Source organism: Kitasatospora sp. NPDC001660 (genome assembly GCF_053596725.1).
Genome location: NZ_JBSFGU010000042.1, coordinates 1 through 54,514 on the forward strand (window position 1 = coordinate 1; position 54,514 = coordinate 54,514).

The 54,514-nt window shown below is 73.6% G+C and carries 54 protein-coding genes (1 of these 54 cut by a window edge); 24 read left to right on the forward strand and 30 right to left on the reverse strand.

All coding sequences use genetic code 11. From position 1 onward, the window contains the following. Window positions 1–92 precede the first annotated feature (92 nt). The gene (locus ACWCXH_RS31210) at window positions 93–794 is read right to left on the reverse strand and encodes a uracil-DNA glycosylase (protein WP_449804899.1); all 702 of its coding nucleotides are present in this window, start codon (window positions 792–794) and stop codon (window positions 93–95) included. Window positions 795–1,014: 220 nt separating this feature from the next. On the opposite strand from ACWCXH_RS31210, the gene ACWCXH_RS31215 reads away from it, so the two are divergent. Beyond that, the gene (locus tag ACWCXH_RS31215) at window positions 1,015–1,944 is read left to right on the forward strand and encodes an SPFH domain-containing protein (protein ID WP_449804846.1); all 930 of its coding nucleotides are present in this window, start codon (window positions 1,015–1,017) and stop codon (window positions 1,942–1,944) included. Between the two features lie 81 nt (window positions 1,945–2,025). Continuing rightward, window positions 2,026–2,469, forward strand: coding sequence for a CBS domain-containing protein (locus ACWCXH_RS31220; protein WP_449804847.1), 444 nt, complete (start codon window positions 2,026–2,028; stop codon window positions 2,467–2,469). 22 nt (window positions 2,470–2,491) lie between these two features. Here ACWCXH_RS31220 and ACWCXH_RS31225 read toward each other — a convergent pair whose 3' ends face one another. The 4 genes from ACWCXH_RS31225 to ACWCXH_RS31240 all read right to left on the reverse strand — a co-directional run bounded on the left by ACWCXH_RS31225 (window position 2,492) and on the right by ACWCXH_RS31240 (window position 7,920). Beyond that, a complete protein-coding gene (locus tag ACWCXH_RS31225; protein ID WP_449804848.1) occupies window positions 2,492–2,902 on the reverse strand; it encodes a PaaI family thioesterase in 411 nt (136 codons plus the stop codon). 116 nt (window positions 2,903–3,018) lie between these two features. Beyond that, on the reverse strand, window positions 3,019–5,910 hold the full coding sequence (locus tag ACWCXH_RS31230) for an FAD-binding and (Fe-S)-binding domain-containing protein (RefSeq protein WP_449804849.1): 2,892 nt from the start codon (window positions 5,908–5,910) through the stop codon (window positions 3,019–3,021). 132 nt (window positions 5,911–6,042) lie between these two features. Next, entirely contained in the window at window positions 6,043–7,059 is a 1,017-nt protein-coding gene (locus ACWCXH_RS31235) for a glycosyltransferase family 2 protein (protein ID WP_449804850.1), read from the reverse strand. Between the two features lie 210 nt (window positions 7,060–7,269). Further along, entirely contained in the window at window positions 7,270–7,920 is a 651-nt protein-coding gene (locus ACWCXH_RS31240; RefSeq protein WP_449804851.1) for an aggregation-promoting factor C-terminal-like domain-containing protein, read from the reverse strand. A gap of 591 nt (window positions 7,921–8,511) precedes the next feature. Between ACWCXH_RS31240 and ACWCXH_RS31245 the strand changes: the two genes are divergently transcribed. Then, on the forward strand, window positions 8,512–9,300 hold the full coding sequence (locus ACWCXH_RS31245) for a serine protease (RefSeq protein WP_449804852.1): 789 nt from the start codon (window positions 8,512–8,514) through the stop codon (window positions 9,298–9,300). Between the two features lie 57 nt (window positions 9,301–9,357). Here ACWCXH_RS31245 and ACWCXH_RS31250 read toward each other — a convergent pair whose 3' ends face one another. Together ACWCXH_RS31250 and ACWCXH_RS31255 are read right to left on the reverse strand one after the other, a co-directional pair. After that, window positions 9,358–10,509, reverse strand: a complete 1,152-nt coding sequence (locus ACWCXH_RS31250; RefSeq protein ID WP_449804853.1) for a helix-turn-helix domain-containing protein — start codon at window positions 10,507–10,509, stop codon at window positions 9,358–9,360. Between the two features lie 185 nt (window positions 10,510–10,694). After that, window positions 10,695–12,143, reverse strand: a complete 1,449-nt coding sequence (locus tag ACWCXH_RS31255; protein ID WP_449804854.1) for an amino acid permease — start codon at window positions 12,141–12,143, stop codon at window positions 10,695–10,697. Window positions 12,144–12,510: 367 nt separating this feature from the next. Between ACWCXH_RS31255 and ku the strand changes: the two genes are divergently transcribed. Together ku and ACWCXH_RS31265 are read left to right on the forward strand one after the other, a co-directional pair. Then, window positions 12,511–13,452: a non-homologous end joining protein Ku gene (ku, locus tag ACWCXH_RS31260; protein WP_449804900.1), complete on the forward strand. Its 942-nt coding sequence runs from the start codon at window positions 12,511–12,513 to the stop codon at window positions 13,450–13,452. A gap of 73 nt (window positions 13,453–13,525) precedes the next feature. Then, the gene (locus ACWCXH_RS31265) at window positions 13,526–13,807 is read left to right on the forward strand and encodes a hypothetical protein (protein ID WP_449804855.1); all 282 of its coding nucleotides are present in this window, start codon (window positions 13,526–13,528) and stop codon (window positions 13,805–13,807) included. 51 nt (window positions 13,808–13,858) lie between these two features. On the opposite strand, the gene ACWCXH_RS31270 is transcribed toward ACWCXH_RS31265, so the two are convergent. Together ACWCXH_RS31270 and ACWCXH_RS31275 are read right to left on the reverse strand one after the other, a co-directional pair. Further along, entirely contained in the window at window positions 13,859–15,247 is a 1,389-nt protein-coding gene (locus ACWCXH_RS31270) for an NADP-dependent succinic semialdehyde dehydrogenase (protein WP_449804856.1), read from the reverse strand. Between the two features lie 143 nt (window positions 15,248–15,390). Then, complete coding sequence (locus ACWCXH_RS31275) at window positions 15,391–15,672, reverse strand: DUF6158 family protein (RefSeq protein WP_449804857.1); 282 nt, start codon at window positions 15,670–15,672, stop codon at window positions 15,391–15,393. 151 nt (window positions 15,673–15,823) lie between these two features. Here ACWCXH_RS31275 and ACWCXH_RS31280 point away from each other — a divergent pair, with 151 nt between their 5' ends. The 3 genes from ACWCXH_RS31280 to ACWCXH_RS31290 all read left to right on the forward strand — a co-directional run bounded on the left by ACWCXH_RS31280 (window position 15,824) and on the right by ACWCXH_RS31290 (window position 17,842). Further along, window positions 15,824–16,426: an ArsR/SmtB family transcription factor gene (locus tag ACWCXH_RS31280; protein WP_449804858.1), complete on the forward strand. Its 603-nt coding sequence runs from the start codon at window positions 15,824–15,826 to the stop codon at window positions 16,424–16,426. Between the two features lie 147 nt (window positions 16,427–16,573). Continuing rightward, window positions 16,574–16,804 (forward strand): hypothetical protein, encoded by a 231-nt coding sequence (locus ACWCXH_RS31285; RefSeq protein ID WP_449804859.1) that lies wholly within the window; start codon window positions 16,574–16,576, stop codon window positions 16,802–16,804. 39 nt (window positions 16,805–16,843) lie between these two features. Further along, window positions 16,844–17,842: an adenosine deaminase gene (locus ACWCXH_RS31290; protein ID WP_449804860.1), complete on the forward strand. Its 999-nt coding sequence runs from the start codon at window positions 16,844–16,846 to the stop codon at window positions 17,840–17,842. 41 nt (window positions 17,843–17,883) lie between these two features. Here ACWCXH_RS31290 and ACWCXH_RS31295 read toward each other — a convergent pair whose 3' ends face one another. The 4 genes from ACWCXH_RS31295 to ACWCXH_RS31310 form a co-directional block, all read right to left on the reverse strand. Then, window positions 17,884–18,498 carry a vitamin K epoxide reductase family protein gene (locus tag ACWCXH_RS31295; protein ID WP_449804861.1) on the reverse strand — a complete coding sequence of 205 codons (615 nt, stop codon included), beginning with the start codon at window positions 18,496–18,498 and terminating at the stop codon, window positions 17,884–17,886. Next, window positions 18,495–19,286 carry a DsbA family protein gene (locus tag ACWCXH_RS31300; RefSeq protein ID WP_449804862.1) on the reverse strand — a complete coding sequence of 264 codons (792 nt, stop codon included), beginning with the start codon at window positions 19,284–19,286 and terminating at the stop codon, window positions 18,495–18,497. The genes ACWCXH_RS31295 and ACWCXH_RS31300 overlap by 4 nt, the downstream gene beginning before the upstream one ends. Window positions 19,287–19,386: 100 nt before the next feature. Then, complete coding sequence (locus ACWCXH_RS31305; RefSeq protein ID WP_449804863.1) at window positions 19,387–20,049, reverse strand: hypothetical protein; 663 nt, start codon at window positions 20,047–20,049, stop codon at window positions 19,387–19,389. A gap of 148 nt (window positions 20,050–20,197) precedes the next feature. After that, entirely contained in the window at window positions 20,198–20,641 is a 444-nt protein-coding gene (locus ACWCXH_RS31310; protein WP_449804864.1) for an SRPBCC family protein, read from the reverse strand. Between the two features lie 131 nt (window positions 20,642–20,772). Between ACWCXH_RS31310 and ACWCXH_RS31315 the strand changes: the two genes are divergently transcribed. Beyond that, window positions 20,773–21,642, forward strand: a complete 870-nt coding sequence (locus ACWCXH_RS31315; RefSeq protein WP_449804865.1) for an Fpg/Nei family DNA glycosylase — start codon at window positions 20,773–20,775, stop codon at window positions 21,640–21,642. Between the two features lie 37 nt (window positions 21,643–21,679). On the opposite strand, the gene ACWCXH_RS31320 is transcribed toward ACWCXH_RS31315, so the two are convergent. Then, window positions 21,680–22,540: an SAM-dependent methyltransferase gene (locus ACWCXH_RS31320; RefSeq protein ID WP_449804866.1), complete on the reverse strand. Its 861-nt coding sequence runs from the start codon at window positions 22,538–22,540 to the stop codon at window positions 21,680–21,682. 174 nt (window positions 22,541–22,714) lie between these two features. Between ACWCXH_RS31320 and ACWCXH_RS31325 the strand changes: the two genes are divergently transcribed. From ACWCXH_RS31325 to ACWCXH_RS31340, 4 genes are all read left to right on the forward strand, one after another. Continuing rightward, window positions 22,715–23,668: a polysaccharide deacetylase family protein gene (locus ACWCXH_RS31325; RefSeq protein ID WP_449804867.1), complete on the forward strand. Its 954-nt coding sequence runs from the start codon at window positions 22,715–22,717 to the stop codon at window positions 23,666–23,668. 163 nt (window positions 23,669–23,831) lie between these two features. Then, window positions 23,832–24,158, forward strand: coding sequence for a hypothetical protein (locus ACWCXH_RS31330; protein ID WP_449804868.1), 327 nt, complete (start codon window positions 23,832–23,834; stop codon window positions 24,156–24,158). A gap of 130 nt (window positions 24,159–24,288) precedes the next feature. Next, on the forward strand, window positions 24,289–25,161 hold the full coding sequence (locus ACWCXH_RS31335; protein WP_449804869.1) for a sulfurtransferase: 873 nt from the start codon (window positions 24,289–24,291) through the stop codon (window positions 25,159–25,161). Between the two features lie 191 nt (window positions 25,162–25,352). Then, window positions 25,353–26,855, forward strand: a complete 1,503-nt coding sequence (locus ACWCXH_RS31340; RefSeq protein ID WP_449804901.1) for a M1 family metallopeptidase — start codon at window positions 25,353–25,355, stop codon at window positions 26,853–26,855. Window positions 26,856–27,228: 373 nt separating this feature from the next. On the opposite strand, the gene ACWCXH_RS31345 is transcribed toward ACWCXH_RS31340, so the two are convergent. The 8 genes from ACWCXH_RS31345 to ACWCXH_RS31380 all read right to left on the reverse strand — a co-directional run bounded on the left by ACWCXH_RS31345 (window position 27,229) and on the right by ACWCXH_RS31380 (window position 36,672). After that, window positions 27,229–28,200 carry an NAD-dependent epimerase/dehydratase family protein gene (locus tag ACWCXH_RS31345; protein ID WP_449804870.1) on the reverse strand — a complete coding sequence of 324 codons (972 nt, stop codon included), beginning with the start codon at window positions 28,198–28,200 and terminating at the stop codon, window positions 27,229–27,231. 34 nt (window positions 28,201–28,234) lie between these two features. Beyond that, window positions 28,235–29,338: an alkene reductase gene (locus ACWCXH_RS31350; protein WP_449804871.1), complete on the reverse strand. Its 1,104-nt coding sequence runs from the start codon at window positions 29,336–29,338 to the stop codon at window positions 28,235–28,237. 129 nt (window positions 29,339–29,467) lie between these two features. Then, window positions 29,468–30,415, reverse strand: coding sequence for a PfkB family carbohydrate kinase (locus ACWCXH_RS31355; protein WP_449804872.1), 948 nt, complete (start codon window positions 30,413–30,415; stop codon window positions 29,468–29,470). Between the two features lie 81 nt (window positions 30,416–30,496). After that, on the reverse strand, window positions 30,497–31,246 hold the full coding sequence (locus ACWCXH_RS31360; protein WP_449804873.1) for a CPBP family intramembrane glutamic endopeptidase: 750 nt from the start codon (window positions 31,244–31,246) through the stop codon (window positions 30,497–30,499). Window positions 31,247–31,253: 7 nt separating this feature from the next. Further along, on the reverse strand, window positions 31,254–33,806 hold the full coding sequence (locus ACWCXH_RS31365) for an MMPL family transporter (RefSeq protein ID WP_449804874.1): 2,553 nt from the start codon (window positions 33,804–33,806) through the stop codon (window positions 31,254–31,256). Next, a complete protein-coding gene (locus ACWCXH_RS31370; RefSeq protein WP_449804875.1) occupies window positions 33,803–34,738 on the reverse strand; it encodes a class I SAM-dependent methyltransferase in 936 nt (311 codons plus the stop codon). The genes ACWCXH_RS31365 and ACWCXH_RS31370 overlap by 4 nt, the downstream gene beginning before the upstream one ends. A gap of 108 nt (window positions 34,739–34,846) precedes the next feature. Beyond that, on the reverse strand, window positions 34,847–35,425 hold the full coding sequence (locus tag ACWCXH_RS31375) for a hypothetical protein (RefSeq protein WP_449804876.1): 579 nt from the start codon (window positions 35,423–35,425) through the stop codon (window positions 34,847–34,849). Further along, window positions 35,422–36,672 (reverse strand): aminotransferase class I/II-fold pyridoxal phosphate-dependent enzyme, encoded by a 1,251-nt coding sequence (locus tag ACWCXH_RS31380; RefSeq protein ID WP_449804877.1) that lies wholly within the window; start codon window positions 36,670–36,672, stop codon window positions 35,422–35,424. The genes ACWCXH_RS31375 and ACWCXH_RS31380 overlap by 4 nt, the downstream gene beginning before the upstream one ends. 638 nt (window positions 36,673–37,310) lie before the next feature. On the opposite strand from ACWCXH_RS31380, the gene ACWCXH_RS31385 reads away from it, so the two are divergent. The 3 genes from ACWCXH_RS31385 (at window position 37,311) to ACWCXH_RS31395 (ending at window position 38,836) form a co-directional block, all read left to right on the forward strand. Beyond that, entirely contained in the window at window positions 37,311–37,862 is a 552-nt protein-coding gene (locus ACWCXH_RS31385; RefSeq protein WP_449804878.1) for a TetR/AcrR family transcriptional regulator, read from the forward strand. A 154-nt stretch (window positions 37,863–38,016) separates the two neighbouring features. Beyond that, on the forward strand, window positions 38,017–38,349 hold the full coding sequence (locus ACWCXH_RS31390) for a DMT family transporter (protein ID WP_449804879.1): 333 nt from the start codon (window positions 38,017–38,019) through the stop codon (window positions 38,347–38,349). A gap of 28 nt (window positions 38,350–38,377) precedes the next feature. Next, window positions 38,378–38,836 carry a DUF5360 family protein gene (locus ACWCXH_RS31395; RefSeq protein ID WP_449804880.1) on the forward strand — a complete coding sequence of 153 codons (459 nt, stop codon included), beginning with the start codon at window positions 38,378–38,380 and terminating at the stop codon, window positions 38,834–38,836. A gap of 108 nt (window positions 38,837–38,944) precedes the next feature. On the opposite strand, the gene ACWCXH_RS31400 is transcribed toward ACWCXH_RS31395, so the two are convergent. Next, window positions 38,945–39,757: a class I SAM-dependent methyltransferase gene (locus tag ACWCXH_RS31400; RefSeq protein WP_449804881.1), complete on the reverse strand. Its 813-nt coding sequence runs from the start codon at window positions 39,755–39,757 to the stop codon at window positions 38,945–38,947. 209 nt (window positions 39,758–39,966) lie between these two features. On the opposite strand from ACWCXH_RS31400, the gene ACWCXH_RS31405 reads away from it, so the two are divergent. Then, complete coding sequence (locus tag ACWCXH_RS31405; protein WP_449804882.1) at window positions 39,967–40,476, forward strand: DinB family protein; 510 nt, start codon at window positions 39,967–39,969, stop codon at window positions 40,474–40,476. A 137-nt stretch (window positions 40,477–40,613) separates the two neighbouring features. Further along, on the forward strand, window positions 40,614–41,759 hold the full coding sequence (locus ACWCXH_RS31410) for an NADH:flavin oxidoreductase (RefSeq protein ID WP_449804883.1): 1,146 nt from the start codon (window positions 40,614–40,616) through the stop codon (window positions 41,757–41,759). Window positions 41,760–41,823: 64 nt separating this feature from the next. Here ACWCXH_RS31410 and ACWCXH_RS31415 read toward each other — a convergent pair whose 3' ends face one another. Further along, window positions 41,824–42,276 (reverse strand): ATP-binding protein, encoded by a 453-nt coding sequence (locus ACWCXH_RS31415; protein WP_449804884.1) that lies wholly within the window; start codon window positions 42,274–42,276, stop codon window positions 41,824–41,826. A 134-nt stretch (window positions 42,277–42,410) separates the two neighbouring features. Then, the gene (locus ACWCXH_RS31420; protein WP_449804885.1) at window positions 42,411–44,063 is read right to left on the reverse strand and encodes a CehA/McbA family metallohydrolase; all 1,653 of its coding nucleotides are present in this window, start codon (window positions 44,061–44,063) and stop codon (window positions 42,411–42,413) included. 357 nt (window positions 44,064–44,420) lie between these two features. Here ACWCXH_RS31420 and ACWCXH_RS31425 point away from each other — a divergent pair, with 357 nt between their 5' ends. Beyond that, a complete protein-coding gene (locus ACWCXH_RS31425; protein WP_449804886.1) occupies window positions 44,421–45,329 on the forward strand; it encodes a polysaccharide deacetylase family protein in 909 nt (302 codons plus the stop codon). Between the two features lie 12 nt (window positions 45,330–45,341). On the opposite strand, the gene ACWCXH_RS31430 is transcribed toward ACWCXH_RS31425, so the two are convergent. After that, complete coding sequence (locus ACWCXH_RS31430; protein WP_449804887.1) at window positions 45,342–45,725, reverse strand: barstar family protein; 384 nt, start codon at window positions 45,723–45,725, stop codon at window positions 45,342–45,344. 117 nt (window positions 45,726–45,842) lie between these two features. Then, window positions 45,843–46,496, reverse strand: coding sequence for a 4'-phosphopantetheinyl transferase family protein (locus ACWCXH_RS31435; RefSeq protein ID WP_449804888.1), 654 nt, complete (start codon window positions 46,494–46,496; stop codon window positions 45,843–45,845). A gap of 266 nt (window positions 46,497–46,762) precedes the next feature. Here ACWCXH_RS31435 and ACWCXH_RS31440 point away from each other — a divergent pair, with 266 nt between their 5' ends. Continuing rightward, window positions 46,763–47,704 (forward strand): phosphatidylinositol-specific phospholipase C, encoded by a 942-nt coding sequence (locus ACWCXH_RS31440; RefSeq protein WP_449804889.1) that lies wholly within the window; start codon window positions 46,763–46,765, stop codon window positions 47,702–47,704. 76 nt (window positions 47,705–47,780) lie between these two features. On the opposite strand, the gene ACWCXH_RS31445 is transcribed toward ACWCXH_RS31440, so the two are convergent. Further along, a complete protein-coding gene (locus ACWCXH_RS31445) occupies window positions 47,781–49,406 on the reverse strand; it encodes an alpha/beta hydrolase (RefSeq protein ID WP_449804890.1) in 1,626 nt (541 codons plus the stop codon). A 138-nt stretch (window positions 49,407–49,544) separates the two neighbouring features. On the opposite strand from ACWCXH_RS31445, the gene ACWCXH_RS31450 reads away from it, so the two are divergent. The 4 genes from ACWCXH_RS31450 (at window position 49,545) to ACWCXH_RS31465 (ending at window position 52,107) form a co-directional block, all read left to right on the forward strand. Then, on the forward strand, window positions 49,545–50,021 hold the full coding sequence (locus ACWCXH_RS31450) for a flavoprotein (protein WP_449804902.1): 477 nt from the start codon (window positions 49,545–49,547) through the stop codon (window positions 50,019–50,021). 621 nt (window positions 50,022–50,642) lie between these two features. Continuing rightward, window positions 50,643–50,954 (forward strand): hypothetical protein, encoded by a 312-nt coding sequence (locus tag ACWCXH_RS31455; RefSeq protein WP_449804891.1) that lies wholly within the window; start codon window positions 50,643–50,645, stop codon window positions 50,952–50,954. Next, window positions 50,951–51,499, forward strand: coding sequence for an acyl-CoA thioesterase (locus tag ACWCXH_RS31460; RefSeq protein ID WP_449804892.1), 549 nt, complete (start codon window positions 50,951–50,953; stop codon window positions 51,497–51,499). Before ACWCXH_RS31455 ends, ACWCXH_RS31460 begins: the two co-directional genes overlap by 4 nt. Before the next feature lie 212 nt (window positions 51,500–51,711). Beyond that, window positions 51,712–52,107 carry a DUF2267 domain-containing protein gene (locus tag ACWCXH_RS31465; protein WP_449804893.1) on the forward strand — a complete coding sequence of 132 codons (396 nt, stop codon included), beginning with the start codon at window positions 51,712–51,714 and terminating at the stop codon, window positions 52,105–52,107. A 216-nt stretch (window positions 52,108–52,323) separates the two neighbouring features. Here ACWCXH_RS31465 and ACWCXH_RS31470 read toward each other — a convergent pair whose 3' ends face one another. Both ACWCXH_RS31470 and ACWCXH_RS31475 read right to left on the reverse strand, forming a co-directional pair. After that, the gene (locus ACWCXH_RS31470) at window positions 52,324–53,274 is read right to left on the reverse strand and encodes an ROK family protein (RefSeq protein WP_449804894.1); all 951 of its coding nucleotides are present in this window, start codon (window positions 53,272–53,274) and stop codon (window positions 52,324–52,326) included. A gap of 158 nt (window positions 53,275–53,432) precedes the next feature. Continuing rightward, on the reverse strand, window positions 53,433–54,514 hold the end of the coding sequence (locus ACWCXH_RS31475) for an alpha-mannosidase (RefSeq protein WP_449804895.1). The gene runs 1,960 nt beyond the window's last position; the window shows 1,082 of its 3,042 coding nt (coding positions 1,961–3,042); its start codon lies off the right edge, out of view; the stop codon is at window positions 53,433–53,435.

Consider the following 54,514-nt stretch of genomic DNA (forward strand, 5'->3'; position numbering starts at 1 on the left):
TCAGTTGCGCTCGCGTCACACACCACGGTCTACCGGATCAGGACCCGCCGCGAAGGTGAATCACACAGATTGATCACGACCGAATACGTGCCCTAGTCCGGGCTGAGGCCGGCCGAGCGGGCGGCGGTGCGGAGGAGGTCGCGGAGCATCTCCGTCGTGAGGCGGCCGGTGTTCGTGTTGCGGGGGCTCACGTGGTAGCAGCCGTAGAGGTGGAGCGGCGGGCCGCCGTCGGCGGCGGCCAGGGCCGCGTGGGCGGCGTGGCCGAACGCGGGGCGCGGGCGCGGCACCTCCCACCCGGCGGCCGCCACGGCCGGGAGCAGTGCCTGCCAGGCGAAGCCGCCGAGGGCGACGACCGCCCGTACGGTGGGGCGCAGGAGCTCCAGTTCGCGGGTGATCCAGGGGCGGCAGGTGTCGCGTTCGGCGGTGGTCGGCTTGTTGTCGGGCGGGGCGCAGCGCACCGGGTCGGTGATGCGGACGCCGTGCAGTTCCAGGCCGTCCCCGTACCGGACGGATTCGGGGCGGTTGGCGAGCCCGAGTTCGTACAGGGCCGCGTACAGGAGGTCGCCGGAGGGGTCGCCGGTGAAGATGCGGCCGGTGCGGTTGGCGCCGTGGGCGGCGGGGGCGAGGCCGACGAGGACGAGCGGGGCGTCGGGCGGGCCGAAGCCGGGGATCGGGCGGGCCCAGTAGTCCCAGTCCTGGTAGGCGCGGCGCTTGGTGCGGGCGGTCTCCTCGCGCCACTCGACCAGGCGGGGGCAGGCGCGGCAGGAGGTGACGACGCGGTCCAGGGCGGCCATTTCGGTGGCGCGGGCGGCGGCCTCGGCCGGGTGGCGGGGGTGGCCGGGGTCGTCGGCGGGGGACAGCGGCATGGCGACGATCCTAGGGCTGACGCGGTGCGCCGGGTGACGCGTTCCGGCCGCGTCCGGGCAGGCGTAGCGTGGAATCAGCTGCTCCGGCGGCCCCCGGTCGGCCCGGGTCGGCCACGGCCGGGACGGGCGGGTGCGCGAGGAGGCCGCGATGATCGTCGATGCGGTGCTGGGGGCGATCGGGGGGCTGGCGGGACTGGGGGCGATCTGGGCGAGCATGAGCGTCAGGGTGGTCCAGCAGTTCCAGAAGGGCGTGGTGTTCCGCTTCGGCCGGGTGCGGGACGAGGTGCGCAAGCCGGGGCTGGTCGCGCTGATGCCGATCGCGGACAGGCTCCGCAAGGTGAACGTGCAGATCGTGACGATGCCGATCCCGGCGCAGGAGGGCATCACCCGGGACAACGTGACCGTGCGGGTGGACGCGGTGGTGTACTTCCGCGTCGAGGACCCGGTCAAGGCGGTCGTCAACGTGCAGGACTACAACTTCGCGATCTCCCAGGTCGCGCAGACCTCGCTGCGGTCGATCATCGGCAAGAGCGAGCTGGACGACCTGCTGGCCAACCGCGAACCGATCAACCAGGGCCTGGAGTTGATGATCGACAGCCCGGCGCTGGGCTGGGGCATCCAGATCGACCGGGTGGAGATCAAGGACGTCGCCCTGCCGGAGTCGATGAAGCGCTCGATCGCCCGGCAGGCGGAGGCTGAGCGGGAGCGCCGGGCGCGGATCATCACGGCGGACGGCGAGTACCAGGCGTCGGCCCGCCTGTCGGAGGCGGCCGCGGTGATGAGCTCGACCCCGGCGGCGCTCCAACTGCGGCTGCTGCAGACCGTGGTGGAGGTGGCTGCGGAGAAGAACTCGACGCTCGTGCTGCCGTTCCCGGTGGAGCTGCTGCGCTTCCTGGACACGGCGACGGACGCCCAGCTGCGGTCGGCCGGGAAGGTGGTCGCCGAGACCGCGCAGGCCGCCGCCGAGGAGGGCGCGCGCCAGCTCGAACTCCCGGAGCTGGAGGAGCTGTTGGACAAGTCGCCACAGGAGGGAGCGGACCCGCGGGACAGGCGCGCCGAGCACGGCAGGGCGGCCTGAGGGCCGTCCCGGTGGCGACCGCCCGCCGCCCGGACCACGATGGACATCGGGGGGCAGGCAGGCACGTCAGGGAGGCGGACCATGACCAGAGCCAGCGACATCATGCACCCGGGCGCGGAGTGCATCCGCGAGCACGAGACGCTCGCCACCGCCGCCCGGATCATGCGGGACCGGGACGTCGGCGCGCTGCCCATCTGCGGCGAGAACGAGAGGCTGCTGGGCATCGTGACCGACCGCGACATCGTGCTCAAGTGCATCGCGCAGGGCCGGGACCCGTCCGCGGTGACGGCGGGCGAGCTGGCCGAGGGCCGGCCGATGACGGTGGAGGCGGACGAGGACACCGAGCAGGTGCTGCGCGTGATGGAGCAGTACCAGGTGCGTCGCCTACCGGTGATCAACCACCCCGAGCACAAGCTGGTCGGGATGATCAGCGAGGCGGACATCGCGCGCGGGCTGCCGCAGGCCCGGGTGGCGGAGTTCGTGTCGGCGGTGTGCGCGGAGGAGGCGCCCGGGGCGGACGTGTGACGGCTCCGCGCACCCGGTGGGGTCAGGCGAGTGCGTAGACCGTGGTGGCGTGCGCGGCCGGCTCCTCGTCGCCCTCGGCGGTGAGCGCGATGTCGAGGAAGGCGATCCGCCGGCCGAGCCTGGTCACCCGGGCGTGCACCAGGACGTCCCGCTCGGTGACGGCGCGCTGGAAGGTGGTCGACTGCTGGACGGTGGTCATCGGGCCGAAGCCGCCGCGGGCCGCCGACACGGCGATCACGCTCGCGGTGTCGGCGGCGGCCATCAGCGCCTGCCCGGACAGCCCGCCGCCCTCCCGGGCCAGCTGGCCGGACCAGGGCAGCCGCAGCACGGCGTGCCGCTCCCCGGTCTCGGTCACCGACAGGCCGAGCGCCTGCACCCAGGGCGCGAAGTTGTCGGTCAGGATCTTGTCCGCCTCGGCGGTGGTGAGGGTCATCCGGCCATTGTGGCCCGCATGGTGGCGCCGTGTCAGCGGGGCGCGGTGGGGCTGTCGAGGTGGCGACGGAGCACCGCGCGCAGCTCGTTCGGGCCGACCAGGTCGAGGCGGCGGCCCTAACCTCCGTCCCGGAGCGCGTCGGCGATCAGCTCCGCGAGGTGCAACGCCCGGCGTCCTTCGGCGAGTTGGGTGATCTGGGTGCGGCAGCTGAAGCCGTCGGCCAGGACCACGGTGTCCGGGGCCGCCGAGCGGAGCTCCGGGAGGAGGACGCGTTCGGCGATCGCCTCGGACACCTCGAAGTGCCCTTGCTCGAAGCCGAAGTTGCCGGCCAGGCCGCAGCAGCCGGAGTCCAGCACCCGGTTGTGCAGGCCCAGTCGGGCCTCGACGCGCCGGTCGGCGGCGGAGCCCAGGACGGCGTGCTGGTGGCAGTGGGTCTGGGTCACGGCGTCCCGGGGGATGCGGGGGAGCGGGGCGTCGGGGGCGTACTCGTCGAGGAACTCGGCGAACGTGCGGGTGTGTTGGGCGAGCGGGCGGCCGTCCGCGCCGAGGAGACGGGGCAGGTCCTCGCGCAGGCTGGCAGTGCAGCTGGGATCCAGCCCGATCACGGGTGTGTCGGCCGGGAGCCCGGCGGCGTCGAGCGCCCGCAGGCTGCGCCGCACCACCCGGCGGGCGGTGCCGAGCTGGCCGGTGGAGTACCACGTGAGGCCGCAGCAGACCGGGCCGGCGGGCAGCCGGACGTCGAAGCCCAGGTGTTCCAGCACCTCGACGGCCGCGCGCGGCACGCTCGGCTGGAGGTGGTCGGAGAAGGTGTCCGGCCAGAGCAGGACGGGCCGCGCGCCCGTCGGGGTCGGATGCTCGGCGCGGTGCCGGCGGTACCAGTGGGTGAAGGTCTCCGGCGGGAGGACGGGTAGCACGCGCCGCCGGTCGATGCCGCCGAGCCGTTTCAGCAGCGCGGCGGCCGGGGACCGGGCGAGGGTGTTGGCGGCCCCGGGCGCGAGGGCGGCGGCCCGCAGCCAGAGCGGCAGCCAGCCCATCGAGTAGTGGGAGCGCGGGCGGAGGCGGTGCCGGTAGTGCTGGTACAGGAACTCCGTCCGGTACGTCGCCATGTCGACGTGCACCGGGCAGTCGCTCGCGCAGCCCTTGCAGCCCAGGCAGAGGTCCAGCGCCTCCCGGACCTCCTCCGAGCGCCAGCCGTCGCGGATCGCTTCGCCGCGCAGCATCTCGGCGAGCAGCCGGGCCCGGCCCCGGGTGGAGTGCCGCTCCTCGCTCGTGGCCATGTAGCTCGGGCACATCACCCCGGTGGTCGGGTCGACGCACTTGGCGACGCCCACGCAGCGGTGCACGGCCTTCGTGAGGCTGCCGCCGTCCTGCTCGTACGGGAGGGCGAGCGGCAGGGCGCGGCGCGGGGCGGTGACGAAGCGCAGGTCCGCGTCGAGCGGGCGCGGGTCGACCAGGGCGCCCGGGTTGAGCAGGTTCTCCGGATCCCAGATGTGCTTGAACTCGCCGAACAGGTCGATGACTTCGGGCCCGTACATGCGCGGCAGCAGCTCGGCGCGGGCCTGCCCGTCACCGTGCTCGCCGGAGAGCGAACCGCCGTACGAGACCGCCAGATCGGCCGCCTGCTCCAGGAAGTCCCGGAGGACCAGGACCCCTCGGGGCTCGCCGAGCGGGAAGTCGATCCGCAGGTGCACGCAGCCGTCGCCGAAGTGTCCGTACGGCACGCCGCGCAGGCTGTGCCGGCGCAGCAGGGCACGCAGATCGCGCAGGTAGTCGCCGAGCCGCTCGGGCGGGACGGCGGAGTCCTCCCACCCCGGCCAGGCCTCCCCGCCCCCCGGCAGCCGGGTGACGATCCCGGCACCCGCCTCCCGGACGGCCCACAGCTGCCGCTGCTCGACCGGGTCGGTGACGAGGGCGACGGCGGCCGAGGGCTCGCGCCGTACGGCGTCGGCGAGCCGGCGGGCGGCCTGGTAGGCCTCGGCGGGGGTGGCGCCGCCGACCTCCAGGAACAGCCAGCAGGCGCCGGCGGGCAGCCGGTCCAGCGCGGGCGGGCGGGGGCCGGCGGCGAGCAGCGCCTCGATGAGGTCGGCCGCCATGCCCTCGGCGGTCAGCGGGCCCAGGGGCAGCAGGGCGGGGACGGCGTCGGCGGCGGCGCCCTCGTCCGGGTAGCCGGCCACCACGAGGGCGCGGGCGGGCGGCTCCTCGACGAGCCGGACGGTGGCGCCGAGCAGCAGCGCGCAGGTGCCCTCGGTGCCGGTGAGGGCGCGGGCCAGGTCGTGGCCGTGCTCGGGCAGCAGCGCGTCCAGCGGGTAGCCGGAGGTGCGGCGCGGCAGCCGGGGCATGCCCTGTCGGATGGTCGCGAGGCTGCGGTCGGTGAACTCCTGGAGCTGCTGGTGGAGTTGGCCTTCACGCCCGGGCCGGTCGCGCAGCGCCGCCCGCTGCTGCGGGGTGAGCGGGCCGCCGACGGTCAGCTCGGTGCCGTTCGCGAGCAGCAGCTCCAGCCGCTCGACGTTGTCGGAGGTGCGCCCCCAGGCGAGCGAGTGCGAGCCGCAGGCGTCGTTGCCGATCATGCCGCCGATCGTGCAGCGGCTGTGCGTGGACGGGTCGGGCCCGAAGCGCAGCCCGTACGGGCGGGCGGCGCGCTGGAGGTCGTCCAGGACGACGCCGGGCTCGACCCGGGCGGTGCGGGCGTCCGGGTCGACGTCGAGCACCGCGCCCAGGTGGCGGCGGAAGTCCAGCACCACCGCGCCCGGCCCGATCGCCTGCCCGCCGATGCTGGTGCCCGCCCCGCGCGGCACCACCGGCACCCGGTACTGGCGGCACAGCGCGAGCGCCGTGCGGACGTCGTCCAGGTCGGCGGGTTTGACCACGCCGAGCGGCAGGTGCCGGTAGTTGGAGGCGTCGTGGCCGTAGACGGCCCGCTCGGCGGCGCCGAAGCGGACCTCGCCGCGCAGGTCGGCGGCCAGCTCACGGGCCAGCTCGGCTCCGGGGACGGCGGACGGACGGCTCACCGGGGACCTCCGGGGCGGTGCGGCGACGGCTCCGGCCGATCATGGCAGCTCGACGCAGCGCTGGGGAACGGGCCACCCCGGCGCTCCGCCGTCAGAGTGGCGACGTCGGGGTGGCGCCGGCCGGCACCGGGCTCAGGACTTGCGCCGGTTGGCCCCCGTGATCGTGCCGCGCGCGATGTGGGACAGCTTCGCCACCTCGAACGCCGGGTACGCCCCACCGGCCAGCAGTGAGAACTTCACGCCCTCGCGCCCGCCCGGCCTCTTGTGCCCGGGCGGCTGGAAGCGGCGGTGGTGCTCGGCGGCCCGGTGGAAGAACTGCGGCCGCTCGGCACGCGTCACGCACCCGGCGAGGTCGAAGACGAACAGGTAGTGCCGGATCATCCGGACGAACACCGCGTCGCGGACGGCGTACAGGTGCGGCTGGTCCTCCAGCAGCGTGAAGCTGCGCTCGTACTGCTCGAAGAGGTCGAACACGCTGCTGCCCGGCGAGCCGGTCGGGTGGACGGTCTCCCGACGCCGCAGCTGCACGCACTCGCGCGGCAGGACGGCCACCCGCTGGGCGGCCAGCATCGCCTCGTACACGACCGGGATCTCCTCGTACCGGCCGTCGGGGAAGGCCAGCCCGAGCTCCTCCCAGTGGCCGCGGCGCACCAGGCGGTCCCAGATCAGCGGCGGCGCGCCGAGCAGCTCCGGGCGGTCGAACGGCCCGGCCACCTCGGCCCCGGCCGCCGCCAGCAGCTGCTCCGCCCCGCCGGCCCACTCGCGGTCGTTGTGCAGCCGGGTGTGCCCGAACTGCAGGACGTCCACCGGTCCGGTCTCGCCCAGCCGGTCGGCGAGCGCCTGGAGCCCGTCCGGCGGCAGCAGGTGGTCGGCGTCCAGGAACAGCAGGTACTCGCCGACCGCCCGCGCGGCCCCCGCGTTCCGCGCGATCCCCACCCCGACCGCCGCGTCCAGGTGCAGCACCGACACCTGCGGATGCCGCCCGGCGAACTCGTCCACGAGGTCCCGCGGGGTCTCGGTGGAGCGGTCGGCGACCACGATCACCTCGACGTCCCGGAAGGACTGGCCGAGCAGCGAGTCCAGACAGTCCGCCAGCTGTTTCTGCTGGTCGTAAGCAGGGAGCACGACACTGATCAGGGGTGAGGGCATGACGCCGGAGCGTAAGAGGGCGCGCGAACCGTGGCAAAGCCCTGACGCCCCGTAATTCCCTGCAATTCCCGGCAAACCGTACGACCGTGCGCCATATCTTCACGCCACCTGCCGGACGCGTCCACGACAGAAACCTGGCCGTATCCGAACGGCGCGGGCCCGCGACGCGTGCTGCGCGTCGCGGGCCCGGGGGGTGCCGAGGGAGTCGGCTCAGTACCAGTGGTGGTTCTGCCAGAAGGTCCAGGCGGCGCAGGGGCTGCCGTAGCGGGAGTTCATGTAGTCCAGGCCCCACTTGATCTGGGTGACGGGGTTGGTGCGCCAGTCGGAGCCGGCGGAGGCCATCTTGGAACCGGGGAGGGCCTGGACGAGGCCGTAGGCGCCGGAGGAGGCGTTGACGGCGAGGGGGTTCCAGCTGCTCTCGCGGAAGACGATGTTGCTGAAGCACTGGAGCTGGCCGGCGGGGACGAGCTGGGCGGCGATCTGCTGCGGGGTGCCGGTCGGGGCCGGGGCGGCGGTGTTGAGGGTCTGGCGCTGCTGCGAGCGGGACGCGGCGGCCTCGGCGTCGGCCTTCGCCTTGGCGTCCGCCTGGGCCTTCGCGTCGGCCTCGGCCTGCGCCTGGGCGGCGGCCTGGGTCTGGGCCTGCGCCTGTGCCTGGGCGGCCGCGGCCGAGGCGGCGTCGGCCTGGGCGGGGTGGGCCTGGGCGACCTGGTCGGCGGCCGAGACGGCGGCGACCGGGGCAGTGGCCTCGGCGGTGCCACCGGCCTGCGGGATCGCCAGGGCGGCGGTGGCGGCGCTCGCCACGACGAGGGTGGCGACACCGGTGATCAGGGAATTGCGGCGGGCATGGCTGAGCGGCGGCATGTCTGCGGAGGGTCCTTTTCCGTCGGGGTGGCATCACGCGGCCGTCGGGGGGCGACGGCCGTGGCGCCCCGGCGGAACGGGGCGGGTCGGGCCGGGCTGCGCGGCGGTCGGGCCGTCGGCGCTGCCTGGCGATGGGCCATTCTTGGCAGGGCCGGCGACGGGTGGCAAAGGTGTCCGCTACTACGCCGGGTCGTGGGTGTGGCAGGGGCGGTGGTCCGTTTTGAGATGTTTGCCCGATTTGGGGGGTTGTGGGTCGCGGGGTGGCGGCGAACCTTGATCCACAGGGGGAACGGCGTGGTGGCCTGCGCTCTTCGGGCGCGGCGAGGCGGTGGGTGGGTCGGGCATGGCGCAGGCCGGGCGCCGGGTGCGGGCCTTCTACTACGGGGGGTCGTGGATGTGGAATCCCGTGTGGGCGGCCTCACACGTTCGGTGGGCGGAGTTCGGCGGAGAGTGGCGGGCCGACCACGGCGGCCGGGGTGGAATCCGTCATTGCCGTGTTCCTGCCAAGCCTGGTTGGCAGGGCTCCACCCCTCCTCCCGTGCCGCTCCGGTGCGCCACGCTCGATCCTCCCGACCTGTCCAGGAGGTATCGATGAAGCGTCAATCCGCGAGGGTGCTGGGCCTGTTGGCCGGTTTCGTGTTCGCGGCCGGCATGACCGTCCTGCCCGCCGCAGCCGCTCCGGCGCCGTCCCAGACGGTGGTCGGCGGCACGCAGGCGGCCCAGGGTGAGTTCCCGTTCATGGTGCGGCTCTCGATGGGGTGCGGCGGCGCGCTCTACAGCCCGCAGATCGTCCTCACCGCCGCGCACTGCGTGAACGGCACCGGCGCCGACGCGAGCATCACGGCGACGCTCGGCGCAGTCGACCTCAACAGCCCGGACGCGATCACCGCGCAGTCGGCGTACGTGTACCAGTCGCCCGCCTTCAGCGGCGCGGAGAACGGCAACGACTGGGCGCTCATCAAGCTGAGCGCGCCGGTCGGCGGCGACCAGGTCGCCACGCTGCCGATCGCCGGCTCCACCGCGTACGACAACGGCACCTTCACCATCGCGGGCTGGGGCGCGGCGAGCGAGGGCGGCGACCAGCAGCAGTACCTGCTGAAGGCCACCGTCCCGTACGTGGACGACACGACCTGCACGAACGCCTACCCGAACCTGGTGACCTCGGCCTCGCTCTGCGCGGGCTACGTCGACCAGGGTGGCGTCGACACCTGCCAGGGCGACTCGGGCGGCCCGATGTTCCGGGCCGACGCGGCCGGGCGGCCGGTCCAGGTCGGCATCGTGAGCTGGGGCAACGGCTGCGCCCGCCCGGGCTTCCCCGGCGTGTACACCAAGGTGAGCACCTACGCCGCCGACATCGCGGCGGCCGCGGCCACCCTCTGACCGGGGATGCGCCGAGGCGCCCGGGGGCCGGTCTCGCCCCCGGGCGTCGGCGTGTGCTCAGGCCGTCCGGGCGGGGGCGAGCAGGGTGCGGGCCCGGCGCTCCTCCTGGGCGATGCGGCCGGTCGGGACGGGCGGCAGGTGGGCGAGGAGGGCGGTGGCGGCCTCCGTCCGGCCCGCGTGGGCGTGGGCGGCGGCCAGGCGGGCGGTGACGAGGGCGTGGTCGTGGGGGTGGGTGGACGGCGGGAGCTGGGTGAGGGCGGTGCCCAGGTGGGCCGCGGCGCTGCGGGCGTGTGCCGGGCGGCCGCCGTGAAGGGCGAGGTCGCGGTGGCATGTGCCGTGCGCGACGGTCAGCACGAGGTGCGCGCGGGCGAGCCACGGGCTCGGTTCGCCCGCGCGGAGGGCCGCCTCCGTCAGCCGCTCGGCGTCGGCGAGGGCGTGCAGGGCGTCGGCGGCCGTACCGGCGCGTGCGTGGGCGTGGGCCTCCGCGAGGGCGGCCCAGGCCTGGACGCCGGGCCGGGCGGGCAGGAGGAGCGCGGCGCGGCGGGCGGCGCCGGCGAGGGCGAGGGCCGTCGTCGGGTCGCCGCGCCACCAGTGCACCGCGCTCTGCCGGGCGAGCAGGTCGGCGACGGCGGCCCGGTCGTCGGCGGCGCGGGCCCAGGCGAGTCCGCGGCCGTACCAGGCGAGGGCGCGGGCGGGGCGGTCGCCGTCGAAGTGGGCCCAGCCGGCGAGCTCGGCGTAGCGGGCGGCGAGGGAGAGGACGCGGGCGTCCGGTCGCCAGCCGGCCAGGGTGCGGGTGTGGTGTTCGAGGACGGCGGTCAGGTCCTCGCCGCCGATGTGGGTGACGGCGGTGCGGTAGACGGCCAGCAGGCCGCTCAGCACGTCGAGGGAGGCGGCGTCGGGCCGTACGGCGCCGCAGGCGCCGAGAGCGCCGAGGTGTTCGCGTTCCTGTCGCACGGGCTGCCAGAGCTCGGCCAGCTCGCCTCCGGTGGCGAGCAGTTCGTCGGCGCGGGCGGGGAGTCCGGGCGGCGGCCAGCGGCGGGCGTTCTCGACCCGGCTGATCAGCGAGTCGTCGTAGCCGAGCAGGCGGCCGAGTTCGGCCTGGCTGAGGCCGCGGACCTCGCGCCAGTGTCGCAGCCGGTGGCCGAAGCGCAGCCGGGCGGAGGGGGGTAGGGGCGACGACGCGGGGACGGGTGCAGGGAGGAACGGCACGGGGCCTCCCGGTGACGGTGGGGGTGCGCTCGGAGGGGAAGCGCCATGCCGGGTATCCCCGTTGACGCAGACTCGTCAAACGGGCGCCGCTCAACCGCAGGTGGAGGCCCCCCGGAAACGCGGACCGGGCCCGGGAGCCTCCGCAACGGCTCCCGGGCCCGGCGTTCCCGCGCGGTGCGGACGGATCAGGAGTCCGCCGTCACCGCGGCCCGCCGCCGGCGGCCCACCACGGCCGAGGCCGCGAGGACGATCGCCGCGGCGACCAGCGACAGGTACATCTGCTTGCGCCCGTCGGCGTCGGTGAACATGTACGCCATCACGAACCCGATCATGCCGATCGCGGCCCAGGTCAGGTACGGGTACAGCCACATCCGGACGGTCAGCCGCTCGGGCATCTCACGCTCGATGATCTTGCGCATCCGCAGCTGGGTGCCGCAGATCACCAGCCAGACGAAGAGGGCGACCGCACCGGAGGAGTTGAGCAGGAACGCGAACACCGTGTCGGGGGAGGTGTAGTTGAAGAAGACGGCGATGAAGCCGAACACCACCGAGGCCAGGATCGCGACCCGCGGCACGCCGCGCTCGGTGACGCTCGCGAAGGCCTTGGGCGCGTCGCCGCGCCGGCCGAGCGAGAAGGCCATCCGGGAGGCCGTGTACATCCCGGAGTTGAGGCAGGACAGGACGGCCGTCAGCACGATCACGTCCATCACCTGGCCGGCGTGCGGGATGCCCACGTGGTTCAGCACCGCGACGTAGGGGCTGGCCTTGACCTCGGCCGAGTCCCACGGCAGCAGGGTCACGACGAGCAGGATCGAGCCCAGGTAGAAGACGCCGATGCGCCAGATCACGCTGTTGGTGGCCTTGGTGACGGCCTTCTCCGGGTCCTCGGACTCGCCGGCGGCGAGCGTGACGATCTCGCTGCCCATGAACGCGAACACGACGGTGAGCATGCCGGTGAACACCGCGCCGACGCCGTGCGGCAGGAAGCCGCCGTGGCCGGTGAGGTTGGTCGTGCCGACCGCGTGCGTGCCGGGCAGCAGACCGAACAGGGCGAGGATGCCGATCACCAGGAACGCGGCGATCGCCACGACCTTGATCCCGGCGAACCAGAACTCGAACTCGCCGTAGGACGACACCGAGGCCAGGTTGGTGGCGGTGAGCACCGCCATCACGATCAGCGCGAACGCCCACTGCGGCACGCCGGGCATCCACTGGTTGAGGATCTTCGCGCCGGCGGTGGCCTCGACCGCGAGCACCACGACCCAGAAGAACCAGTACAGCCAGCCGATGGTGAACCCGGCCCAGCGGCCGAGCGCGCGGTCCGCGTACGCCGAGAACGAGCCGCTCTGCGGGTCGGCCGCGGCCATCTCGCCGAGCATCCGCATCACCAGCACGACCAGCAGGCCGGCCAGCGCGTAGGAGAGCAGGATGCCGGGGCCGGTGGCCGCGATTCCCGCGCCGGAGCCGACGAACAGACCGGCGCCGATCACGCCGCCGATGGCGATCATCGACAGGTGGCGGTTCTTGAGCCCGGCCTTCAGGTGGCCGTCGCCGCCGTGTCCGCCGTGCCCGTGCGGCCCCGCCTGGTGGGGGGCCTGCGCCGGTGCCGCCGGCTTGGTGGTGTCCGCACTCATCAAGGGTGCCCTGTGCCTTTCCCGCGCGGTGTGACCATCGGCTCGTCTCGCCGGAGGGTTGGGGGACAGACCCGCGCATCGCGGTGCAACCTAACTTCTACGCACGAGTATCGGAACACGGCCTCGATAACTGTTCGGTAAGCGGACATGAAAGCGCAGGTCAGAGTGGGTGCAGAGGTGACGTGGAAGCCTCAAATCTGACGCAACGTCAGGCGCTGAGTCTCGTCCGGGGCCGGGAGGTCTATGCCTCTCGCGGCCCCGGGGTGGCGATCCGGCGCGCATCCGCCGGCCCATCGTCGATCCGGTGTGGCCGAACCGGGCAAATCCGGGCAGAGTGGGATTCTCCGGAAGGGGCGGCCCCATGCCCATGCAGACCACCTGGAAGGGGACGATCAGCTTCGGGCTGGTCAGCATCCCCGTTCACCTGTACTCGGCGACGCAGGAGCACGACGTCCCGCTGCACCAGGTGCACGCCAAGGACGGCGGACGGGTGCGGATGAAGCGGTACTGCGAGCGGGAGGAGAAGGAGGTCCCGTACGCGGAGATCGCCAAGGGCTACGAGTCGCCCGACGGCCGGACCGTCACCCTCACCGACGAGGACCTGGCCGACCTTCCGCTGCCCAGCAAGAAGGTCATCGACGTGCTGGCCTTCGTCGACGCCGCCGAGATCGACCCTCTGATGTTCTCCAAGGCCTACTACGTCGGCGTCGCCGACAAGGGGGCCGCCAAGCCGTACGCGCTGCTGCGCGACGCGCTCGTCGAGTCCGGCCAGATCGCCGTCACCAAGATCGCGCTGCGCACCCGGGAGTCGCCCGCGGTGCTGCGCGTGCACGACGGGACGCTGGTGCTGCAGACCTGCATCTGGCCCGACGAGGTGCGTCCGGCGGCCGGGATCGCTCCGGAGGAGGACGTGACCGTGCGGCCGCAGGAGCTGAAGATGGCGCGGTCGCTGATGGAGACGCTCTCCGAGGACTTCGACCTCTCCCAACTCCACGACGACTACCAGCTGGCCCTGCAGCAGGTCGTCCAGGCCCGGCTTGAGGGCGTCGAGATCCCGCACGAGGAGGAGCCGGGCGAGGCGCCCGACAACGTGATCGACCTGATGGAGGCGCTGCGCAGCAGCCTCAAGCAGGCCAAGGTCGCGCACGGCGGCCACGGGGCCGCCGAGGACGGGCCCGCGCCGCCGCGCAAGCGGGCCGCCCCCGCGAAGAAGGCCACCCCCGCGAAGAAGGCCGCGCCGGCGAAGCCCAAGGCGGCTGCGAAGAAGACCACGACCCGCAAGACCTCGGCCCCCCGCAAGGCCTCGTAGGCCGTGCGGGGAGGCCGCGGACCAGGTAGTCCCCTTTCCCCGATTTCCCGACCGACGACGGGAGGCGATCCCGATGGACCTGCTGACCTACAAGGAACTCGACACCGGCCCCGACGCCCCGGAGCGCCCGAGCTGGGGCCACCGGGCCTGGCACTGGCTGCTGAGCCTCAGCCCGACCGTCGTGACGTTCATGGTCACGCTGTCGATCGGCCTCTGCATGGTCGCGGTGCAGGTGTCCCAGGAGATCGTGCTCGCCGCGATGGCCGTCTTCTGGGCGCTGACGTTCATCGCCCTGGCGGGTGTCGTCGCCCGCTGGATGACGCCCGGCCGGGGCAGGCACCGGATGGCCGCCTGACCCGGCCGCCGGCGACGGCCGGGACGACGGCGGGACGGGATCCGGGCGGGCTCAGCCGATCCACACCGTGGTGACGTTGCAGAACTCCCGGATCCCGTGCCCGGACAGCTCCCGCCCGAACCCGGAGCGCTTGACGCCGCCGAACGGCAGCGCCGGGTGGGAGGCCGTCATGCCGTTGAAGAACACCCCGCCCGCCTGGATGTCGCGGACGAAGCGCTCCTGCTCGGCCGCGTCCGTCGTCCAGACGTTGGAACTCAGGCCGAACGGCGTGTCGTTGGCGAGTGCCACCGCCTCGTCGAGGTCGGCGACGCGGTAGACGGTGGCGACCGGGCCGAAGGTCTCCTCCTGGTGGATCCGCATGGCCGGGGTGATGCCGGTGAGCACCGTCGGCTCGTAGAAGTACCCGGTGTCCCAGCCCTCGGGGCGCCCGCCGCCGCACTCGACCCGGGCGCCGCGGGTGCGCGCGTCCTCGACGAGTTCCTCCAGGTCGTCCCGGCCCTGGCGGCTGGCCAGCGGGCCCACGTCGGTGGCCTCGTCCATCGGGTCGCCGACCCGCAGGGAGCGCATCGCCTCGGTGAAGGCGGCGGTGAAGCGGTCGTAGACGGCGGTGTGGACGATGAAGCGCTTGGCGGCGATGCAGGACTGGCCGTTGTTCTGCGCCCGGGCCCGGACGGCGGTGCGGGCGGCCGCGTCGAGGTCGGCGGAGGGCATCACCACGTACGGGTCGCTGCCGCCGAGTTCCAGGACGGCCTTCTTGACCTCGTCGGCCGCGGTGGCGGCGACGGCCCGCCCGGCCGGCTCGCTGCCGGTGAGGGTCACGGCGGCCACCCGGCGGTCCCGGATCACGCCCTCGACCGCGCCGGAGCCGATCAGCAGGGTCTGGAAGCAGCCCTCGGGGAAGCCGGCCCGGCGGAACAGCTCCTCCAGGGCGACCGCGGTGCGGGGCACGTTGGAGGCGTGCTTGAGCAGGCCGACGTTGCCCGCCATCAGCGCGGGCGCGGCGAACCGGATCACCTGCCAGAACGGGAAGTTCCACGGCATGACGGCCAGCACGACGCCGAGCGGGCGGTAGCGGACGTAGGCGCGGGCGGCCCCGGCGTCGGCGACGTCGGCCGGGGCCGGGTGCTCGTCGGCGAGCAGCGCCTCGGCGTTGTCGGCGTACCAGCGCATCGCCTTCGCGCACTTGGCGGCCTCGGCCCGGGAGGCGGTGAGCGGTTTGCCCATCTCCTCCGTCATCGTGCGGGAGACGGCCTCCTGGTCCTGGTCGAGCAGGTCGGCGGCCCGGCGCAGCAGGGCGGCGCGGGAGGCGAAGGTGGTGGTCCGGTAGTTGTGGAAGGCGGCCTCGGCGAGGGCGAGGCGCCGGTCGATGCCGGCCGCGTCGAGGGGCTCGAAGTTCTGCAGGATCTCGCCGGTCGCGGGGTTGACGCTTGCGATGGGCATGCGGGGGCTCCCAGGTGGTCGGGGGTTCGTTGCTTCCCTCTCCGACACCCTCTCCGACCGGCCGTCCCCGGGCACGCCACCGCCGCCCGGCGTGTCCTGCCGCGCGGTGGGGGCGGACGGACGGGCGGCGCGGTGCGGGCGGGCTAGTCGGGCAGCGACTCCACCCGGGCCGCCGCCTCGCGCGCCCGGGCACCGGCCCGGGTGCGGGCGGCCGTCACGTGGCGGTTCGGGAATCGGTGCAGGTACTCGGCCTCCAGTTGGCCGGTGCGCAGGGTGTGGCGCTTGAGTGCCTCCTCGGAGCCGTACAGGAACGTCTCGTGGCGTGTGCGGTGCAGCTGTTCCAGCTCGTGCAGCAGGGTGTCGTTGCCCAGGGCGTGCGGGGAGATGCCCTCGGGCCTGAGCTGGGGGGCGGTGGCGTGCCGCATGTCCGTACCTCCTCGGCAGAACCCCCCGTTTACCCGGTGCCCGGCTATCCGTTCCAGTACACGCGTTCGGGCGGCGGGGGGCATCCCGGGATGCACGGGGAACCTCGGACAAGTCTTGTCGTACAAGAGTTCTTGTTCTTATCCCGCTCGCATGACCGACACGCCCGAGAACGCCCGCACGCCCGAGGACACCCGGCAGATCCTCGACGCCCGCGTCCTGGCCGCCATCACCCATCCACTGCGCCGCCGTCTGCTCGACGTGCTCAAGGTGGACGGCCCGGCCACCGTCGGGCGGCTCGCCGAGCGGACCGGGCAGGCGGTGGGCAACGTCAGCCACCACGTGAAGGTGCTGGCGGGCGGCGGGCTGATCGAGGAGGTGCCGGAGCTCGCCCGGGACCGGCGCGAGCGCTGGTGGCGGCTCACGGCGGCGGAACTGCGGTGGGCGCGGGCCGACTTCGAGGACGACCCGGTCCGCGAGGCCGTCGCGGACGCCGCCGGATCACTCCTCCTGGAACGCCAGGTCGCCATGGTGCGGCAGTGGTTCGCGCGGCGGCACACGTACGGGCCGCAGTGGCGGGACGGCTGCTCGGTAGCCACCGAGACGTGGCTGCGGCTCACTCCGGAGGAGGCCCGGGAGCTGGCCGAGGACCTGACCGCCGTCCTGCGGAAGTGGGCGGAGCGGTCGGTGCCCGAGGACGGGCGGGAGCGCGAGCCGGTCTTCGCGTTCGCCCACAGCGTCCCGGCGCAGCCGTGACGGGCGGGGTCGAGCTCGTCGCGGACCCGGCACCGGTCGAACTCCGTTCGCGCTGGGGCCGGACCGCTCGCGACCGGCCCGCTGACCGCTGCGGCGTGGCTGCCTTGGCTGCTGGTCGGCCTGCCCGCCCGGGTGTGGGTGGGACGGGTGTCCCGGCGGGCGGTGATGATCGGCCGCTACGTCGCGTCGGCGGTGCTGTTCGCGCGCGTGCCGGTGGCGGGGTGGTTCGGCGTGTGCGACGTCCTCGGGCTGCGCACCGCGATGCGGGTGATGACCGGCCTGCTGGCACTGTGCGGCGCGCTGCCGCTGGTGTCGCCGCTGCGCACCGTCAGGGAGCCGCCCACAGGGCATGCTGTGATCACCCAGAACGTCGGATGAATCCTTCGTCTCCACAGAACGCGCGCGGACGGATCGCTCATGCCCATCCCCAAGGCCGAACTCCACCTGCACATCGAAGGAACCCTTGAGCCCGAGCTCGCCTTCGCCCTCGCTGCCCGCAACGGCGTCGCGCTGCCGCACGCCGACACCGAGGAGCTCCGCAGGGCGTACTCCTTCAGCGACCTGCAGTCCTTCCTGGACCTGTACTACGCGCTGATGGCCGTCCTGTGCACCGAGGACGACTTCGCGGACCTCGCCGACGCCTACCTCGCCCGCGCCGCCGGGCAGGGCGTCCGGCACGCCGAGATCTTCTTCGACCCGCAGGCCCACACCGCCCGCGGCGTGCCGATCGGCGTCGTCGTGGACGGCCTCACCCGGGCGCTCGCCCGCAGCGAGGAGCGGTACGGCATCAGCACGCGGCTGATCATGTGCTTCCTGCGCGACGAGTCCGCCGAGTCCGCGCTGGAGACCTTCGAGGCCGCCCGCCCGTACTTCGACCGGATCACGGGCATCGGCCTCGACTCCGCCGAGGTCGGGAACCCGCCCGCCAGGTTCCGCGAGGTGTACCGGCGCGCGGCCGAGGCCGGGCTGCGCCGCGTCGCCCACGCGGGTGAGGAGGGGCCGGCCGGGTACGTCACCGAGGCGCTGGACGTCCTCGGCGTCGAGCGGATCGACCACGGCCTGCGCTGCCTGGAGGACGGCGAGCTGGTGGCCCGCCTGGTCCGCGAGCAGGTGCCGCTGACCGTGTGCCCGCTGTCCAACGTCCGCCTGCACTGCGTCGACACGCTCGCCGACCACCCGCTGCGGGAGATGCTGGACGCCGGGCTGCTGGTCACCGTCAACTCCGACGACCCGGCCTACTTCGGAGGCTACGTCGACGACAACTTCCGGGCCGTGCAGCAGGCTCTGGCGCTGGAACCGGAGACGCCGCGCCTGCTCGCGGCGAACTCCTTCCGCGCGTCCTTCGTCGACGAGGAACGGAAGGCGCAACTCCTCGCCGAGGTGGCCGCGTTCACCTTCCCGCCGGTCGAGGCCTGACCGGCCCGCCGCCCCTGGGGGCCGGGGGCGGCGGGCGGCACTCAGATCAGGGTGCTCCAGTAGTACCAGAAGCGGTTGAGCGCCAGCAGCGCGATCACCGCGTACCAGAGCGCCGGCACCACCCAGTGGTAGCGCGCGGCCTCCCGCACCACCGGCCGCAGCCCGCGCCCGCCGGCGATGACGCCCGAGCGCAGGTTGTGCAGCGTCGTGTACCAGAACAGCGGGACCATCGCCGCCCACACCACCATGCAGTACGGGCAGAGCGCGCCGATCCGGTAGAGCGCCTGGTACATCAGCCAGGTCACGAACCCGATCCCGAAGACCGTCCCGGCCTGGAGGCCGAGCCAGAACCAGCGCCGGTACGCCGCCCCTGCGAGCAGGCCCGCGCCGATCGCCGTCACGACGGCGAAACCCGCCAGGCCGAGCAGCGAGTTGGGGAAGCCGAAGGCCTCGGCCTGCTCGCTGCGCATGATCGAGCCGCAGCTGATGATCGGGTCGATGTTGCAACCGGGGACGTACGACGGGTCCTTCAGCAGCCGGAGCTTGTCCAGCGTGAGGACCGTCGAGGCGAACAGGCCGACCGCGCCGCCGATCAGCAGCAGCCAGGCGAACGGACGGCCCGCGCCGTACGTCCGCGCGGCGGGGGCCGCCGTCACCCGGTCACCTGCTTGACCATCGCGGTGAACTGCTCGGGGCCGACGGCCTTGCCGCCGGTGAGGACGTCCAGCTTCCTGCCGTCCAGCTTGACGGTCGGGGTGCCGGTGACGCCGCTCCTGTCGAACTCCTCGTTCACCTTCGCCGCCCACGGCGCGTAGGTGCCCTCCCGGACGGCCTTGACGAAGGCGTCGGTCTTCAGGCCCGGCACCTGGCCGGCCAGGTCGAGGATCCTGTTGGTGTCGCCGAAGCCGTCGGTGCGCTCGTCGGGCTGGTTGGCGTAGAGGACGTCGTGGAACTGCTTGAACTTGTCCACGCCCTCGTTGAGCGCGGCGCCGGCGGCGGCCAGCGCGGTGCGCGAGCCCCTGCCGCCGAGGTTGTTGTCCAGGAACGTCGCCAGGTGGTACTCGATCTTGTACGTGCCGGCGTCGGCGAGCTGCTGGACGGCCTTCCCGGTGGTGGTCTCCAGCTGCTCGCAGTACGGGCAGCGGAAGTCCTCGTAGACCTCCAGGGTGTGCGGCGCGTCGGCCCTGCCGTAGGTGATCACGGTTCCGTCGGTGCCGCCGGCGTTGGCGGGCACCACGAGCGGGCCGTCGGATGCGCTGTCGGAGGAGCCGGAGGAGCCGCTCACGGCGAAGGCCACGCCGGCCACGACGGCGAGCACGGCGGCGCCGGCGGCGCCGACCACGACGCGGCGGCGGATCCGGTCCGTACGCTCGGCCTGCTCGCGGGCGGCGTGCATGCGCTCGGTGGCGGAGGTCCCGGTGCTGGTCCTGCGGGTGTTGCTCATGGGGTGTCGTCCTGTGCTCTCGGGCGTGCGGAAGGGCGGGCGCGCGGGTCGTCGCGCGGCGGGAGAGGACCGGCCGGGGAATCGCCGTGGGCGGTGGTGCTCAGCCGGCCAGGGCGAACACCGGCGGACCGCGCCGGACGACGGGGCCGAGCACGACGTCCTCGGCCGGGACGCGGACCCGGCCGGCCCGCGGGAACGGCACCCGGACCACCGGACGGGCCGGGACGGGCGCGGTGAGCAGCGGCAGCAGGCGGGCGGCGGCCGGCAGGTGCCGGTGCAGGAACTCGCCCAGCATCCGGGCGGACCGCGCGAGGCCGGCCAGCGCGGCGTCCGCGCGGCGCAGCCAGAACGCCCCGGCCAACGCGATCGCCGTGTGCAGCAGCAGGAGCAGCGCGAGCCCGGTGTGCTGGGACACGCCGTGGCCGAGCAGGAAACCGCCCAGCGATCCGCCACCGCACAGCAGCGGCTCGAAACCGCGGGTGGCACCGGGCGGCACGGACGGACAGCTCGCCTGGGCGTAGCCGAACAGCGCGCTCACGCCCAGCTCCAGCGGCAGGAACACCGCGGCGATCGCCGGAAGGCCGCGCTCGCGGCCGGCGAGCGCGAAGGCCACCGCGAAGACGGCGGCGGAGGCGACGGCGAGCGTGCCGGCGGGCAGCGGGCGGCCGGTGACCAGCACCTGGCCGAGCCCGGCGAGCAGCACGACGAGCGCGGCGAAGACCGCCGCGCGGAGCGTCCTGGTGACCGGGCCGGAGTACCGCATGGCACTTGAGTCTGCCACAGGTCGACATACGAACGGTTCGGCCCGAGGCCCCCTGTGGGAAGCCTCACCATGGCCGCTGAACTGGGCTTATGTGGTCCTCACCGATCACCGGGGCGATCGGTGCGGCGCTCAGCGGGTGATCGGTTGCTCAGTGGGCGGTGGCCGCCCGGCCTTCGACCAGGTCCCGGAAGTGTTCGAGGTCGCCCCGCACGGCCCGCTCGATCGCCCCGGCCAGGGCGAAGCCGCGCGGCCCGCCGAAGACCTCGTGCACGGCCTCCGGGTCGTACTCCACCCGGATCTGCAGCCGGGTGTGCCCCGCGTCGAGCGGCAGCAGGGCGAAGGCCCCGTTCAGCTGCACCCCGTCGAGGGTCCGCCAGGCCATCACCCGGCCGCGGCCGCGGTCGGTGATCTCGGTCTCGACGTCCTGCTCGGCGCCGCCGATCGCCACCCCGAGGTGGGCGAGGTTCCGCCCGTGCGGGTAGGCGCTGCGCACGCCGTCGACGAACCGCGGGTAGTCGCGCACCCGGTGCAGCTGCTCCCAGGCGGAGAGGACGGGAGCGGCTATGTCGATCTGCTCCTCCAAGACGCTCATGCTGGACCGGACCTCCTCCGGTTGACCGCGGACAGTTTCCAGCCTGCGCTCCGGAGCGGCGCTCGGCAAAGAGTGCACGGGGGCGCACCCTCCGGGGCGCGCGGGGCGGGCCGGTGCGCAAGACTGGGCGCATGCCGGAGCTGCCCGAGGTCGAGGCGCTGTGCGCCTTCCTGTCCGAGCGGTTGACCGGGCGGGTCGTCGCCCGGGTGCAGCCGGTGGCGATCAGCGCGCTGAAGACGTACGACCCGCCGGTCTCCGCGTTGGAGGGGCGGACGGTCGGGTCGGTGGCGCGACACGGAAAGTTCCTGGACATCGAGGCCGGCGGGCTCCACCTGGTGATCCACCTGGCCCGGGCCGGCTGGCTGCGCTGGAAGGACCGCCTGTCCGCCGAGCCGCCGCACCCGGGCCCGAAGAACCCGCTCGCGCTGCGGCTGCGCCTGGAGGGCGGGGCGGGGGACGGCTTCGACCTCACCGAGGCGGGGACGAAGAAGGGGCTCGCCGTCCACGTCGTGCGGGACCCGGCCGAGGTGCCCGGGGTGGCCCGGCTCGGCCCGGACCCGCTGGACCCGGCTTTCACGCTGCCCGCCTTCGCGGCTCTGCTGCACGGCGAGCGCCGGCAGGTCAAGGGCGTGCTGCGGGACCAGAGCGTGCTGGCGGGCGTGGGCAACGCCTATTCGGACGAGGTCCTGCACGCGGCGAGGATGTCCCCGTTCAAGCTGGCGTCGAGCCTGACCGAGGACGAGACGGCGCGGCTGTACGAGGCGCTCGGCGGCACGCTGCGTGACGCGGTGGAGCGCTCGCGCGGGCTCGCGGCGGGGGAGCTGAAGGCCGAGAAGAAGGTGGGCATGCGGGTGCACGGCCGCACCGGGCAGCCGTGCCCGGTGTGCGGGGACACCGTGCGCGAGGTGTCGTTCGCGGACTCCTCGCTGCAGTACTGCCCGACCTGTCAGACCGGCGGGAAGCCGCTGGCGGACCGGCGGCTGTCCCGGCTGCTGAAGTGACCGGGGCCGGTTCGGCAGCCAGGACGGGGGGCGGGGTTCAGTGCTTGATCGCGACGCCGCCCCAGTAGTAGGCGGCCCACGGGTTGGCCGGCGGCTCGCCGTCCGGGCGCCAGGCGAGGACGGGGGAGACGCCCGGCGCGATGAGGTCCCAGCCGTCGAAGAACCGCACGACGTCGTCGTGGGTGCGCGGCACGAGGGTCATCCCGCCGGCCCGGGCGGCCTCGGTGACCTGGGCGACGGCCACCGGGTCGAAGTCCTGGGTGGGGGTGGTGAGCGCGAGGCAGCTGCCGGAGGGGAGGGCGTCGCGCAGCTCGGCGACCCGGCCCCACGGGTCGTCCTCGTCGGCGATCAGCATTAGGACGGCGATCATGAGCAGGCCGACCGGCTGGTCGAGGTCGAGGGTCGCGGTGAGCGCCGGGTCGGCGAGCAGCTCCTCGGGCTTGCGCAGGTCGGCGTGGATGTAGGTGGTGCGGCTGACCGGGCTGGAGACCATCAGGGCGCGGGCGTGGGCGAGCACGATCGGGTCGTTGTCGACGTAGACCACCCGGGTGCCGGAGCTGACCGCCTCGGCGATCTCGTGGGTGTTGGGCGAGGTGGGGATGCCCGTGCCGAGGTCGAGGAACTGGCGGATGCCGTGCTCGCGGGCGAGGTGGCGCACGGCCCGGCCCTGGAAGGCCCGGTTGGCCTTGGCCATCTCCTTGATGCTGGGCACGGCCTGCTCGATGGCCCGGGCCATGGCGCGGTCGGGCGGGAAGTTGGTCTTGCCGCCCAGCCAGTGGTCGTAGACGCGGGCCGAGTGGGGAGTGGTGGTGTCGACGCCGAAACGTTCCCACTGGCTCAGCTCGGCGGGTTCGTCCTCGTGCTGGTTCCGGTCCGGGAAGTCCTGACTTGTCGTCATGGCCACGTCCTCTGATGGCAGATCATCACACTGGAGGGGGTCAGCGTAGCGGTCCTGAGCGGAACCTGTGCGTCCGGTGGGAAGGGGCTCGTGGTCTTGGGCCGTCGGAGTGGTGATCCGGCCCGTCGGGGTGCCGACCGGGAGCCGGGGTGACCGGCGGGGGAAGCATCCACAATGCTGTCAGATCGTCTGATTAACACGCAGATCGCGTCGTCCACCTCGCCCAGGTCCGGGCCGCGTGCCCCGTCGCGCAGGCTGCTGCTGGTCGCGGCCGGCATGTCGGTGCTCGGGGCGGCCGGCTGCCGCAGTCCGTTCGACGGCGCGGAGGCCGCCCCGACGCCCACCCCGGACCCCGCCGAAGCGGGCGCCGTCGGGGCCGTGCCGGTCGGCGCCCCCTCGCAGTGGGCCTCGGCGAGCGGCTCGCCGGGCACCGCGCCGAGCGCCACCCGGTCGCCCACCCCGTCGCCCGCGCCGATTCCCGGTGCGACGGGCTCGCCGGGTGCGCAGCCCGCCCACAAGGCGCTCACGCAGGCGGAGAGCAAGCCGGTGTACGAGCTCGACCCCTCGCGGCGGGTGGTGGCGCTCACCATCGACGACGGTCCGGACCCGCGGTACACGCCGGCCGTCCTCGCGCTGCTCCAGCAGTACGGGATCCGGGCGACGTTCTTCCTGATCGGGGAGAACGCCGTCGAACACCCGGGGCTGGTGCGGGAGATCGCGGACCGCGGGCACCACATCGCCAACCACACCTGGACCCACCCGGACCTGCGGCACCTGTCCGAGGACAAGGTCCGGGACGAGCTGGAGCGCACCTCGGACCTGCTGTTCCGGACCACCGGACGGCAGCCGACCTGGTTCCGCGCGCCCGGTGGGGACTGGTCGGACGTCTCGCTCAGGGTGTCCGCGGAGCTGGGGCTGCGGAACATGGCCTGGTCGGTGGATCCGCGGGACTGGGCCAGGCCCGGGACGCCGGCGATCATCGACTGCATCCTCAAGGACACCCGGCCCGGCTCGATCGTGCTCAACCACGACGGGGGCGGGGACCGGTCGCAGACGGTGGCGGCGATCAAGGCGTACCTGCCGGCGCTGATCGACTCGGGGTACTACTTCACCACCCCGCCGAACTGAGCGCGGATGTCGGCGGCGGCCGGTGCGGTGGGTACCGGTTTTGCCCTTTAAACCACTCGAAAGGGTGGATTGGGAGAAGCGTTTCTGCGGATTTTGGGCCTCTAGGGTGATCTCGGATCAATTCACCAGGTACCGCCGGGTACCGCCTGAAAGGCCCTCACTCATGCGTCTCCGCAACGCCGCGCTCGCCGTCGTTAGCGCCGTCTCCCTGGTCCTCGCCGTTCCGGCCTCCGCCAACGCCGCGACCGGCGACTTCCTCTACAAGGTCGGCCACGGGGTCCCGGCCGGCATCGCCGACCCCGAGAGCCGCACGTGCATCAACCTCTTCGGGGCCACCGAGAAGGATCCGGCCTTCGCGCCCGAGAACCTCACCGCGTCGACCGCCACCGTCTTCCTCGACTTCGACTGCAACGGTGACGTCTTCTACGTCATGAACCCGGGCAAGAAGCTCGGCGACCGCCTCAAGCTGCGCTCGGTCGTCTTCTCCTGAGCGGATCCGAATGGTGGGGTGGCCGTGACCGGACGGTCGGCGTAGGTTCGAACTGTCCGGCCCGGTCGCCGGTGCCTCGCCGTGCCCGTGGTCGGGCGCCGCAGCCTGGGCAGAGCGAAGGAGGCCTGGGATGACCGGCAACGGCTACGCACACCCCGAGGCGCTGGTCCGCACCGACTGGCTGGCCCACCACCTGGACGACGGCACGATCCGCGTCGTCGAGGTGGACGAGGACGCCTCCGCCTACGAGCGGGACCACATTCCCGGCGCGGTCGGCTGGAACTGGGCCACCGGCCTGCACAGCAGTGTCGGCCGCGACTACATCGACCGGGCGGGTGTCCAGCACCTGCTGCGCGCGGCCGGGGTGGAGGACGACACCACCGTCGTGCTGTACGGCGGCAACAACAACTGGTTCGCCGCGTACGCGTACTGGCTGCTGCGGCTGCGCGGCTACGGGCCGGTGCGGCTGCTGGACGGCGGGCGGAAGAAGTGGGAGCTGGAGGGGCGCGAGCTCACCGAGGAGGTGATGGACTACCAGCACACCTCCTACCGGCTGACCGGGCCCGAGCGGCCGGAGCTGCGCGCGCTGCGGGACGAGGTGCTGGGCCGGGCCGAGGTGTTCGCGAAGCCCGGCACGGACGCGGTGCTGGTGGACGTCCGTTCGCCGGCCGAGTTCCGGGGCGAGCTGATCGCGCCGCCGAACCTGCCGCAGGAGCAGGCGCAGGTGCCCGGGCACATCCCCGGCGCGGTGAACATCCCCTGGTCGCAGGCGGCCAACGACGACGGGTCGTTCCGCTCGGCGGAGGAGCTGCGGGCGCTGTACGGGGGCCGGGGCGTGGAGCCGGAGCGCGAGGTGATCGCGTACTGCCGGATCGGCGAGCGGTCCGCGCACACGTGGTTCGCGCTGACCGAGCTGCTGGGGTACCCGCACGTCAAGAACTACGACGGCTCGTGGACGGAGTACGGATCGCTGGTGCGGGCGCCGGTGGCGCTGGGGGCGTGAGGCCGGCCGGGACGGGGTTGTTCCGGCCGGGTTCGGCCGGTTGCATTATTTCGGCTTGTTTCTTTGCATGAACATCTCACAATCAGGGAGTGGAGCCGGGGCTGCCGGGACAAGGATCGATCCGACCCTTCGTCCCAGTGACCCTGGAGGACCCGTTGCACAAGAGGCTGATCGTCTCTGCCGCGAGTGCCATGACCCTGTTCCTGGCCGTCCCCGCATCGGCCGCCGACTTCCAACCCGGTGCGGCGAGTGCCGGAGATCCGTACTACCCGACCTACGGCAACGGCGGCTACGACATCTCCCACTACGACATCCGGCTGAAGTACCAGCCCGCGACCGACGAGCTGGAGGGGACCACCACGATCCTCGCCACCGCGACCGAGGACCTCTCGCGGTTCGACCTCGACTTCGCGCTGAACGTCCAGGAGGTGCGGGTCAACGGGCGGCCGGCCACCTTCGCCACCAGCGGGGAGCAGAAGCTGGAGATCACACCGGCCCGGCCGCTCGCCAAGGGCAGCCGGACCACCGTGGTCGTGCGCTACAAGGGCGTGCCGTCCACCGTGAAGAAGTTCGGCTTCACCGCCTGGCAGCGCACCCCGGACGGCGCGGTGGCGGCCGACGAGCCCGAGGCGGCGTGGTGGTGGTTCCCGAGCAACGACCACCCGAGCGACAAGGCCACCTACGACATCTCCGTCCAGGTTCCCGACGGCAACGAGGTGATCAGCAACGGCATCCTCGTCGGCAAGAGCTCCCAGGCGGGGTGGACCCGCTTCAGCTGGCGCGAGAACAAGCCGCAGGCGACCTACCTGGCCACCCTCGCGGTCGGCAAGTTCGACGTCACCCAGGACACCACGGCGAGCGGGATCCCCGTCTACAACGCCTACAGCAAGGACCTCGGCGAGAACGCCGACGCCGCGCGCGCCAGCGTCGAGCGCACCGGCGAGATCGTCGACTGGCTCAGCGGCTACTTCGGCGACTACCCGTTCAGCTCGGTCGGCGGCTACGTGCCCAACGTCAAGGCCGGGTACGCGCTGGAGAACCAGACCCGGGTGTTCTACGGGCCCAAGCAGTTCGCCAAGGGCTCCAACGCCTCGGTGGTCGTGCACGAGCTGGCCCACCAGTGGTACGGGGACAGCGTCTCGGTCTCGCGCTGGAGCGACATCTGGCTCAACGAGGGCTTCGCGACGTACGCGCAGTTCCTGTGGTCCGAGCACGAGAACGAGGGCACCGCGCAGGAACTCGCCGACTACGTCTACGCCTCGCACCCGGCCGACGACAAGTTCTGGACCGTCAAGCCGGGCGACCCGGGCGCGAACAACCAGTTCGACGCCGCCGTCTACGACCGGGGCGCGGTGGCGATCCAGGCGCTGCGCAACACCGTCGGGGACGACGCCTTCTTCCGGATCCTCAAGGGCTGGCCCGCCGAGCGCCGCTACGGCAACGCCACCGTCAAGGACTTCCAGGCGTACGCGGAGAAGGTCTCCGGGCAGTCGCTCGGGGACCTCTTCACCACCTGGCTGTTCACGCCCTCGAAGCCGGCCGTCGGACCGGTGCCGCACGCCGACGCGGGCAAGGCGGCCTCGCTCGCGGCGCGCTCGGACGCGGCCGACGCCGCCCGGGCGCGCGCGGTCGTCGAGCCGAAGTCCTGGAAGAAGATCCAGGAGGCCAACTCCGCGCACGCCGGCGAGCGCTGACCCCGGCGCCGCGTCACACCCCCGCGCCGTCCGCCGCCAGCAGCCCCGTGAAGCGGCGGACGGCGAAGGGTATGAGCGCACGCACCGGGAGCAGCCGGCAGGGCGCGCTGCCGACCAGCACCTTGCTCCTCGAACTCCCGTCCCACGGGCGGGAAGTGGGTGTCGTTGTCGTTGCCCACGTCGGTCGTCTCGAATGCTCCGCTACGGCGCCCATGGGGGACGGCATGCCGGGGTGGAACAGCGGGACGGCGGCCCGCCGTTCGGCGATCCCGGAGGCGCGCGGCGGTCTCGAAGGTGGCATCGCCGGTGTCGATGCCCGCCTGGTGGACGGCGAGGACGGCCTCGGCGTGGTCGGGGGACATGGGGGTGATGATCACCGGGTGTCCTGGTCGAGCGCGGAGAGGACGCGCGCCTCGTCCTCGGGGGTGAAGCCGTGGCCCAGGGGCGGTTCGCCGCGGGCGCGGTCCCAGGCGAGGACGTCGGCGGCGGTGGCCGCGAGCGGGGTGGCGGGCAGGCCGGCCGCGCGGGCGCGGGAGGCGTCGCGCTGCTGGCCGGACCAGAGCGGCTCGGCGCGGACCAGCGGGAAGAACGGCGGCGCGCTCTCCGGCGGCACCGGGACGACCTCGACCTCGGTGTCCGCGACCTCGGCGCAGGTGGCGATCAGCCCGCCCAGCGTGGTCGGTTGGGCCGGGCCGACGGCGTGGAACGCGCCCGGGCGGCCGTCCTGGAGGAGCCGGAGCACGAACCGGGCCAGGTCGCGCGAGTCGACCACCTGGACGGGCTGCTCCGGCCGCCCCGGGAGCGCGATCCGGCCGCCGCGCGCCGCCCGGCGCACCCAGTAGGTGAGCCCGCGCTGCTCGTCGTGCGGCCCGGCCACCTTGCCGGGCCGCACGATCGTCGCCCGTTCGCCGTAGCGGGCGACGACCTCGTCCTCGCACGCGACCTTGAGGCGGCCGTACGTCTCCTCGTCCAGCTGCTCGGCGTCGTGGAGCGGCGCCCGGCGCGGGGCGGACTCGTCCGAGCCCGGTGCGATGCCGGTGCGCTCGTAGACCGCGTGGCTGGAGATGAACAGGTACCGGCCGACGGAGTCGCCGAGCGCGTCCATCGCCTCGGCGACGTGGCGCGGGCGGTAGCCGCTGCAGTCCACCACGGCGTCCCAACTCCCTTGGCGGAGCGCGGTGTAGTCGCCGGTGTCGCGGTCGCCGGTGAGCCGGGTGGCGGCGGGGAACAGGCCGGGGTTGGTCCGGCCGCGGGTGAAGAGGGACACGTCGGCCCCGCCACGCAGGGCTTGGTCGGCGATGGTGCGGCCGACGAAGGAGGTGCCGCCGAGGAGGAGGATCCGCATGGGGCCGAGCCTACTGAGGCGGGTCAAGGGATTTTCAGCGCGCGGTGGGCAGGCGCGGGTAGTCGGTGAAGCCGGCGGCGCCGTGGGAGTACAGGTGGGTCGGGTCGACGGCGGCGAGCGGGGCGTCGACGGCGAGGCGCTCGGGCAGGTCGGGGTTGGCGATGAAGGCGCGGCCGTAGGAGACCAGGTCGGCCAGGCCGGCGGTGAGGACGGCCTCGCCGCGGGCGCGGTCGGTGGCGGCGCGGTTCTCGCCGACGTTGGCGATGAGCGGGCCGTGCCAGCGGGGGCGCAGGTCGGCGAGGGCGGGGTAGTCGTCGTTGTCGGTGAGGTGGAGGTAGGCCAGGCCGAGACCGGCGAGTTCGTCGAGCAGCGCCCGGTAGACCGGCGCCGGGTCGGCCTCGGCCATGCCGAACTGCGGGTTGCCGGGGGACAGCCGCAGGCCGAGCCGGTCCGGGCCGATGGCGGCGGCGACGGCGGTGACCAGCTCGACCGGGAAGCGGAGCCGGTCGGCGAGGGTGCGCGCGCCGTACTCGTCGGTGCGGAGGTTGGTGTTGTCGGCGAGGAACTGGTGGATCAGGTAGGAGTTGGCACCGTGCAGTTCGACGAGGTCGAAGCCGGCCGCGAGGGCGTTGCGGGCGGCGTCGACGTGGTCGGCGACGGCCTGGTGGATCTCCTCGCGGGTCATCTCGCGGGGGGTGACGGCGTCGGCCTTCGCGCCGTCGCGGACGTGCACCGGGCCGGGGGCGGGGACGGCGGAAGGGCCGGCCGGGACGTCGCCGAGCAGCCGGTTGAGCGGGTGGCCCTGGCGGCCGCCGTGCATCAGCTGGGCGACGATCCGTCCGCCGGCCGCGTGCACGGCCTCGGTGACGGTGCGCCAGCCGGCGACGTGATCCGGCGTCTCCAGACCGGGCAGGCGCCAGCCGGACTGGCCGGCCCGGCTGGGCCAGATGCCCTCGGTGACGATCAGGCCGGCGCTCGCGCGCTGGGCGTAGTACTCGGCGACGATCGGCAGCGGGGTGCCGTCCTCGGTGGCCCGGTAGCGCGTCATGGGCGCCATGGCGACGCGGTTCGGCAGGTCGAGCACACCGAGGCGGTAGGGGGTGAGCAGGGGGCTGGTGACGAGGTCCGTGGTGGTCATGACCGCACCGTAGAACCTGACACTGGTGTCAGGTTCAAGCGGTGGTCGGCGGCCGGGCCTCGGTGAGGATCAACTCCTCGACTTCGTCGAAGAGTTCCACGCGGACGACGGGAGTCCGTAGGCAGGACCCTAGGCCACCTCGGCCGTGGCCGCGTAGACGTCCGCGAGGCGGGCCGCGAAGGCGGCCGGGGTGAACAGGTAGTCCTGGCTGCCCGCCGATTCCAGGGCGTAGGCGGCCAGCACGCAGCCGGTCCGGGCGGCCTGTTCGTCGTCGAGCCCGTCGGCCTTCGCGGAGAGGAAGCCGGCCCGGAACGCCCCGCCGCCGCCCGCGCCGTCGGGCAGCCGGGAGATCGGCGCGGCGGGGACGGCGATGGAGGGGCTCGTGGCGTAGTCGATCCAGACGCCCTCCGGGCCGAGGGTGGTGGTCCACGCACCGACCCGGCGCAGGACGTCGGCCGCCGCCCACCCGGTGTGCTGCAGGAGGGCGGCGCGCTCGCGGCGGTTGGTGACCAGGTGGGCGGCGCCGGACAGGACGGCGTCGGCGCCGGCCCGGCCCAGCTGCTCGGTGCGGCCGGCCACGTCGACCAGGTACGGCAGGCCGCGGCGGCGGCACTCGGCGGCCCGGGCGGCGAGCACCTCGGGCTCGGCGGGGCCGAGGAAGACCAGGCCGACGTCCTCGGGCCAGCCCTCTGGGCCGGGGGCGTCGTCCTCGGCGAGGGCGCCGGGGTGGTAGGAGACGATGCGGTTGTCGTCGGCGTCGGTCGTGCGGGTGTAGCGGGCGGTGGCCAGGCCGGTGGAGACCCGGACCCGCGAGGTGTCGACGCCGACCTCCTCCAGGCGGGCCCGGTACTCGTCGAAGTCCCGGCCGGCCGCGCCGAGCAGCAGCGGCCCGCGGCCGAGCCGGCCGAGGCCGTAGGCGACGTTGGCGGCCACGCCGCCGTAGCGGACTTCGAGGTCGTCGACGAGGAACGAGAGTGAGAGGTGCTGGAGTTGGGCCGGCAGCAGCTGGCTGGTGAAACGGCCGGGGAAGGTCATCAGGTTGTCGATGACGATCGGGCCGGTGACGGCGATTCGCATGGGATGCCTGCCTCACCTGGGAGGGACTCGGGACGGGAACGCGCCGGGGGAGGCGGGGGTGGAGCGGATCGGTGGCGGGTGTCAGAGGGCCCAGAGGACCCAGGCCAGCAGGAGCAGGTTGGCGGTGCCCTGGGCGACGGCGCTCGCGAGTGCGGAGCCCGTCCAGGCGCGGCAGACGCCGAGTGCGACGCCCATCGCGAAGACGGACGGCAGCACCCCGCAGATCACCTGGACATTGAGCGGGTTGAGCCCGTAGTCGCCGAGGTGGACCAGGGCCCAGCCGGCCGAGGTGGCGGCGATCGCGACGAGCGGGCCGCGGGTGCGCGCGACGGCGTCGAACAGGACGCCGCGGTAGCAGACCTCCTCGACCAGCGGCACCAGGAGGCCCATGCAGAGCACCATGGCGATCCCGGCGACGGCCGGCTGCCCGGGCGCCATCTGCCGGAACAGCTCCGGGACGAGGGAGGTCCAGTTGTCGTGGCCCCGGCCGAACGCGGCCCGGGTGGCGAACACGGTGTCGGCGTAGGCGAGCACCACGAGGCCCGTCCCGGCGAGGGCGGGGAGGAAGCGGAACCGGTGCAGGCCGGCCGCCGCCCACTCGGCCCGGTCCAGGACGGCGACGACGGCGGCGCTCAGGCCGACCGAGAGCACCATCAGGGGCATCGACACCGCCCCGGCGATCCGGACGACGGCGAGCACGGCGAACACCCGAACGGCCGAGGAGAGCGGCGCGTGCCGGTGGTGCCGTCTGAGCCGGTGCAGGGTGCGAGCCCGCCCGGGGGTGGCGGGCGCGGGGGTGGCAGGCGCCACCACCGGGCGGTCCGCGGTCATGGCCGGCTCACCCCGCCTTCGCGGGGGCCGGCACGGAGGAGCGGCGCAGGCCGGGCAGCCACCAGTTGTAGCGGCGGAACAGCAGCAGCGTCGCCGGGACGAACAGCATCCGGATGAGCGTGGCGTCCAGCAGGACGGCGAGGCCGAGGCCGACGCCGTACTCCTGGAGCATGATCGTCGAGGAGAGCGCCATGGTGCCGAGGCTGCCGGCCATCACCAGGCCGGCCGCGTTGATCACCCGGCCGGTGTCGACCACCGCCCCGACGGTGGCGCGCTCCTGGTCGGCCCCGCCGCGCACCAGGTCGCGGACACGGGTGACCAGGAAGATCTCGTAGTCCATGCCCAGACCCATCATCAGCACGGTGAGGAAGATCGGCAGGTCGTCGATGACCGCCTTGTCGAGCCAGAAGTGGAAGACCAGCACGGTGATGCCGATCGCCCACACGTTGCTCATCATGATCGTCAGGATCAGCCGGATCGGGATCAGCAGCGAGCGCAGCGCGAACACCAGCATCACGAAGACGCTGACCGAGACGAGCCCGATCATCTGCCAGAAGCTGGAGTCGAGCGCGTCGCCGTACTGCCGGTCGACCTGGGTGGCGCCGCCGACCGCGAGCGGGCCGACGTCGCCGGCCGCGGCGGTGACGTCCTGGACCCGGTCGACGGTGTGCGCCGCGGCCTCGGTGTAGGGCTTGTCGGCCAGTTCGACGACGATCCGCAGGGCGCCGTCGTCGGACAGGTAGTCGCGGCGGACGTCCGGGCCGAGCGCGTCGAGGTCGGCGGCACCCATCGGGGTGCCGAACGGTCTGGTCACGGCGGACACCCGGGCGACGCCCGGTACCGCGGCCAGTTCGTCGGTGAGATCCGTGACGGCCTTGCGTCCGCTGTCGGTCAGCCGGTGCTGCCCGTCCACCACGCCGGCGTTCGGGCGGCCCACGACGAGGGTGGGCAGCACGGTGGCGTCGCCCCATTCGCGGGCCACGAGTTCGAAGCCCGTCCGGGAGTCGGTGGCCGGGCTGAGCGCGACCGGGTCGGCCGTCGAGCGGTGCTGGGCGGTGATCACCGCGAACGGCACGGTGACGGCCGCGAAGACCAGCACGATCGCCACCTTGCGGCGGCGGGCGAGGTCGGCGGCACGCTTCAGGTGGCGGCCGAGCGCGCTGCCGTGCTCCAGGTCGGACAGCGGGTTGCGGCCGAGCCAGAAGAAGCGGTCGCCGAGCAGCACCAGCAGGGCCGGGGTGAGCGTCAGCGCGGCGAGCAGCACGATCGGGATGCCGATCAGGCCGCCGTAGCCGAGCGGCGGGATCCAGTCCACCGGCGAGAAGAGCGTGGCGCCGAAGGCCAGCACCACGGCCACCGCCGCGAGCAGCATCGACTCGCCCGCGTGCGCGGTGGCGTGCACCGCGGCCTCCTCGGGCGAGCGCCCGGCCAGCCGCTCCTGCCGGTAGCGGGAGGACAGCAGCATGCTGTAGTCGACACCCGCGCCCAGCATCACGAAGTTCATGATGGTGATGGTGAACTGGGTGAGCGTCACCCCGTGTCCGAGCGCGAACAGCGCGGCCTGGCTGACGGTCATCGCGAGGCCGATCGCCGCGACGGTGAGCACGGCCGGCACGACGGCCCGGAAGAACAGCAGCAGGACGACGAAGATGATCACGTAGGCGACCGTCTCCATCAGCGCGTTGTCGTCCTCCGCCTTCTGGTAGGTGTCCTTGATCAGCGCCAGCTCGCCGGTGACGTGCGCCTCGACGTCCGGGCCGGCCCCGGCGGCCCGCTGGGCGGCGGCGATCGCCGAGCGCAGCCAGTCCACGTCCGGGTCGTGCCCTGCCTGCTTGGCGAAGCTGACCGAGACCAGGGTGGCCCTGCCGTCCTTGGCGACCAGCCGGTCCACGGCGTCGGCGGGCACCGGGACGGGGAAGGCGTGCCAGTCCGTCGCCTTGGTGAACGCGGCGGCGATGGGCTGGAGTCGGGTGTCGTCGGTGACCGCCGCCGCCTGGCGGGCCGGGTCGGCGAGGGCCGCCGGGATCTGGCCCGCCGCGACGGCGGCGTCCACCGCCTGCCGGCGGGCGTCCGGGCTCGCGGGTGTCTGCGCGGCGGCGAGCTGCTGGTCCACCCGGGTGCGCAGGCGCTTCAGGTACTCGGTGGTCGAGTCCCGGTACAGCGTGTACGCAGAGGTGGACTGCTGCACCTCGCCGGAGCGCACCCGCTCGGCGATCTGGGCGTCCAAGTCGGCCAGCATGGCGCGCAGTTGATCGCTTCGGACGTCCGGCGCACCGATCGCGACGACGGACTCGCGCTGGGAGCGGGCCGGGAACGACCGCTCGACGAGCTGGTCCGCGCGGGCGCTGCTGGTGCCCGGCACGACCTTGGACGCCCCCTGCTTGGTGAGGACGTCGTTCAGTTGCGAGGCGAACGGGAAGCACACCGCGATGACCAGCGCCCAGATGACGAGCACGGTCTTCGGGCGGGCGGTGAGCCCCCCGGCGAGGCGCAGCAGCCGGTGCTGCACCGCGCCGTGGGTGGTCTCCGCCGTCGGTGCGGGCGTGGCGGTGGTGGTCATGCGCTGCGGACTCCCTCACGGTGCCGGCCGCCCGGCCCGGTGCCGGTGGTGGCGCCCGGGTTGGTCCCGGTGACGACGACGAAGGTGTGGCGCAGCTCCAGTGCGCCGTGGCGGGCGACGTGCTCGGCCAGGCCCTTGCGGATCAGCTCCAGGGCGTGTTCCTCGCGGCTCTGGTCGACGGCGTCCTTGAAGCCGGCCGCCGCACCGGAGCGCTGGACCCACTCCAGGGCCTCCTCCGGGGTGGTGGCGGGCAGCACCTGGTGGCCGTCGCGCTGGACGTCCACGGCGAGGCCGGCCTTGGCGAACCAACGGGCCACGGTGGCCGCGTCCTTGGGCAGGTTGACCCGGATCATGCCGGTCAGCAGCGACGGGTCGGCGGTGAACACCTTCTCCAGCTGCTCGATCAGCGTCTTCAGGGCGTCGCCGCGGGTCTCGATGACGACGATCCGGCCGCCGGGGCGCAGCACCCGCTTGATCTGCTCCAGCAGCCTGACCGGCTTGCTGTAGCAGATCGCCCAGCCGACGACGACGAGGTCCGCGCTGTCGTTCGGCTTCGTGCGCAGGAACTCCTCCATGTCCCCTTCTTCCAGGGACACTTCGAGGTCCGGCGAGCGCATCGCCTCGGGCAGGACCTTGGCCCTGGCGACGGACAGCATGCCGGGGGACTTGTCGACGGCGCGGACGGAGCCGCGGCCCTCCAGCCTGCGGACGATCTCGTGGGTCAGGTGGCCGGTGCCGCAGGCGAGTTCGAGGACGTCGTCGCCCGGGCTGACGGTGACCTCGCGCAGGGCGGCGAGCGAGTGGACGCCCATGACCGGGCTGAAGTAGGTGTCGTAGCTGGAGCTCGCGGCGTCGTAGTCGGGCGTGGTGTCGGCGTTGGTCCGGCTCAGGGTCAGACGCAGGGCGCGGGCGGCGAGTCCGAGGCGGCTCATGGCTGGCTCCTTGGGGTCGGGACGGGCGGGTGCGGGGTCGGGGTGTGTCTTCGCTGTGGTGCGGGCTCGGTTCCTCGTGGGGCGGGCAGGTGCCCGGGGCTGGTGCGGCTATTCGTGTTCGGGTGTCGCGCGGGGCGCCGTGACGGGCCGGGACCGTTCGGCGACGAGCAGCAGCCCGCCGATTCCGGCGAGGGTGCCGAGCACGGCCGCCGTCGCCGCCGGGGCCGCGGCCGCCGCCACGGCCCCGGCGGCCAGTGCTGCGGCGGCCCCTGCTGTGGCCGCCGCGCGGGGAGCGCCGACGGCGACGGTGAGGACGGCCGCCGAGGCCGCCAGGGCCGCGCACCACGCGCTGCCGGAGGTCGCGGCGGCGGGCAGCGCGCCGCCGATCAGCAGCAGTCCGGCGGCCGGCGCCCAGTCGGGCCGGTGCCGCCGCGCCCGCCGGTGGAGCGCGGCGGCCAGCACCGCGAGCGCGGCCCCGGCCGCTGCGGCGACGTACCACGGCAGGTCGGGCGCGTGCCCGTCGCCGGGGGCCGGGCCCGCGCCGAGGACGGCGCCGGCCGAAGCCCCGGCCAGGGCGGTGACGGCGGCCCGGAGGGCGGGTGGCGTCGCCCTGCCCGGGGTGTTGCCGGTGGTCCGGCCCGGCGTGCCGCCCGTGGTGTCCACGGCCGTGCTGCCCGTGGTGCTCACGGCCGGGCTGCGGCGCCGGAGTCGGCGAGTTCGGCGAGCGCCTCGACCGCGTACCCGTCGTCGGCGTCCGGCTCGTCGTCGCCGAGGAAGTGCTCGGCCCGTGCGCCGAGCGCGTCCAGCACGCGGTCGAGGTGCTCGGTGGTGTGGGTGGCCATGAAGCTGAGCCGCAGTCGCGGGGACGCGGCGGGCGGGAGCACAGGGTTGGTGTAGACGCCGGCGTCGATGAGCTCCCGCCACAGCAGGAGGGTCTCGATGGTGCCGCGGGTGCGCAGCGGGATGACCGGGGTGGCGCTCTCGCCGGCGCTGATGCCCCGCTGGGCGAGGCCGGCGCGCATGTATTCGGCGTTGCGCTGGGCGCGTTCGGCCCGCCACGGTTCCTCGCGCAGGATGCGCAGGGCGGCCAGGGCGGAGGCGGCGCTGGCCGGGGTGGCCGAGGCGCTGAAGATCAGGCTGCGGGCGTGGTGCTTGAGGTAGTGGATGACGTCGTCGTCGCCGAGGACCGCGCCGCCGAGCGAGGCGAGCGACTTGCTGAAGGTGACGGTGATGAGGTCGACCCGGTCGGTGAGGCCGAAGTAGGAGCAGGTGCCGCGGCCCTTGTCGAGCACGCCGAGGCCGTGGGCGTCGTCGACGATCAGGCGCGCGCCGTGCCGCTCGCACACCTCGACGATCTCCGGCAGGGCGCAGAGGTCGCCCTCCATCGAGTACACGCCGTCGACGACGACGAGCTTGCCGGCGTTCTCGGGGACGGAGGCCATGACGCGGTCCAGCGCGGACGGGTCGTTGTGCCGGAAGCGTCTGAGCTTGGCGTCGCTGAGCCGGCCGCCGTCGACGATGGAGGCGTGCGCGTCGCGGTCGGCGAAGACGACGTCGCCGCGGCCGGCGAGTGCGCTGATGGTGCCGAGGTTGGCCTGGTACCCGGTGGAAATGACGGCGGCCGCGGGCTTGCCGTAGAAGTCGGCGAGCTCGGCCTCCAGCCGGTCGTGCAGGGCCAGGTTGCCGTTGAGGAACCGGGAGCCGGTGCAGGAGGTGCCGAACTGCTCCACCGCCCGGACGGCGGCCTGCTTGACGCGCGGGTCGGCGGTGAGTCCGAGGTAGTTGTTCGACCCGCACATGACCAGTTCGCGGTCACCGAGCGTGACCGTCGTGCCCTCGTTGCCGGTCAGCGGCAGGAAATACGGGTAGATCCCGGCCGCCATGGCATCGCGGGCGGCCGTGTAACCGGAGACTTTCGAGAATATGTCCACCATATTTCCCTCGAATTTAATGGGCGGTGCCCCGGCGGGCCCGGGCGCCGTGATTCACGGGCGCGCCGAACACGAAATGTCATGGACACCCGACCGCGTGCGGGCAGGTGAAAGTGCCACGGGTGCGGGAGAACGGCCCGGGTTGGGGACGGCGCGCCGTTGCGCTGTGCCCGGGCTCCGTGCACCCGGTCGTACCGGTGCTCGGCAGACGATCGGTGAAGGATGGTGGGAGGACGGTCGACAGGGTCAACGTCCAGCGTGGGAAGACTGCTTGGCTGCTCGCCGGTCAGTGCGGCAAGGGTCGTCCGCAGGCGTGCCGACCCTTGCCGGACCCACGCGGACGCAGCTGGGTCCGCCTGGTTCGCAATGATCCCCCGTGGATGTCGAAGAGCGTTCCCCCGGGCCCGGGGGAATTCCCGGGCCGCCTTTTCGATCATCGTGCGCATCAAACGTGAGACCGCAGACCGGTGGAGCTTCCGCCGTTTCTCCACCGTCGGCCGAGGAAACGAAAGCATGCGCGATGGAGGCTGTCAACAACCATTCGGCGGTGGCGTGTTGGGGTTTCTGTCCGGTACTCGCCGGTCTGCTAGGCTGCGTCCGACCGTCTGGACGGTCTGTAACACGGAGAGAGGGAACCACCGGTGCGTGATCAACTGCTCGACGCCGTCGAGCGGCTTCTGGTGCGAGGGGGTGTCGACGCGGTGCGCCTGGACGCCGTCGCCGTCGAGGCCGGCGTGAGCAAGGGCGGGCTGCTGCACCACTTCCCCAGCAAAAGGGCGCTCGTCCAGGGGGTCGTCGAGCGCCTCGCGGACCGGTTCGAGGCCGTACTGCCCGGTCCTGACGCGCCTGCCGGCGCGTTCGCGCTCGCGTGGCTGGACGCCAGCATCCCGGCGGAGTCGCCCGCCGGGGACACCGGCGGCGCCGACCAGGTGCCGGTGGCCCTGCTCGCCGCCGCCGGCGGACCCGAGGTGCTCGACGTGCTGCGGGAGCGCTACGACGAATGGCAGAGGCGGCTCGTCGACAACGGGCTGGATCCGGCCGTTGCGACGCTCGTACGGTTCGCGGTCGACGGTTGGTGGACGTCCCGACTGCTCGGTCTCGCGACGCCGCATGACGACCTGCATCGACGGATCCGCGCACTGCTCGTCGAACTCACCCGGCAGGGAAGCGAGTTCGCACAGCAGGCGGACTGAGCCGACGAGACCTCGGACAGGACACGCGCCGAGTTCACACCGCACGACCTGAGTTCACACCGCACGGACCCGGGCGATCGAGGGGTCGCCCGGCCGGTCGACCCGGGCAGGACCACCCTGCCCGGCCGAGTCACGACGACGGGGGACGGACGGCATGACGGCATACCTTCTGGTCGGAGCGGCGATCTGCGCCGAGGTGACGGCCACCTTGGCCCTGCGCGCCTCGCACGGCCTCACCCGGCTGATGCCCAGCGTGGTGGTCGCGATCGGCTACATCGCGGCGTTCGTGCTGCTCGCGCAGGCGCTCAAGTCGCTGAACGTGGGCCCGGTGTACGCGGTCTGGTCCGGCCTGGGCACCGTCGGCGCCCTCGTCGGCGGGGTGGTCGTGTTCGGCGAGCCGGTCAAGCCCGCCTCGGTGGCCGGGGCGGTGCTGGTCGTGGCCGGCGTCGCGGTGATGTACCTCGGCGGGGGAATGAGTCACGAATGACGGCATGACCAGCGGCAGAGGAGTCCGTATGCGTGCCACGCCCGTCCAGCCCGCTCCGCCGGCGGCCCCCGCCCGGAGCCGGGTGCTGCGCTTCACGAAGGCGTCGATGGTCGTCACCGACATCGGCTTCCTGGTCTACTGGGCGGCCACGCTGCTGGCCCTCATCCCGGCCGAGTACGCGTACAAGGACTACGACAACCCGGTCCTGAGGGACTGGAACTACTCGTTCGTGCTGCTGGACGTCCTCGCGAGCCTCACCGGTCTCACCGCGCTGCGGCTCGGCCGCTGCGGCGCGGTGGGCGGGGCCCGGCCGCTGATGCTGGTCTCGCTCGCGCTGACCAGCACGGCCGGGCTGCAGGCGGTCGCGTTCTGGGCGCTGCGCGGGGACTTCTCGGTGAGCTGGTGGCTGCCGAACCTGTTCCTGCTGCTCTTCCCGATCCCCGGCGTCGTGCACCTGGTGCGGCGGATGGCGGCCGCCGCAGGGTGAACGCCGGGCTGAACCCGAGCGGCCGGTCCGCCCGTTCCTGCTGATGGTGGTGCATTCCGTGCCGCCATCACCAGGGGCGTTCCCGGCGCTGTGCGTCCGACCGGACGCTCAGGGGCGATCGGCGGTGACGACGTGGTAGTCGAGCAGACCGTCCCGCCAGGCGGTGAGGAAGTTGCGCGACCAGTGCCCGGGCGGGACGGTGTCCGCCAGGTAGCGGTCGAAGCCCGGCCACACGTCCGCACCGATCGACTCCGCGGCGACGCCGGTGAACCCGGCCTCCGCGAGGTCGGCGGTGAAGCCGTCGAGCGGGTGGGCGACGTCCAGTCCGTCGGCGAAGCTGCCGAGCAGGATGCTCAGCCGCTCGGCGACCTCCGGGCCGGCGGCGGTGAAGAACGTCGTCACCACCAGCCGCCCGCCGGGCCGCAGCACCCGGGCCGCCTCGTGGGCGAAGCCCGTCAGCTCGCGGAAGTGCTGGGCCGCCTCGACGGAGTACAGGCCGTCCAACGAGTTCGCGGGGAAAGGGAGTTCCTCGGCCGAGCCGAGGGAGTAGGCGAGCCGGTCCGGGTACGTCGCGAGCGCCTTGGCGTTCACCGCGCGGGCGCGCTCGATCTGGTCCGGGTGGATGTCGACGCCCGTCACGGCCGCGAACCGGAACTCGCGCAGCGCCAGCGCCGCGCCCAGTCCGCGCCCGCAGCCCACCTCCCCCAGCCGCAACTGCTCGCGCGGCTCCGGGAACGCGCGCAGCACCCGCCGGTACAGCTGCTCCTGGCTGTGCACCCGCTCCTCCGGCGTCGGCGCGGTGAGGTCGATCCCGTGCCAGTCACCGAAGTTGATGAAGCCGCCCGCGAAACTGGCGGCCCGGCTCAGATCGTTCGTGCCGTACGTCCGGCGCACGGTGGGTGGGATCCGGCTCTGGTCCATGGGTCGTCCTGCCTTCGGTGGGTCGTCGGCGCGCCGCTTGCCGGGCGCGCCGCAGTACGTACCCCAACCGACCCCGGGGTGAACGCTGTGGAGCCGGGTGATTACGCAGTGGCGCCGGGGAAACCCGGTGCCCGGCGGGACCGGTGTCTGCTACGGTCCGCGGTGATCTTGCGAGCAGGGGATCCCTGTTCAAGGAGAGGGGAAGAGGCATGGACACCGACAACCGCCCCAGGCCGCCGCTGGTCGGCGGCGAGCGCGAGATGCTGCGGGGGTTCCTGGACTTCCACCGGGCGACGCTCGCCATGAAGTGCGAGGGTCTGACCGACGAACAGCTGCGCCTGCGGTCCAGCCCGCCGTCCACCCTGAGCCTGCTCGGGCTGGTGCGGCACATGGCGGAGGTCGAGCGCACCTGGTTCCGGCGGGTGATCAACGGTGAGGACGTCCCGCTCGTCTGGTCGGCGGAAGGCGACTACCAAGCCGCCTACGACCCCACCGGCGCCACCCGCGCCGAAGCCTTCGCCGCCTGGCAGGCCGAGGTCGAGCACTCGCGCCGGATCGAGCGAGAGGCGCAGTCCCTGGACGTGATGGGCTACCAGCCGCGTTGGGGAGAGACGGTATCGCTGCGCCTCGTGATGCTGCACCTCGTCCACGAGTACGCCCGCCACAACGGGCACGCCGACTTCCTGCGCGAGGGCATCGACGGCACCGTCGGGGCGTGACCGCGGGCGCCGCCGGGCGTCGTGGCGCGGATCACAGTGGCGTTCGCGCCGCCGGTGAAATGCGGAGGCCGTCGAAGTGGTTGGCACGGACAACCGTTCACGTCCCTGTGCACCACCGGTACCCACGAGGAACCTCCATGACCGTCACCGACCCCGCCGCGTCCGCCGACCCCGCAGCCTCCCGCGCGGCAGAGATCCTGTCCCGGCCCGTCACGCTCAACGGACTGACCGTCCCCAACCGCGTCGTGATGGCGCCGATGACGCGCAGGTTCTCCCCGGGCGGCGTGCCCGGCGAGGACGTGCGCTCGTACTACGCCCGCCGCGCCGCCGCGGGCGTCGGCCTGATCGTCACCGAGGGGACGTACGTCGGCCACGAGTCCGCCGGCCAGGCCGACGACATCCCGCGCTTCCACGGCGAGGAGCAGCTGGCCGGGTGGGCCCGTGTCGCCGAGGACGTCCACGCGGCGGGCGGCACCATCGTGCCGCAGCTCTGGCACATCGGCATGGTGCGCAAGCAGGGCGACCCGCCGTTCGCCGGCGCCCCCGCCGTCGGCCCGTCCGGCATCCGCCTGGACGGCACCGAGGGCACCGGCCGCGCGATGACCCGCACCGACCTCGACGACGTGATCGGCGCCTTCGCCGAGGCCGCCGCGGCCGCCGAGCGCATCGGCTTCGACGGCGTCGAGCTGCACGGTGCCCACGGCTACCTGCTCGACCAGTTCCTGTGGGCCGGAACGAACCGCCGCACCGACGCCTACGGCGGCGACCCCGTCGCCCGGACGAAGTTCGCGGCCGAGATCGTCGCCGCGGTGCGCGCGGCCGTCTCGCCGGAGTTCCCGGTGATCTTCCGCTACTCGCAGTGGAAGTCGGAGAACTACGACGCCCGCCTCGCCGAGACCCCGGAGGAGCTGGAGGCGATCCTCACCCCGCTCGCCGAGGCCGGCGTCGACGCCTTCCACGCCTCGACCCGCCGCTACTGGGTCCCCGAGTTCGACGGCTCGGACCTCAACCTGGCCGGCTGGAGCCGCAAGCTCACCGGCCGCCCGGCCATCACCGTCGGCTCGGTCGGCCTCGACGGCGACTTCGTCCGCGCCTTCCAGGGCGAGGGCGCCCCCGTCCAGGGCATCGACAACCTGCTCGACCGCCTGGAGCGCGACGAGTTCGACCTGGTCGCCGTCGGCCGCGCCCTCCTCCAGGACCCGCAGTGGGCCGCCAAGGTCCTCGCCGGCCGCTTCGCCGACCTGCGCTCCTACGACGCCGCCGCGGTCCGCACGCTCAGCTGACCCGGCACGCCACGAGGCCCCGGCCGCCCGCGCGGCCGGGGCCTCGTGCCGTTCGGGGGCGGGCTCACCAGCCGAGCAGGTGGGTGCCCTCGGTGAGGGCGGAGAGGATCGTTTCGGCGGCGGCTTCGGGGGTGCCGGGGGAGACGGCGTCGAGGGTCACGTAGTGGAGGGCGGCGCCGGTCGTGCGGCTCTCGCGGCGGAAGGTGTCGAGGGCCGGCGGGGCGGTCGGGCACTCGACGACGACCTGGTAGCCGCCGGTGGCGTAGGCGAAGGCGGCCTGGGCGGCGGCGGCCAGGGCGGTCGCGTTCTGGCGCTCGGCCCCCGGGACCTCCGGAGCGAGCCGGCCGCGGCGGATCACGTGCAGGAAGTCGTCCGTCCGCAGGTGGACGCTCGGGTGCAGCTCGTCGGCGAGCAGCGCGGCGACCCGGCTCTGCCCGGCCCCCGACGGGTCGACGAGGACGACGACGCCGCCGGCGCCCCGGCCGAGCTCCGGCCCACCTACGGTCGTACGGTTCACAGCTGCTGATCCCTTCGCGGGCCGGGGACGGTCGGGTAGCCGGGGCGAGGCGGTCGGAGTGTGAGCGGGCCGGTCGGCCCGGATGCGGACAGCCGACCGCCTCGTCCCTACGACTGATGCTTTCGAGGATCAACCTAGTCCACGCGGGTGCCCCGAGTCGTCCCCCACCTGGCCCAGCGGTCCTCCGGGCGCAGCACGATCGGGTTGGTCAGGGCCGCCATCGGGCCCCACGGCAGGTCCTCGCCCATCGTGTTGCCCCGGCCCGGCGTCCCGTCCGCCCGCGGGTGGCGCACCTCGGCCCGGACGTACGCGGCGAGCGAGGCCGTCGTCCGCCACACGACCGTGCCCGAGCCGCCCGCGGGCAGCGACTCCTGGTGCATCTGGCCCTCGTCGGTGAGGAAGCGCACCACCCCGCCCGGCACCCCGGACACCGCGAGCCGCACGTCCAGCGGCGCGTCCGCCGGGGCGCCCAGCTCCTCGCCGATGCCGGCCTGGCGGCCGTTCCCGGTGACGGTGAACTCCAGCTGGACGGCGGCCGATTCGGCGAGCCAGGTGCGCCCCGCGCGCATCCCGTCGAGGACCGCGTCGCGGGTGAGGTCCTCGGCCAGCACCACGTTGTGCGGCAGGCCGATCACCTGCGGGGCGCTGTGCGCGTCGCTGTTGCCCATCGCGGGCAGCCACGACCGGCCGTCCCGGAGGGCGACCGCGAGCTGCGCGTCCCAGGTGTCCACGGCCGACTCGTCGTCGTCCGTCCAGGGCCCGTTCCACACCTCGACCGCGTCCGCCTGCTCGTAGCCGAACTTCCACTGGCACGCGACGTACGGGCAGTACGGGTGCGCGGGCACCACCAGGCCCCCGGAGCGGTGCACCTGGCGGACGAAGCGCGGGAAGGCCTCGTCGCGCGAGCGGTAGCGCCAGTCGACGAACTCGCCCGCCGGGAGGCCGAGGGCCAGCCAGTGGCCGTTGCGGGTGGTGACCTCCTCGCCCGGGACGATCAGCAGGTCCGGGCCGGCCAGCGGGCCCCAGACGGCGTGCGAGGAGCTGGTGTTGTGGTCGGTGGAGACGATGAAGTCCAGACCGGCCGCGCGCGCCCCGGCGGCCACCTCCTCCGGCAGCCGCCGGCCGTCCGAGTGCACGGTGTGCAGGTGGCAGTCGCCGCGGTACCAGGCGCGGCCCCGGCCGCGGGCCCGCTCGGCCGGGAACGACGGGGTGAACTCCCGGCCGGGCTCGCCGAATCGGAGGGTGACCTGGACCTGGTAGTCGAGGCCCTGGGGAGCCACCTGGTACGGGCCGAGCACCACGTGCCACGTGCCCGGGTCGACCGGGCCGGGGAGGTAGCCCGGGGTCGCGGAGTCGCGCGCGATGCGGAACTCCGTGCGGAACCCGCCGGACCAGCCGCGGAAGCCCGGGCCGCCGAGGTCCGTGCCGCGTTCGTCGAAGATGCCGATGTCGCACGAGTTGCCCGGGGTGCCGGCGGGGACCTGGGGCCGGTCGTAGGAGTAGGAGACGACGATCTCGCGGACGCCGCCCGGGACTTCGACGGGGAGGTGGACGAAGTCGGGCGCGCCGGTGGGGAGGTGGCCGGTGAAGGTGAGGGCCCGGTCGGGGGCGCCCTGCGGGGTGTCCGCGGCGGCGGGGGTGGCGCCCGCGACCGCGGCCGCTCCGCCGAGGGCGGTGGCGGCGCCGGTGGCGAGGCCGGTGCGGAGGAGGTCGCGGCGGCCGAACAGGGGGCGGGCGGGGGTGTCCGGTGGTTGGGGGTTCTCGTCGTGCTCGGGGGTGGTGGGCATCGGTGTCTCCGGGGTCGGCGGGTGCGCTCGCTGGGCTCGGCGGTCGCTTCGCGAAACGCGCACCTTTCGATTGGTCGCTCGCTGCGCTCGCTCATGCGCCCACCTCGCTGCGCTCGGCGGTCGCTTCGCGAAACGCGCACCTCTCGATTGGTCGCTCGCTGCGCTCGCTCCCGTCCGTACCCACGTCGGTGAACCCCGGGTGATCCGGGCCCCACCGTGGCGGGGCGGGCCGGTGAAAGGGGACCCGACGGCAGCCGGCGGGCCGTGTCGCTACGGCGGGGGCGGGATGCGGCGGGCGAGGATCGACCGGTTCATGGAAGCAGCCGGTCGGGTGGTCGGATCACCGTGGAGGTTGGCGTGTCACTCAGTCGGCGGGCCCTGCTGGCGGCGATGGCCGGGAGTGCGCTGGCGGGGTGCGGGGCCGCGGAGGGGGGCGCGGGGGCGGCGTCCGCCCTGGTGGGGGCGGGGGCTCCGGCGGGGTCGGTCTCGGCCTTGCCGTCGGTGTCGGTGTCGGCTCCTGCTTCGGCCTCGCCGACGGCCGTCGCCTCCGCCGCGCCCCGGGAGCCGACCAGGGCGGAGGCCGTCGCCCGGTACGGCGGCACGGCGCCGGCGGAGTGGGGGCTGGACGTCGCCGGGGTGGTCGGCGAGCTGCCGGCCGGCCGGCGGGCGACCGCGCTCACGTTCGACGCCTGCGGTGGCACCGGTGGCAGCGGGTACGACGCCGACCTGATCGACTTCCTGCGCGCGCACGGCGTGCCCGCCACGCTCTTCCTCAACGCCCGCTGGATCGACGCCAACCCCGCCGAGTTCGAGCGCCTCGCCGCCGACCCGCTCTTCGAGATCGGCAACCACGGCACCGTCCACCGACCGCTCTCCGTCACCGGCCGGTCCGCCTACGGCATCGCCGGCACCCGCGACGTCGGCGAGGTGTACGACGAGGTCGCCGGCAACGCCCACAAGCTCGCCGAACTGCTCGGCCACCCGCCCCGCTTCTTCCGCTCCGGCACCGCCCACTACGACGACGTCGCCACCCGCGTGGTCGCCGACCTGGGGGAACGCGTCGCGGGCTTCACCGTCAACGGCGACGGCGGGGCCACCCTCACCGCCGCCGAGGTCCGGCGGGAGGTGGCGGCGGCCCCGCCGGGCTCGATCGTCATCGCCCACATGAACCAGCCGGGCGGCGGCACCGCCGGCGGCTTCGCGGCGGCGCTGCCCGGGCTGCTGGCGGCGGGGCGCCGGTTCGTGCGGCTGTCGGAGGTGTTCTGACGGGGATGGTCCTCAGACGAGGCGGAGGCCGCCCGGGAGCTCCTCCTCGATGATCCGCACCAGCCAGTCGAAGACCGTCGGTCCGCGGCCGGCCCGGGCCTCGTCGAGCTCGGCGGCCACGTGCTCGCGGTTGGTGGGGTGGCAGCGGGTCAGGCGGATCTCCAGCTGGCGGACGGTCTCGGGGTAGCCGAGGTTGCGCCGCGACACCTCGTGGTGCTGCCACTCGATCGCGTAGTCACCGTCCTCGGGGGTGCCGAAGCCGCCGCGCAGGCAGTCGGCGAAGGCGTCGAGGTTCCGGCCGAAGTAGCCGCCGCAGCCGATGGATTCGCCCACGACCTTCCAGAAGTCGTCGAGGTTGCCGACCTGGGAGCCATCGAGCACATAAGTCACGGTCACACGGCGAGGATAGTGGGGGATCGCGGATTGGGGGACGGGGGCTTGCGGGGGCGCGGGTGCGCTGGTCGGCTCGGTGGCGTCGGCAGGGCCGTTGCGGCGGGTGGCCGGGCCGGCCGGTCAGGGAGCGACGGCGATGGCGGTGGCGAGCAGGCCGTCGCGGACCGTCCAGCGGCCGTCGAAGCCGTCGATGCGACGGGTGCCGACGGTCGGGCCGGGGACGAGGAGGCGGGCGGTGAAGGTGCCGTCGGGGGAGAGAGTGAGGTCGGCCTCGCCGAAGTCGAGGAAGGTGCCCGTGAGTGGGAACCACGCCTTGTAGACGGACTCCTTGGCGCTGAACAGGATGCGGTCCCACGGGATGCCCGGGTGGGAGGAGAGGAGGGCCTCGATGCGCCGACGCTCGTCGGGGAGGGCGATGACGTCGATGACGCCCTCCGGGAGCGGCAGTGCGGGCTCGGCGTCGACGCCGACCGACGCGAGGTCGCCTGAGCGGGCCACGACGGCGGCACGGAACCCGTCGCAGTGGGTGAGGCTGCCGACGACGCCGTCCGGCCAGCTCGGTGCGCCGAGACGGCCCGGGACGATGGGGCGGTAGGGGACGCCGAGGCGCGCGAGCGCGGCGCGGGCGCAGTGGCGGACGGTGGTGAACTCGCGGCGGCGCTTGTCGACGGCCTTGGCCATGAGCGCCTCCTCGGCCGGCTCCAGCCGGGCCTCCGGCGGGTCGCCGTACGCCACTTCCGCTGCCGCGACGTCCGGCAGCAGGTCCTCGATCACGCGTTCCCCCTCGGTCGGCCGCGCGGGGCCTTGCCGCGCGTTGTCGAGCCTAACGCGCCAAGGGGCACGGGATCCGGGAGTCGGCGATCTCGGGTGGTCGTGCGGTCACGTGTCTTCGCCCCGCCGGCCGCATTCGTCAAGGTTTCCTGCTTGTGTTCACGGCACCGCGGAGGCGCGCGCGGGGACGGGCGGCGTACGGTGAACCCGCTTGCCCACAGCGGGCGTTGGAAAGGATGAGGACATCACCCCCGAGGATGGGAGTACGGATGAGTCCCATGCCCCGCCGCACCGCCCTGAAGGCCGGCGCGGCCGCACTCGCCGCCGGTGCACTGACCACCACCCCCGCCGCCGCGACCGGCCGCGTCCCGCGCGCGTCCGGCGTCAACGACGACGAGTGGATGCGCCACCTCGACGACCGCCTCCCGCTGACCGGTTTGACCATCCCTGGTACCCACGACACCTGCTGCACCGACCCGATGCACGGCACCGAGTGGTCACACACCCAGAACTGGGGCATCCCCGACCAGCTCCGCCGCGGGATCCGCTTCCTGGACATCCGCTGCAACGGACTCGAAGGAACGGCAAGCGAGTTGGGGATCTACCACAGCGACAACTACCAGTACATCCGGCTCCAGGACGTGCTCAACCAGTGCACCTCCTTCCTGAGCGCCCACCCGGGAGAAGTCCTGGTGATGCGGCTGAGGAACGAGTACGCCGGTGGCAATCGGCTGGATCCGGCCGAGTTCCAGCGCCGGTTCACCTACTACATGGACGACTTCGGCTTCCGCCGCTGGTTCTGGACGAACGGGTGGTGGCCCGCCCTGGGCGACGTGCGCGGAAAGATCGTGCCGGCCGCCGACTTCGACAACCCGTGGTCCGTCATCCAGTGGTCCAGCGGCAGCAACTCCTGGTTCGACACCCAGGACCGGTGGGACGGCATGGAGAACTTCCAGAAGGCCAGGCTGGTCACCGCCCAGTTCGACAAGGCCTTCCGAAACCCCGCCTCGAAGCAGATGTTCGCCAACTTCACCAGCTTCGCCGGCGGCCTCGACTTCCCCCGCCACAACGCCCGTTTCATCATGCCCGAGGTCCTCGAGTACCTCGACGCGAGGAAGACCCAGCGGGCCCGCTTCGGTATCGTCCCGATGGACTTCCCCGACCAGTACCCCGGGGTCCTCCGGCTGCTGATCGATAAGAACTTCGTCTGAGACCAAGGCTGTTGACCGTGGACCGACGGGGGCTCGCGCGCCATCGCCCGGTGCCAGGCGATGGCGCACGAGGGGGTCACCGCAGGACGCCGTGGGCGGCCTCCGGGTCGGTGGGCGACAGCGGTGCGGCGGGTGCCGCGCTCTTGGCGGTGAGAGTGGGCGGCGGCGTCACCAGGACGGGGGTCGGATCGGCTTCCGGGGCGCAGGTCTTGGCGATGCGGCCCTTGCCGTCGGGGAGGCTGCCGTCGCGCAGGTAGGCGGTGAAGGTGTCGTCGAGGCACGCGTTGCCGTGGAACAGGATCTCGTGGAAACTGCCGCCGGTCTGCACGACCAGCTTGCTGCCCGGCAGCGCGTCGTGCATCGCGAGGCCGCCCTCGTACGGGGTGGCGGCGTCCTCGGTGGCCTGGAAGAGGAGGACGGGCGGGAGGCCCTTGCCGGTGATCCTCAGGCGGCCGGCCTGGTTGCCCTGGTAGGGCCAGAACATGCAGGCGGCGTTGTACCACATGTTGTTATAGGTGTAGAAGGGCGCTTCGGCGTTGACCTTGGCCTGGTCCTTCTTCCAGAACTCCCAGTCGCGCGGCCACGCGTTCTCCGTGCACTGCGCGGCGTTGTAGGCGGGGAACGTGCCGTCGTCCGAGCCGGGCGCGGCGTACTTGTTGTAGGCGATGTTCAGCGGCCGGGTGTCGTGCTGGTTCAGGTAGGACGACAGGACGGTGGCCATGCGGGGCCAGCGCAGGAAGTTGTAGCCGCCGCCGTAGAAGGTGTCCTCGAACTCGGCCGGGCCGATCTTGCCGGGCGCCGGTGCGGCGTCGGCCGGGTCCTTCCGCAGCGCGTCCTCGACCTGGGCGTACGCCTTCTCGACGGCGGCCGGGTCGGTGCCGAGGTGGTAGACGGAGTCGGCCTTGGCCGTCCAGGCGGCGAAGGCGTCGAAACGGCGCTGGTGCTCCTTGTCCTGCAGGATGTTGTGGTCGTACCAGCTGATGGTCGGGCCGACGATGCTGTCCAGGACCATCCGGCGGACGTGCTTCGGGAAGAGCTGGCCGTACGTCGAGCCGAGCGAGGTGCCCCACGAGCCGCCGTAGAAGTTGATCTTCGGCACTCCCAGGGCGCGCCGGATGCTGTCCATGTCGCGCGCGTTGTCGACCGTCGTCATGTGCGGCAGCAGCCAGGACCAGTCGGCCGCGCAGTCGGCGGCGTACCCGGCGGCCTTCTTGAGCCAGGCCTTCGACGTGCCCTGGCCCACCTGGTAGTCGGGCCGCTCGGCATCGAAGTAGTGGGCGTCGCACACGACGTGGGGGTCGCTGCCGTTGGTGCCGCGCGGGTCGAAGCCGATCCAGTCGTAGGTGGAGGCGACGTCCTGCGGGAGCTGCCCGGAGATGTAGGCGGGCATCCAGAGGCCGGAGTCGCCGGGGCCGCCGGGGTTGAGCAGGATCGGGCCCTGCTGCTTGTCCTTGGGGGCGGTGGCCGGGAGCCGGTTCAGCTTGATCCTGATCTTCCGGCCGTGCGGGTCGGCGTAGTCCACGGGCACGTCGAGCATCGCGCACTGCAGCGCCGGCGTGGTGGTGTCGTTGCAGGAGCTCCAGACGAGCTTGCCCTGGCCGGTGTCTTCGAGGCCGGCGGCGTCGGGCTCGGCCGCGGACGCTGCTCCGCCGAGGGTGGCGACTGCCGCGGCGGCCGAGAGGAGGGCGATGACTTTTCTCATGGGGAGCATGATGTGATATGTGCAATGGTACTGCTAGACGGCTGACGGCACTTTACCAAGGCTTGACTGGCGCGGAGTCGGCGGTGCGGGGCACGGTTCGGGGAGTCGAGTGGCAAGGAGCGCCGGGTGGACAAGCCGATGCTGTACGTGGTCGTGTGCGCGGCCGGAGTCGCGGGCGGGGTGGACGAGTTGATCGCGGCCGCTCAGGAGCGCGGCTGGGACGTCGGGGTGGTCGCGACGCCGCACGCGATGGGGTTCATCGACGAAAGGGCGATCGTCGCGCGGACCGGACACCCCGTCCGCTCGGCCTGGCGCAGGCCGGGCGACCCGCGCCCGCTGCGCGACCCGGACGCCATCGTCGTGGCCCCGGCGACCTTCAACACCATCAACAAGTGGGCCGCCGGCATCTCCGACACGCTCGCCCTCGGCATCCTCTGCGAGTCGTACGGCTGGGGGATCCCGGTGGCCGTCCAGCCGTGCCTCAGCCCGGCGCAGGCGGCGCACCCGGCGTACCCGGAGAGCCTGCGGCGGCTGCGGTCGATGGGAGTGGTGGTCGCGGAGTACGTCCCGGGGGAGTTCGACTGGACCCGGGCGTTGGATCTGCTGGAGCGCTGACGGACGGCGGCGCGTCCGTTCGGCGGGTCCGCGCGGTGCGGGAGCCGCCCGGGCCCGGCACGGTGGGGGCGTGCTGAGGACGACGCTGGTGGGCCTGTGCGCCCTGCTGCTCCGCGCGCCCGTCACCATGGCGCACGCGAGGGACCCCGGGTGGGCGGTGGCCGTCGTCGACCGGGCGTCGCGGCGACGAACCCGGCACCGGACGGTTACTCACCGTCGCCCCCGGTCGCACCGGGCCCTGCGACTGGTGCACCTCCGTCCCCACCCTCCACCGGCCCGGCGTCTCGCGCGTCCTGCGCGGCACCCACCTCTACAAGGCGCGCTGGTGGGACGGGGGTTGGTGACCGCAGGGCCGGCCCCAAGGGTGGCGGAGGGTGGCGAATACACGACCCGCGTCGGCGCGTTCGGCTGATGCGGCATATGGTGCGCTCCGCCAAACTACTCCAATGGTGGTGAGTTTCCCGTCACCGTCCGCAAACCTGTCACGGGCCGTCCGGGCTGGGATAGCGTCCGTTCCGCCCGGGGGTGGTCCGACCGTTCCCTCCGGCGTAATCCGTTGCATTCGACCGGGGCCGGGCCCTGCCCTGCACCGCCCCGACCTCGACTTGTCCAGGAGAAGACATGCGCTATTTCCTTGCCGGGAGCCGGCCCGACGCGGTCGACGATCTGCGTCTCACGGTCGACTCGCTGGCGGCCTTCCCGGCCCGGAACGCGGCCGGCGGCGCCGACGTCACCGAGCGCCTGGCCGCTGTCGCCGAACTCTGCCGCTCGGTCGACGCGGTGCTGGACAGCCTGGTCGTCCAGACCGCCGCCGAGGCCGCCGAAGAGGGCTGGACCGCGGCCCGCATGGCGACCGAACAGGCCGCCTACTACGCCAGGTTGCAGCGGGCGCTGCTCCCCGTCGAGGCCGGCGCCGGGCTGACGCGGCAGTGAGCGCGCTGCACCCGGGCGCGCACGTGCTGGCCTGCCCCACCCGGTGGAGCGACGTCGACGAGAACGGGCACATCAACAACGCCCGGCTGGTCGGCTACGTCCAGGAGGGGATCTACGACCTGTTCCGCCACCACGCCACCGCCGTGCGGGAATCGCTCTTCCCGTCCGGATTCATCATCGCGCGGCACGAGATCGATTACCTGGAACAGTTGCACCACCGGCCCGAGCCGTTGTCCGTCCGGCTCTCCGTGGAACGGCTCGGGCGGAGTTCCGCGCACGTCGTGGTGAAGGTCTGCCGGGAACCGCTGGTCTTTATGCGGGCCCGCACCGTGGTGGTCGCCCGGGACCGCGAATCCGGGCGCTCGCGCGAACTCAGCCAGAACGAGCGGCGTTTTCTCGCCGGGTTCATGCCGGAGTCCGCCCGGCTCGACGCGGTCGCGCCGACCGCGCCGCCGTCCGGGCTGCCGCAGCGGGAGCCGGCCAGGACCGGCGGGCCCGGCCCGGCCCGCCGCACCCGGCGGCGGTGCCGCGCCTCCGCGGCCTGACGGCAGCCCGTTCGCGCGCCGTGCCAGGGTGTGATCGACGACGGCGTCGATCCGCCCGCCCGGCCGCAGTAGGCTGAGCAGCACGGGCACCGGCGCGTTCCGGCCGGTCACCGGCTGCCGCGGTCCGCGGCCGCGTCTCGCCCCGAAGCCTCCGCAGCTGTCGCAGCCGCCGCCGGGCCCCGCCGGTACCCATCGAGCGGAAGGAGGACGCGATGACCATTTCCTGGGAGGACTTCCTCGCCCGCGTCGTCGAGCGCGGGGAGTACCGGGGCCAAGCGGAGGCCGACCACGCCGCCCGCGTCGTGCTCGGGCTGCTCGGCGAGCACCTGGTCGGCGGCGAACGGACCGAACTCGCCGGGATCGTGCCCGGCGCCTACGCCATGCTCCTGCGCGACGCCGCACCGACCGGCGAACCGCTGACCGCCGAGCGCTTCGTCGACGCCGTCGTCGGCTGGATCGACGGGTCCACCCCGGCGACCGCGCAGTGGGACATCGGGGCCGTCCTGAGCACCGTCGCCGACCTCGCGCCCGGGGACCTGATCGACCGTGTGCTCGACCAGCTCCCGGACGGCTACGACCTGCTGTTCGGCCATCCGCTGCCGGCCTGAGCCGGCGCGCCGGTGGTGGCGCGCAACCCGTCCCTGAACGTGCGTTCGGCGGCGTCGAGCGGGGTCCCGCGGGCCTCCTCGTGGTCGAATCCGGCCGCCTGGGCGCGGGTGGGGCGGACCTGGACGGAGAGGGTCTTCGGTGGGCTGCCCGGTGGCAGTGGCCGGGTGGGGTGGTCGCGGGCGGCGCGGGGCGTACGCGCCGCCCGCCGGGCGCGGTCAGCGGCAGAGGGCGGCGGCGCCGATCAGGCCCGCGCCGGTGCCGAGCTCGGCGCGGCGGACGTCGAGGCCGCGGATGTACGGCAGGGCGGCGTAGCGGTCGAGGTGGCGGGCGAGCGGGGCGAACAGCAGGTCCCCGGCGGTGGCCACGCCGCCGCCGACCACCACCCGGTCGAGGTCGACCAGCGCGGCCGTGGCGGCGATGCCGGCCGCCAGGGCCTGGGCCGCGCGGTCGAAGGAGGCGAGGGCGATCGGGTCGCCCGCCCCGGCAGCGGCGGCGACGGCGCGTGCCGAGCGGTCCTCGCCGACGGGCCGCCAGCCCTCGGCGAGCGCGCGGCGGGCGATCGCGGTGCCGCTGGCGATGCCCTCCAGGCAGCCGCGCGAGCCGCACGGGCAGGGCTCGCCGTCCAGGTCGACGGTGATGTGGCCGAGGTGGCCGGCGTTGCCGCTCGGGCCGGGCCGGACGGCGCCGTCGAGCACGAGGCCCGCGCCGACGCCGGTCGACACCACCAGGCACAGCGCGTTCCCGGCACCCCGCGCGGCACCCCGCCAGTGCTCGGCGGCGGCCATCGCGACACCGTCCCCGGCCAGGCGCACCGGCAGGCCGCGGGCGGCCACGGCCGGGTGCGCGCCGACCTCGGCGACGAGGGGGAAGCCGCGCCAGCCGGGGATGTTGACCGGGCTCACGGTGCCGTGGACGAGGTCCACCGGCCCGGCGCTGCCGATGCCCACGGCGGAGACGGCCGCCCAGTCGGGCGAACCGGCCAGCCGGTCCAGCACCCTGCGGACGACGGCGAACACGGCCTCGGCCGACTCCTTGGCAGGGGTGGGCAGTTGGATCCGCTGGTGGAGCCGTCCGTGCTCGTCGACGAGCGCCCCGGCGATCTTCGTCCCGCCGATGTCGACGGCGGCGAACAGCGGGGCGGCGGCGGACGCGGAGGTGAGGGACATCGCGGACGGCTCCATGTGGTGGACGGACGACGATGGCCGCCAGGGGGCGGCGGCGCGCTGGTCAGCGTAACGGGGTGGGCTTTCGGGAGGGTGGGTGGCCGGGAGCGCATCCCTCTCGCCCGGTGGGGGATCGGGGTGCGGGGGATGTCGCGGCCGTGTCAGCCGGCTGCGCTCAGACGCAGCGTGACCAGCTCGAACGGGCGGAGTGCCAGCTCCACCGTGCCGTCGACCACCGTCACGTCGCCGCGGGTTCCGTTCCACGGGCGTTCCAGCAGGTCGCACGGCTGCGCCGCGCTGAGCGGGAAGGACGTGGACAGGCGGCCCCGGGCGCGGCCGCCGTTCGCCTCGTAGACGCGGACGATCAGGTCGCCGCTGCGGTCGTCGGCGAGCTTGACCGCGCTCACCACCAGCGCGTCGTCGTCCAGCGCCACCAGCGGCGCCACCTCCCCCTCGCTTCCCGTGACCCGCCGCTCGGGGAGGCCGATGCGGTAGCCCTCGCGGACGGCGTCGGCGATGGCGGCGCCCGGGACGAGGGCGTGGTGGAAGCGGTGCAGGCCCTGGTCGGTCCTGGGGTCGGGGAAGCGGGGCGCGCGGAGCAGCGAGAAGCGGACGGTGGTGGTCGTGCCGCCGTCGGTGTCGCGCACGGTGCGGGTGACATCGTGGCCGTACGTCGAGGCGGTGACGAGGGCGACGCCCCAGCCGGGTTCGTCGAGGTGGACGAAGCGGTGGTTGCAGGCCTCGAACTTGGCGGCCTCCCAGCTGGTGTTGGTGTGGGTGGGGCGGTGGAGGTGGCCGAACTGGGTCTCGGCGGCGTAGCGCTCGGTGTGGATGTCGAGCGGGAACGCGGCCTTGAGGAACTTCTCGGTCTCGTGCCAGTCGACCTCGGTGTCGATGTCGAGGCGCTGCTCGCCCGCCCGCAGCGTGAGCGTCTGGACGACGGTGGACGAACCGAAGGAGCGCGCGATCCGGACCGAGGCCCGGTCCGCGTCGGCCGCGGCGGTGAGCGCGTCGACGCCGACGAGGTCCGTCCCGGTGTTCCGGTAGAACTGGTCGACGTCCCACGCGTCCCACATGGTGGGGAAGTCGGGGTGCAACTGCAGCAGGTTGGCCCGCGTGCCGGGGGCGACGGTCTCGCGTCCGCTCGCCACCTCGACGACCGACGCGATCAGCCCGTCGCCGTCCACCACGATGTCCAACAGGCCGTTGCGGAGCGTGAATCCGCCCTCGGGCCGCTCCGCGA

Excerpts from the sequence above, each read along its gene's own strand:
- ACWCXH_RS31210 (WP_449804899.1), bottom strand. The coding sequence starts at position 794 with ATGGCCGCCCTGGACCGCGTCGTCACCTCCTGCCGCGCCTGCCCCCGC.
- ACWCXH_RS31215 (WP_449804846.1), top strand. The coding sequence starts at position 1,015 with ATGATCGTCGATGCGGTGCTGGGGGCGATCGGGGGGCTGGCGGGACTG.
- ACWCXH_RS31220 (WP_449804847.1), top strand. The coding sequence starts at position 2,026 with ATGACCAGAGCCAGCGACATCATGCACCCGGGCGCGGAGTGCATCCGC.
- ACWCXH_RS31225 (WP_449804848.1), bottom strand. The coding sequence starts at position 2,902 with ATGACCCTCACCACCGCCGAGGCGGACAAGATCCTGACCGACAACTTC.
- ACWCXH_RS31235 (WP_449804850.1), bottom strand. The coding sequence starts at position 7,059 with ATGCCCTCACCCCTGATCAGTGTCGTGCTCCCTGCTTACGACCAGCAG.
- ACWCXH_RS31240 (WP_449804851.1), bottom strand. The coding sequence starts at position 7,920 with ATGCCGCCGCTCAGCCATGCCCGCCGCAATTCCCTGATCACCGGTGTC.
- ACWCXH_RS31245 (WP_449804852.1), top strand. The coding sequence starts at position 8,512 with ATGAAGCGTCAATCCGCGAGGGTGCTGGGCCTGTTGGCCGGTTTCGTG.
- ACWCXH_RS31255 (WP_449804854.1), bottom strand. The coding sequence starts at position 12,143 with ATGAGTGCGGACACCACCAAGCCGGCGGCACCGGCGCAGGCCCCCCAC.
- ku (WP_449804900.1), top strand. The coding sequence starts at position 12,511 with ATGCAGACCACCTGGAAGGGGACGATCAGCTTCGGGCTGGTCAGCATC.
- ACWCXH_RS31265 (WP_449804855.1), top strand. The coding sequence starts at position 13,526 with ATGGACCTGCTGACCTACAAGGAACTCGACACCGGCCCCGACGCCCCG.
- ACWCXH_RS31270 (WP_449804856.1), bottom strand. The coding sequence starts at position 15,247 with ATGCCCATCGCAAGCGTCAACCCCGCGACCGGCGAGATCCTGCAGAAC.
- ACWCXH_RS31275 (WP_449804857.1), bottom strand. The coding sequence starts at position 15,672 with ATGCGGCACGCCACCGCCCCCCAGCTCAGGCCCGAGGGCATCTCCCCG.
- ACWCXH_RS31280 (WP_449804858.1), top strand. The coding sequence starts at position 15,824 with ATGACCGACACGCCCGAGAACGCCCGCACGCCCGAGGACACCCGGCAG.
- ACWCXH_RS31290 (WP_449804860.1), top strand. The coding sequence starts at position 16,844 with ATGCCCATCCCCAAGGCCGAACTCCACCTGCACATCGAAGGAACCCTT.
- ACWCXH_RS31300 (WP_449804862.1), bottom strand. The coding sequence starts at position 19,286 with ATGAGCAACACCCGCAGGACCAGCACCGGGACCTCCGCCACCGAGCGC.
- ACWCXH_RS31305 (WP_449804863.1), bottom strand. The coding sequence starts at position 20,049 with ATGCGGTACTCCGGCCCGGTCACCAGGACGCTCCGCGCGGCGGTCTTC.
- ACWCXH_RS31310 (WP_449804864.1), bottom strand. The coding sequence starts at position 20,641 with ATGAGCGTCTTGGAGGAGCAGATCGACATAGCCGCTCCCGTCCTCTCC.
- ACWCXH_RS31315 (WP_449804865.1), top strand. The coding sequence starts at position 20,773 with ATGCCGGAGCTGCCCGAGGTCGAGGCGCTGTGCGCCTTCCTGTCCGAG.
- ACWCXH_RS31320 (WP_449804866.1), bottom strand. The coding sequence starts at position 22,540 with ATGACGACAAGTCAGGACTTCCCGGACCGGAACCAGCACGAGGACGAA.
- ACWCXH_RS31325 (WP_449804867.1), top strand. The coding sequence starts at position 22,715 with ATGCTGTCAGATCGTCTGATTAACACGCAGATCGCGTCGTCCACCTCG.
- ACWCXH_RS31330 (WP_449804868.1), top strand. The coding sequence starts at position 23,832 with ATGCGTCTCCGCAACGCCGCGCTCGCCGTCGTTAGCGCCGTCTCCCTG.
- ACWCXH_RS31335 (WP_449804869.1), top strand. The coding sequence starts at position 24,289 with ATGACCGGCAACGGCTACGCACACCCCGAGGCGCTGGTCCGCACCGAC.
- ACWCXH_RS31340 (WP_449804901.1), top strand. The coding sequence starts at position 25,353 with ATGACCCTGTTCCTGGCCGTCCCCGCATCGGCCGCCGACTTCCAACCC.
- ACWCXH_RS31345 (WP_449804870.1), bottom strand. The coding sequence starts at position 28,200 with ATGCGGATCCTCCTCCTCGGCGGCACCTCCTTCGTCGGCCGCACCATC.
- ACWCXH_RS31350 (WP_449804871.1), bottom strand. The coding sequence starts at position 29,338 with ATGACCACCACGGACCTCGTCACCAGCCCCCTGCTCACCCCCTACCGC.
- ACWCXH_RS31355 (WP_449804872.1), bottom strand. The coding sequence starts at position 30,415 with ATGCGAATCGCCGTCACCGGCCCGATCGTCATCGACAACCTGATGACC.
- ACWCXH_RS31360 (WP_449804873.1), bottom strand. The coding sequence starts at position 31,246 with ATGACCGCGGACCGCCCGGTGGTGGCGCCTGCCACCCCCGCGCCCGCC.
- ACWCXH_RS31365 (WP_449804874.1), bottom strand. The coding sequence starts at position 33,806 with ATGACCACCACCGCCACGCCCGCACCGACGGCGGAGACCACCCACGGC.
- ACWCXH_RS31370 (WP_449804875.1), bottom strand. The coding sequence starts at position 34,738 with ATGAGCCGCCTCGGACTCGCCGCCCGCGCCCTGCGTCTGACCCTGAGC.
- ACWCXH_RS31380 (WP_449804877.1), bottom strand. The coding sequence starts at position 36,672 with ATGGTGGACATATTCTCGAAAGTCTCCGGTTACACGGCCGCCCGCGAT.
- ACWCXH_RS31390 (WP_449804879.1), top strand. The coding sequence starts at position 38,017 with ATGACGGCATACCTTCTGGTCGGAGCGGCGATCTGCGCCGAGGTGACG.
- ACWCXH_RS31395 (WP_449804880.1), top strand. The coding sequence starts at position 38,378 with ATGCGTGCCACGCCCGTCCAGCCCGCTCCGCCGGCGGCCCCCGCCCGG.
- ACWCXH_RS31400 (WP_449804881.1), bottom strand. The coding sequence starts at position 39,757 with ATGGACCAGAGCCGGATCCCACCCACCGTGCGCCGGACGTACGGCACG.
- ACWCXH_RS31405 (WP_449804882.1), top strand. The coding sequence starts at position 39,967 with ATGGACACCGACAACCGCCCCAGGCCGCCGCTGGTCGGCGGCGAGCGC.
- ACWCXH_RS31410 (WP_449804883.1), top strand. The coding sequence starts at position 40,614 with ATGACCGTCACCGACCCCGCCGCGTCCGCCGACCCCGCAGCCTCCCGC.
- ACWCXH_RS31420 (WP_449804885.1), bottom strand. The coding sequence starts at position 44,063 with ATGCCCACCACCCCCGAGCACGACGAGAACCCCCAACCACCGGACACC.
- ACWCXH_RS31440 (WP_449804889.1), top strand. The coding sequence starts at position 46,763 with ATGAGTCCCATGCCCCGCCGCACCGCCCTGAAGGCCGGCGCGGCCGCA.
- ACWCXH_RS31445 (WP_449804890.1), bottom strand. The coding sequence starts at position 49,406 with ATGAGAAAAGTCATCGCCCTCCTCTCGGCCGCCGCGGCAGTCGCCACC.
- ACWCXH_RS31450 (WP_449804902.1), top strand. The coding sequence starts at position 49,545 with ATGCTGTACGTGGTCGTGTGCGCGGCCGGAGTCGCGGGCGGGGTGGAC.
- ACWCXH_RS31455 (WP_449804891.1), top strand. The coding sequence starts at position 50,643 with ATGCGCTATTTCCTTGCCGGGAGCCGGCCCGACGCGGTCGACGATCTG.
- ACWCXH_RS31465 (WP_449804893.1), top strand. The coding sequence starts at position 51,712 with ATGACCATTTCCTGGGAGGACTTCCTCGCCCGCGTCGTCGAGCGCGGG.
- ACWCXH_RS31470 (WP_449804894.1), bottom strand. The coding sequence starts at position 53,274 with ATGTCCCTCACCTCCGCGTCCGCCGCCGCCCCGCTGTTCGCCGCCGTC.